43 protein-coding genes and 2 tRNA genes are annotated in these 55,661 nt (G+C 67.7%); 19 read left to right on the top strand and 26 right to left on the bottom strand.

What is annotated here, in order from left to right; genetic code table 11:
- The first annotated feature begins 145 nt into the window (after window positions 1–145).
- Window positions 146–643: a VOC family protein gene (locus OXM57_04060; protein ID MDE0351843.1), complete on the top strand. Its 498-nt coding sequence runs from the start codon at window positions 146–148 to the stop codon at window positions 641–643.
- 24 nt (window positions 644–667) lie between these two features.
- On the opposite strand, the gene OXM57_04055 is transcribed toward OXM57_04060, so the two are convergent.
- The 5 genes from OXM57_04055 to OXM57_04035 form a co-directional block, all read right to left on the bottom strand.
- Window positions 668–1,204: a superoxide dismutase family protein gene (locus OXM57_04055; GenBank protein ID MDE0351842.1), complete on the bottom strand. Its 537-nt coding sequence runs from the start codon at window positions 1,202–1,204 to the stop codon at window positions 668–670.
- Between the two features lie 81 nt (window positions 1,205–1,285).
- Window positions 1,286–2,179, bottom strand: coding sequence for an XdhC family protein (locus OXM57_04050; GenBank protein ID MDE0351841.1), 894 nt, complete (start codon window positions 2,177–2,179; stop codon window positions 1,286–1,288).
- Window positions 2,180–2,186: 7 nt separating this feature from the next.
- A complete protein-coding gene (locus tag OXM57_04045) occupies window positions 2,187–4,559 on the bottom strand; it encodes an aerobic carbon-monoxide dehydrogenase large subunit (protein ID MDE0351840.1) in 2,373 nt (790 codons plus the stop codon).
- A 1-nt stretch (window position 4,560) separates the two neighbouring features.
- Window positions 4,561–5,022, bottom strand: coding sequence for a (2Fe-2S)-binding protein (locus OXM57_04040; protein MDE0351839.1), 462 nt, complete (start codon window positions 5,020–5,022; stop codon window positions 4,561–4,563).
- Entirely contained in the window at window positions 5,022–5,897 is an 876-nt protein-coding gene (locus tag OXM57_04035) for a xanthine dehydrogenase family protein subunit M (protein ID MDE0351838.1), read from the bottom strand. The genes OXM57_04040 and OXM57_04035 overlap by 1 nt, the downstream gene beginning before the upstream one ends.
- A gap of 152 nt (window positions 5,898–6,049) precedes the next feature.
- Between OXM57_04035 and OXM57_04030 the strand changes: the two genes are divergently transcribed.
- From OXM57_04030 to OXM57_04020, 3 genes are read left to right on the top strand one after another with little or no spacing between them, the layout of a single operon-like run.
- Window positions 6,050–6,805, top strand: coding sequence for a PIG-L family deacetylase (locus OXM57_04030; protein ID MDE0351837.1), 756 nt, complete (start codon window positions 6,050–6,052; stop codon window positions 6,803–6,805).
- Window positions 6,805–8,124, top strand: a complete 1,320-nt coding sequence (locus OXM57_04025) for a DUF4147 domain-containing protein (GenBank protein MDE0351836.1) — start codon at window positions 6,805–6,807, stop codon at window positions 8,122–8,124. Before OXM57_04030 ends, OXM57_04025 begins: the two co-directional genes overlap by 1 nt.
- Window positions 8,125–8,131: 7 nt before the next feature.
- A complete protein-coding gene (locus OXM57_04020; protein MDE0351835.1) occupies window positions 8,132–8,836 on the top strand; it encodes an SDR family oxidoreductase in 705 nt (234 codons plus the stop codon).
- Window positions 8,837–8,899: 63 nt separating this feature from the next.
- Here OXM57_04020 and OXM57_04015 read toward each other — a convergent pair whose 3' ends face one another.
- Window positions 8,900–10,264 (bottom strand): FAD-dependent oxidoreductase, encoded by a 1,365-nt coding sequence (locus OXM57_04015; GenBank protein ID MDE0351834.1) that lies wholly within the window; start codon window positions 10,262–10,264, stop codon window positions 8,900–8,902.
- 39 nt (window positions 10,265–10,303) lie between these two features.
- On the bottom strand, window positions 10,304–11,878 hold the full coding sequence (locus OXM57_04010) for a methylmalonyl-CoA mutase family protein (GenBank protein MDE0351833.1): 1,575 nt from the start codon (window positions 11,876–11,878) through the stop codon (window positions 10,304–10,306).
- Between OXM57_04010 and OXM57_04005 the strand changes: the two genes are divergently transcribed.
- From OXM57_04005 to moeB, 4 genes are all read left to right on the top strand, one after another.
- On the top strand, window positions 11,860–14,409 hold the full coding sequence (locus OXM57_04005) for a transglycosylase domain-containing protein (GenBank protein ID MDE0351832.1): 2,550 nt from the start codon (window positions 11,860–11,862) through the stop codon (window positions 14,407–14,409). The genes OXM57_04010 and OXM57_04005 overlap by 19 nt on opposite strands.
- Before the next feature lie 186 nt (window positions 14,410–14,595).
- The gene (locus OXM57_04000; protein MDE0351831.1) at window positions 14,596–15,036 is read left to right on the top strand and encodes a hypothetical protein; all 441 of its coding nucleotides are present in this window, start codon (window positions 14,596–14,598) and stop codon (window positions 15,034–15,036) included.
- Window positions 15,037–15,186: 150 nt separating this feature from the next.
- Window positions 15,187–15,963, top strand: coding sequence for a Sir2 family NAD-dependent protein deacetylase (locus tag OXM57_03995; protein MDE0351830.1), 777 nt, complete (start codon window positions 15,187–15,189; stop codon window positions 15,961–15,963).
- A 306-nt stretch (window positions 15,964–16,269) separates the two neighbouring features.
- Window positions 16,270–17,448, top strand: coding sequence for a molybdopterin-synthase adenylyltransferase MoeB (gene moeB, locus OXM57_03990; GenBank protein ID MDE0351829.1), 1,179 nt, complete (start codon window positions 16,270–16,272; stop codon window positions 17,446–17,448).
- Here the strand turns inward: moeB and OXM57_03985 are convergent.
- The 3 genes from OXM57_03985 to OXM57_03975 all read right to left on the bottom strand — a co-directional run bounded on the left by OXM57_03985 (window position 17,426) and on the right by OXM57_03975 (window position 21,006).
- Window positions 17,426–18,700, bottom strand: coding sequence for a sugar transferase (locus OXM57_03985; GenBank protein MDE0351828.1), 1,275 nt, complete (start codon window positions 18,698–18,700; stop codon window positions 17,426–17,428). The two genes, moeB and OXM57_03985, sit on opposite strands and share 23 nt — an antisense overlap.
- 78 nt (window positions 18,701–18,778) lie before the next feature.
- Window positions 18,779–20,236, bottom strand: a complete 1,458-nt coding sequence (locus tag OXM57_03980) for a leucyl aminopeptidase (protein ID MDE0351827.1) — start codon at window positions 20,234–20,236, stop codon at window positions 18,779–18,781.
- Window positions 20,237–20,286: 50 nt separating this feature from the next.
- Entirely contained in the window at window positions 20,287–21,006 is a 720-nt protein-coding gene (locus tag OXM57_03975) for a hypothetical protein (protein MDE0351826.1), read from the bottom strand.
- Between the two features lie 117 nt (window positions 21,007–21,123).
- On the opposite strand from OXM57_03975, the gene OXM57_03970 reads away from it, so the two are divergent.
- Window positions 21,124–22,197 (top strand): glycosyltransferase family 2 protein, encoded by a 1,074-nt coding sequence (locus tag OXM57_03970; protein MDE0351825.1) that lies wholly within the window; start codon window positions 21,124–21,126, stop codon window positions 22,195–22,197.
- On the opposite strand, the gene OXM57_03965 is transcribed toward OXM57_03970, so the two are convergent.
- Window positions 22,182–24,188, bottom strand: a complete 2,007-nt coding sequence (locus OXM57_03965; protein MDE0351824.1) for an S-layer homology domain-containing protein — start codon at window positions 24,186–24,188, stop codon at window positions 22,182–22,184. The genes OXM57_03970 and OXM57_03965 overlap by 16 nt on opposite strands.
- A gap of 258 nt (window positions 24,189–24,446) precedes the next feature.
- On the opposite strand from OXM57_03965, the gene OXM57_03960 reads away from it, so the two are divergent.
- A complete protein-coding gene (locus OXM57_03960) occupies window positions 24,447–27,341 on the top strand; it encodes a glycosyltransferase (protein MDE0351823.1) in 2,895 nt (964 codons plus the stop codon).
- Here OXM57_03960 and OXM57_03955 read toward each other — a convergent pair.
- Window positions 27,331–28,812 (bottom strand): glycosyltransferase family 39 protein, encoded by a 1,482-nt coding sequence (locus OXM57_03955; GenBank protein MDE0351822.1) that lies wholly within the window; start codon window positions 28,810–28,812, stop codon window positions 27,331–27,333. The two genes, OXM57_03960 and OXM57_03955, sit on opposite strands and share 11 nt — an antisense overlap.
- 111 nt (window positions 28,813–28,923) lie before the next feature.
- On the opposite strand from OXM57_03955, the gene OXM57_03950 reads away from it, so the two are divergent.
- The 3 genes from OXM57_03950 (at window position 28,924) to OXM57_03940 (ending at window position 32,018) form a co-directional block, all read left to right on the top strand.
- On the top strand, window positions 28,924–29,850 hold the full coding sequence (locus OXM57_03950) for a glycosyltransferase family 2 protein (protein MDE0351821.1): 927 nt from the start codon (window positions 28,924–28,926) through the stop codon (window positions 29,848–29,850).
- Between the two features lie 108 nt (window positions 29,851–29,958).
- The gene (locus tag OXM57_03945) at window positions 29,959–31,023 is read left to right on the top strand and encodes a polysaccharide pyruvyl transferase family protein (protein ID MDE0351820.1); all 1,065 of its coding nucleotides are present in this window, start codon (window positions 29,959–29,961) and stop codon (window positions 31,021–31,023) included.
- Entirely contained in the window at window positions 31,020–32,018 is a 999-nt protein-coding gene (locus tag OXM57_03940; GenBank protein MDE0351819.1) for a lysylphosphatidylglycerol synthase domain-containing protein, read from the top strand. Before OXM57_03945 ends, OXM57_03940 begins: the two co-directional genes overlap by 4 nt.
- On the opposite strand, the gene OXM57_03935 is transcribed toward OXM57_03940, so the two are convergent.
- The 6 genes from OXM57_03935 to OXM57_03910 form a co-directional block, all read right to left on the bottom strand.
- Entirely contained in the window at window positions 31,912–32,976 is a 1,065-nt protein-coding gene (locus OXM57_03935; protein MDE0351818.1) for a UDP-N-acetylglucosamine 2-epimerase, read from the bottom strand. The two genes, OXM57_03940 and OXM57_03935, sit on opposite strands and share 107 nt — an antisense overlap.
- 37 nt (window positions 32,977–33,013) lie before the next feature.
- The gene (locus OXM57_03930) at window positions 33,014–33,769 is read right to left on the bottom strand and encodes an ABC transporter ATP-binding protein (protein ID MDE0351817.1); all 756 of its coding nucleotides are present in this window, start codon (window positions 33,767–33,769) and stop codon (window positions 33,014–33,016) included.
- On the bottom strand, window positions 33,766–34,599 hold the full coding sequence (locus OXM57_03925; protein ID MDE0351816.1) for an ABC transporter permease: 834 nt from the start codon (window positions 34,597–34,599) through the stop codon (window positions 33,766–33,768). Before OXM57_03925 ends, OXM57_03930 begins: the two co-directional genes overlap by 4 nt.
- 70 nt (window positions 34,600–34,669) lie before the next feature.
- Window positions 34,670–36,631, bottom strand: a complete 1,962-nt coding sequence (tkt, locus tag OXM57_03920) for a transketolase (GenBank protein MDE0351815.1) — start codon at window positions 36,629–36,631, stop codon at window positions 34,670–34,672.
- Between the two features lie 13 nt (window positions 36,632–36,644).
- The gene (locus OXM57_03915; protein MDE0351814.1) at window positions 36,645–37,370 is read right to left on the bottom strand and encodes a TlpA disulfide reductase family protein; all 726 of its coding nucleotides are present in this window, start codon (window positions 37,368–37,370) and stop codon (window positions 36,645–36,647) included.
- 15 nt (window positions 37,371–37,385) lie between these two features.
- Window positions 37,386–37,913, bottom strand: coding sequence for a disulfide bond formation protein B (locus tag OXM57_03910; protein ID MDE0351813.1), 528 nt, complete (start codon window positions 37,911–37,913; stop codon window positions 37,386–37,388).
- Between the two features lie 85 nt (window positions 37,914–37,998).
- On the opposite strand from OXM57_03910, the gene OXM57_03905 reads away from it, so the two are divergent.
- Complete coding sequence (locus OXM57_03905; GenBank protein ID MDE0351812.1) at window positions 37,999–38,361, top strand: DUF2237 domain-containing protein; 363 nt, start codon at window positions 37,999–38,001, stop codon at window positions 38,359–38,361.
- Window positions 38,362–38,442: 81 nt separating this feature from the next.
- Here the strand turns inward: OXM57_03905 and OXM57_03900 are convergent, their stop codons facing one another.
- The 3 genes from OXM57_03900 to OXM57_03890 all read right to left on the bottom strand — a co-directional run bounded on the left by OXM57_03900 (window position 38,443) and on the right by OXM57_03890 (window position 41,397).
- A complete protein-coding gene (locus OXM57_03900; protein MDE0351811.1) occupies window positions 38,443–38,805 on the bottom strand; it encodes a hypothetical protein in 363 nt (120 codons plus the stop codon).
- A gap of 57 nt (window positions 38,806–38,862) precedes the next feature.
- Window positions 38,863–40,482, bottom strand: a complete 1,620-nt coding sequence (locus OXM57_03895; protein ID MDE0351810.1) for a long-chain fatty acid--CoA ligase — start codon at window positions 40,480–40,482, stop codon at window positions 38,863–38,865.
- Between the two features lie 354 nt (window positions 40,483–40,836).
- The gene (locus OXM57_03890) at window positions 40,837–41,397 is read right to left on the bottom strand and encodes an NAD(P)H-dependent oxidoreductase (protein ID MDE0351809.1); all 561 of its coding nucleotides are present in this window, start codon (window positions 41,395–41,397) and stop codon (window positions 40,837–40,839) included.
- Window positions 41,398–41,685: 288 nt separating this feature from the next.
- Between OXM57_03890 and OXM57_03885 the strand changes: the two genes are divergently transcribed.
- Window positions 41,686–43,284 (top strand): AMP-binding protein, encoded by a 1,599-nt coding sequence (locus OXM57_03885; GenBank protein MDE0351808.1) that lies wholly within the window; start codon window positions 41,686–41,688, stop codon window positions 43,282–43,284.
- Between the two features lie 608 nt (window positions 43,285–43,892).
- Complete coding sequence (locus OXM57_03880) at window positions 43,893–44,789, top strand: PD-(D/E)XK nuclease family protein (protein MDE0351807.1); 897 nt, start codon at window positions 43,893–43,895, stop codon at window positions 44,787–44,789.
- A 49-nt stretch (window positions 44,790–44,838) separates the two neighbouring features.
- Here OXM57_03880 and OXM57_03875 read toward each other — a convergent pair whose 3' ends face one another.
- Together OXM57_03875 and OXM57_03870 are read right to left on the bottom strand one after the other, a co-directional pair.
- A complete protein-coding gene (locus tag OXM57_03875) occupies window positions 44,839–46,131 on the bottom strand; it encodes a Glu/Leu/Phe/Val dehydrogenase (GenBank protein MDE0351806.1) in 1,293 nt (430 codons plus the stop codon).
- Window positions 46,132–46,133: 2 nt separating this feature from the next.
- On the bottom strand, window positions 46,134–47,399 hold the full coding sequence (locus tag OXM57_03870; protein ID MDE0351805.1) for a DUF1015 family protein: 1,266 nt from the start codon (window positions 47,397–47,399) through the stop codon (window positions 46,134–46,136).
- Window positions 47,400–47,659: 260 nt separating this feature from the next.
- Between OXM57_03870 and OXM57_03865 the strand changes: the two genes are divergently transcribed.
- From OXM57_03865 to OXM57_03855, 3 genes are read left to right on the top strand one after another with little or no spacing between them, the layout of a single operon-like run.
- Window positions 47,660–47,824 (top strand): hypothetical protein, encoded by a 165-nt coding sequence (locus tag OXM57_03865; GenBank protein MDE0351804.1) that lies wholly within the window; start codon window positions 47,660–47,662, stop codon window positions 47,822–47,824.
- Entirely contained in the window at window positions 47,821–50,868 is a 3,048-nt protein-coding gene (locus OXM57_03860; GenBank protein ID MDE0351803.1) for an ATP-dependent DNA helicase, read from the top strand. The genes OXM57_03865 and OXM57_03860 overlap by 4 nt, the downstream gene beginning before the upstream one ends.
- Window positions 50,865–53,960 carry an ATP-dependent DNA helicase gene (locus OXM57_03855; protein MDE0351802.1) on the top strand — a complete coding sequence of 1,032 codons (3,096 nt, stop codon included), beginning with the start codon at window positions 50,865–50,867 and terminating at the stop codon, window positions 53,958–53,960. The genes OXM57_03860 and OXM57_03855 overlap by 4 nt, the downstream gene beginning before the upstream one ends.
- A gap of 185 nt (window positions 53,961–54,145) precedes the next feature.
- Here the strand turns inward: OXM57_03855 and OXM57_03850 are convergent.
- The 3 genes from OXM57_03850 to OXM57_03840 all read right to left on the bottom strand — a co-directional run bounded on the left by OXM57_03850 (window position 54,146) and on the right by OXM57_03840 (window position 55,575).
- Window positions 54,146–54,218, bottom strand: a tRNA-Glu gene (locus OXM57_03850).
- Between the two features lie 27 nt (window positions 54,219–54,245).
- Window positions 54,246–54,317 (bottom strand) — tRNA-Gln (locus tag OXM57_03845).
- Between the two features lie 64 nt (window positions 54,318–54,381).
- Window positions 54,382–55,575 carry an aminomethyltransferase family protein gene (locus OXM57_03840; protein MDE0351801.1) on the bottom strand — a complete coding sequence of 398 codons (1,194 nt, stop codon included), beginning with the start codon at window positions 55,573–55,575 and terminating at the stop codon, window positions 54,382–54,384.
- Window positions 55,576–55,661 lie beyond the last annotated feature (86 nt).

The following is a 55,661-nucleotide window of genomic DNA, read 5'->3' as shown; positions in this document are numbered from 1 at the left end:
ACATCGGCCCCCCCGAAGGTCCCCCCGCCTTAAACTACCCGGCCCCGGGGCCCGGGCGCGGCATGCCACCTCACCCACCGACTGAGACACCAGTCCTCACCCCACGCGGGCGCCGGATTCTCGCGCCATACCGGAGGCCGCGACCATGCCCGATCATCCCGACAACCTCGAACCGCTCAGCGACCTGATCGAGTACTTCGACCACGTTGCCATCGGGGTCCGTGACGCGGCCGCGGCGGCCGAGTCGCTGGAGTTGCTCGGCGGTACCTTCCTCACGGGGGCGGACAACCAGCGGCGGGGATTCCGGTGGATCCAGTACCGGCTGCCGGGCGGCACGAAGATCGAGGTGTTGGCGCCCGTGACCGATGACTGCTTCCTATGGCGCTTCCTGCGATCGCGAGGGGAGGGGATGCACCATCTCACCTTCAAGGTGTCTTCGGTGGCCGAGGCAGCCCGGAGAGCGGAGGAAGCCGGGATGGACGTGGTCGGCTTGCATACCAATCCGGGCGGCTGGAGCGAGTGCTTCATCCATCCATCGAGCGCCCACGGCACCCTCATCCAGCTGGCCGACTGGCCCGACGGCCATTACCCGCAGGCATCCCTGGAACAAGTGCTGGCCGGAGAGGTCTTCGATTACGACTGACCGCCCGGCGTCGGGGCCGGCGGACTATGTGCGCCGGATGATGCCGCAGGCGACGCGGTCGCCGGCGCCAGGGTCGGGACCGTAGCTGTCGGGTTTGGCATGGATGATGATGGCGGAACCGTCCGCATCGAAGATCGACGTGTCGGCATCGGCCGCCAATGTGATCTTGTCCGTGAAGACGTCGGCCCGGGCAACTCCATCCGCACCCGCGTAGAGGTTCGGCAGGTCTCCGGCGTGGGACCCGTCCTCGTGCTGAAAGCCATGACCTTCCCCACCGGGAGCAAAGTGCCCGCCCGCCGCGGAGAAATCGGGCGTGCAAGCGCCCACACCATGGATGTGGAATCCGTGCGCTCCGGGGGAAAGCCCTGTCACGTCAGCCGAGATCAAGACACCATTGGGTCCTTCCGTAAGCACGACAGTACCTAGAGCGGCGCCGTCGGTGCCCGACATCGAAGCAACCGCCTCCTGGCCCACCCCGGAGGGCGTCTCTCCCTGGCATGCCGCCATCCCCACCAGAACGAGCAGTCCTAGACCGGCAACGATCACCTGGCGTATCTTCACCGGATTCCCCCTTCCCCGGCTCGCCGGTTAGCTGTCACTCGGTGCGAAGCGTTCGCCCCACAGGAAGAGGATACATCGGCATCAGCACTGCTCGGGATATGCGGAGGGATCGGACTCGTAGGCGCGGCGGCAACCGGCGGCGCAGAAGTAGACCTCTTCTCCGGCATGGCGGCTGACGAAGCCGGCCGTCGCCACGTCCACCAGCATCCCGCACACCGGATCGACCGCTTGAGGCGGTATGACCACCTGCACCACCTGGGCACCGGCTCCGGCCGCCTTGAAGGCGACCAGCTCGGCCATGATCGACACAGCTATCTCCTCGTGGGCGGTCGACCCCAGATCGACGCCGGCCGGAGCATGCACTCTTGAGAGGGCGCCCGCTCCCGCTCCCCGCTCCCGGAGCCAGGCGAGCACCGAAGAGGCCCTCTTCTCCGAGGCCACGAGGCCCACGTAGGCGGCAGGGGTGGCGAGAGCGGCTTCCAGGGCCGGCTCGTCGAAGTGGCCCTGGGTGGCGACCACTACATAGGATCGTTCGCCGGCCCGGCCGATGTCCCCTACGTCGGTGACGACCTCGGCCCGCCACCCGACCACCTCGGCTATCCGCCGCAGGGTCCCGGTCATCGGAGAGGAGCCGACAACGATCAGGTGAGGAGAGGGGAGGACCGGTTCCACGAACACCTCCATCGATCCCTCGCTGTCGCAGGCCATCGCCACGTGCGTCACGCCAGGCCGGCGGTCGCCTTCCCCCAGCATCAGCACCCGCGCCTCGCCATCCCCGAGCGCCTCCAAGGCGTGGCGAACCACGGTCGGGGCTGCGCAGGCGCCTCCCAGCCAGCCTTCCACCCGGCCGTCCGGGTGGATTATCGCCTTGGAACCGCCCTTGCCGGACGACGGCCCCCGCGACCACGTGACCGTTGCCAGGGCGAACGCCCGCCCCTCCTCATGGAGCCGGGCCGCCTGCCGCAGGATGCTCATCGCACGCCTAGGGATTGACCTCCACTCCGTTGAGCGCGCCCCACACCCGGTGCGGGAGCACGGGCATGTCGATGTTCGACACCCCTCTCGACCAGAGCGCGTCTATGACCGCGTTGGTGAATGCGGCGGGAGATCCGACCGTGGCCGATTCACCCACGCCCTTCGCCCCGATCGGGTGGTGCGGGGAGGGAGTCACCGTCTCGCCCAGTTGGTAGCGGGGGGTCTCCCACGCGGTTGGGACGAGGTAATCCATGAAGTTCGAACCGATGCAGTTGCCGTCATCGTCGAAGGTGATCCACTGCATGTTCGCCTTGGCGAAGCCCTCGGTGAGGCCGCCCGCGATCTGCCCGTCCACGATCATCGGGTTGATCCGCACGCCGCAGTCGTCGACCGCCACCATCTCGAGCACCTTCCAGGTGCCGTCACCGGTGTCGACCTCCACCACCACGATGTAGGTCCCGAACGGGTAGGTCATGTTGGGCGGGTCGTAGTAGGTGACGCCTTCGAGGCCCGCCTCCATACCGACCGGATGGTTGGTGTAGGCAGCGAAGGCGACCTCCTGGATGGTGACGCTCTGGTCGGTTCCCTTCACGGTGAACTTCCCGGGCTCCCAGTCCAGGTCCTCCTCGGCGGCCTCCAGAAGGTGAGCGGCCAGCTTCTGTGCCTTGGCCCGGATCTTCCTGGACACCACCGCTGTGGCCGCCCCACCCACCGGGGTGGAACGGGAGGCGTAGGTGCCGAGGCCGTAGGGTGTGTTGTCGGTGTCGCCGTACATCACCTTGATGTCCGAGTAGGGGATGCCGAGTTCCTCCGCCACGATCTGGGCGAAGGTGGTCTCGTGACCCTGCCCCTGCGTCTGGACACCCAGCTTCAGGATGGCCTTGCCGGTCGGATGGATCCGCAACTCGGCGGAGTCGAACATCTTCAGACCCAGGATGTCGTACTGGCGCGACGGACCGGCTCCCACCACCTCTGTGAAGGAGGCCACGCCGATGCCGATCAGCTTGGTGGCGTCCGGGTCGGCATTCTGCTCGGCCTGGCGAGCCCGCCATCCGTCGTAGCCGATCATCTCCTTGGCCTTGTCCATGGCCCCGTGGTAGTTACCGGAGTCGTAGACGAAACCGGTCGGCGACAGGTAGGGGAACTGGTCCTCCCTGATGAAGTTGAGCGCCCGGAAGTCGGCCGGGTCCACTCCCACCTCGTGGGCGGCGTTGTCCACCAACCGCTCGATCAGGTAGGAGGCCTCGGTAACCCGGAACGAGCACCGGTAGGCCACGCCGCCGGGCGCCTTGTTGGTGTAGGCGCCCTTGGCGGTCACATGCGCAGCCGGGAAGTCGTAGCTCCCGGTGCAGATGTGGAACAGGCCGGCACGGAACTGGGTGGGCTGGGCGTCCGAGAAGAAGGCGCCCTGGTCGGACAGGATGCCGGCCCGCATGGCGGTGATCCGGTTGTTCCCGTCCAGGGCCAGTTCGGCATGCATGTGGAAGTCGCGGGCGAACCCGGTCGAGATCAGGTTCTCGGTGCGACTCTCGATCCACTTGACCGGCTTGCCGATCAGAAGCGATGCGGCCGTGGCCACCACGTAGCCCGGATACACGGGCACCTTGTTGCCGAAACCGCCCCCGATGTCCTGGGTGACGATGCGGATCTTCTCCTCCGGAAGCCCGGCCACCAGGGCGAAGACCGTCCTGATGGCATGGGGCGCCTGGCTCGTCATGTAGATGGTGGCCTGGCCGGTGATGGAGTTGACATCCGCCACCACCCCGCACGTCTCCAGCGGTGCCGGATGCGAGCGCGGGTAGTGGGTGTCCAGGCTGACCACCTTGGCCGCAGCCGCGAAGGCGGCATCGGTCGAGTCCTGGTCGCCGGCCTCCCACGTATAGGCGACGTTGTCGGTCTGGCCCTCCTTCTCGTCCCGGATGAGCGTGCTGGTGGCGAGGGATTGCTGGGGACTGGTTATGGCCTCCAACTCCTCGTAGTCCACGTCGATGTGGGACAGCGCGTCATGGGCGATGTAGGGATCGGTGGCGATCACCACCGCCACCTCCTGGCCCTGGAACCGGACCTTGTCGGTGGCCAGCACCGCCTGGGTGTCGCCCGAGAGGGTCGGCATCCAGGCCAGGCCGTGGGCCGCCAGGGCCTCACCGGTGACCACGGCCAGCACCCCTTCGATCTCCATCGCCGCGGACGAGTCGATCGAGTTGATCCTGGCATGGGCCACGGGAGAACGGAGGATGGCCATATGGAGCATCCCCGGAAGGTTCAGGTCATCGAGATAGTTGCCGGCGCCCCGGATGAACCGGTCGTCCTCCTTGCGGCGGACGGAGTGCCCGATACCGCCCACCTCGGGGCTGGTGCGTGGTTCGTGAACCGTGGTCATGTCAGCTCCCCTCTCCGCCTGCGGCCTGGATGGCAGTCACGATGTTCATGTAGCCGGTGCAGCGGCAGATGTTGCCGGATATGGCCCAGCGGACCTCCTCGTCGGTCGGATCCGGATTCTCGTCGAGCAGGGCGCTTCCCACCAGCATCATCCCCGGTGTGCAGAAGCCGCACTGCAGGCCGTGGTGCTCCTTGAAGGCTGCCTGGACCGGATGGAGTTCCCCACCCTCGGCCAGACCCTCGACAGTCTTCACCTCGCTGCCGTCGGCCTGGACCGCCAGCACCGTGCAGGACTTGACCGGCCGGCCGTCCAGGAGGACGGTGCAAGCACCGCAGGAGGAGGTGTCGCAGCCGATGTGGGTCCCGGTGAGACCGGCGTCCGAGCGGATGAAGTCGACCAGCAGGCGCCTGGGCTCGACGTCCCGGGTCTCGCTGGCGCCGTTTATGTTGACGGTGATCTGCATCAGCCCTCCCCTCTTGCCTGGGCCAGTGCCTGGGCGAACCCGCGCCTGGTGTACTCGGCTACGACGGCCCGCTTGTACTCGGCCGGACCCCGGACGTTGTCATCGGGATCGCAGGCGCGGGCCGCGATGGCCGCCGCCTCGGCGAACATTTCCGGTCCGGGGGTCTGCCCGGCCATCATCTCCTCCGCCTCCGTGACCTTCAGATTGTGGCCGTACACGGCGGTCAGGCCCAGGCCCGCCTCCGCCACGTTCCCCGAACCGTCGAGCACGAGATGGGTGGCCACTCCCACGGTGGCGTAGTCGCCGACCTTGCGCTCCAGCTTGAGGTACGCGCCCCCGGCCGGACCCTGGTACGCCGGGATCCGCACTTCCGTGACCATCTCTCCGGGATTGAGCGAGTTGGTGAAAAAGTCGACCACGAATTCGGTGATCGGGATCACCCGCTCCCCCGACGACGAGCGGGCCACCACCGAAGCGCCCACCGCCAGCATCACCGAGTTCCAGTCGCCCTCGGGGTCGCAGTGGGCCACCGAGCCGCACAGGGTTCCCCGGTTCCGCACCAGCGGATCGGACACCCAAGGCGCCGCGGAGGCCACCGTGTGGTTGTAGCGGCTCACCGTCTCCGATGAGGCCACGTCGGCGTGACGGGCCAGCGCCCCCACCGCCAGGTGGCCGTTGGACTCGCTTATGTGTGCCAGCTCGCTGACGCGGTTGATGTCCACGAGGTGGCCCGGCGCCGCCAGCCGGAGCTTCATCATGGGGATGAGGCTCTGGCCGCCGGCGAGAACCCGGCCCTCGTCACCCAACTCAGCCAGGGTGGCCAGGGCCTCCTCAAGACTGCCGGGCGCCGAGTAGTCGAACGCGGATGGATACACCGAACCTCACCTCCTGCGGTCGCTGGCCCCACCTTATCGGGCCGAGCGCTCATCCCACCGGTAATCGCCGGTTTCTTTCCGCCGAGCCGACCGGTAGACCGCGGAACCCACCGTGGAGGCGGGCTCCCTGGCACATGGCCTAGGCTCGGGCCATGGTCGATTACCGCTCTCCCGACCAGCGCATGACATCCGACCTACCGGTCCCGAGGCGAGCGCTGGCCATCGGCGCACATCCCGACGATGCCGAGTTCGGGGCCGGAGGGACCCTGGCCAAGTGGGCCGCCGCAGGGACGGAGGCGACCATCCTCGTGCTGACGGACGGATCCAAGGGATCGTGGGACCCTTCGCTCAGCCCGTCCGACCTGGTACTCATGAGGATGAACGAGCAGACCCGCGCCGCCGAGGCCCTCGGAGTGGACAGCGCCCTCAACCTTTCCCACCTCGACGGCGAGTTGGTTTACACCATGGAACTGCGCGCCGAGGTGTGCCTGTGGATCCGCAGGCTGCGACCCGACGTGGTCCTTACCCACGATCCGTGGCGCCGCTACATGCTGCATCCCGACCACCGGGCGACCGGCTGGGCAGCCATTGACGGGGTGGTGGCCGCCCGGGACCACCTCTTCTTTCCGGAGCAGTTGGCGGGTGGCCTGGCCCATCACCGTCCAGGGGCCATGCTGCTGTGGGCGGCGGACGAACCGGATCACCACGAGGACGTGACCGGTTTCGTAGAGCACAAGGTGGCCGCCCTGCTGTCGCACTCCAGCCAGGCCACCACCACGATGGACGGCGCCGGGCACTCGGAGGAGGCAACCGAAGCGTTCCGCCTCGAGATCGACGACCGCGCCCGGACCGCCGGTGACGAGGCCGGCCTTCCCCGAGCCGAGGCGTTCAAGCGGATCACACCCTGATGGGACTGGCCGGCGAGCGGCTCGGTGATCTCCGGGCCATCCGCCCTCGGGCCACGGGCCGCCTGCTCGGCGCGGTGGATGCTGCATTGGAGGAGGTGGATCCCCGCCGGCTGGTGCGCGCCGCGCTCGCCACCGCGGAGGGTGGGGTTCACGCTGGTGGCCATTTCGTCGCGGCGCGGCGGGTGGTGGTGCTGGCGGTCGGCAAGGCGGCCACCGGTATGAGCCGGGGCGCGGCGGACACCCTGGGACCCCTGGTGTCGCGAGGCCTGGTGGTGACCGACCAGGCCGAGGAGGCGCCTGGTTGGGCGGAAGTGCTGGTGGGAGGCCATCCGGTGCCCGATGGAGGAAGCGTCATAGCGGCCGAGCGCGCCATCGACCTGGCACAGGGCGTGGGGCCGGACGAGTTCCTGCTGGCTCTCGTGTCCGGGGGCGGATCTGCCCTGCTGGAGGCGCCGGCCGAGGGCCTCTGCCTCGACGACATCCAGGACCTGAACGACCAGCTGATCCGCTCCGGCGCGCCCATCGAGACGATCAACCAGGTCCGACAGTCGGTGTCGCGAGTGAAGGCCGGCCGGTTGGCCGCGCGATGCCGGAGCCCGGTGGTCACGCTGGTGGTCTCGGACGTGGGCGACGACCCGGCGGTGGTGGCCTCCGGCCCCACCGTGACCGCACCCCGGAACTCGGCCCCGGTGAGCGAGATACTCGACCTGTACGCGATCCGGGGTGGCGCGGCGGAGCGGGTCCGGCACATGGTCACGGCCGGGGTCGAGGGCTCCGATACCCGGGGCGTGCCGGGCGACGATCTCGCCCTGATCCTGGCTGACGGGATGACCGCGGGGCGGGCGGCTGTCCGGTTCCTGTCCTCGGCCGGCCTGGACGTGTCGCCGGTCCCCGGGCCGCTGGCCGGGGACACCGAGGACACCGTCCTGAGGGAGCTGGCCGCCACTCCGGAGGGCACGGTTCGGGTCCTGGCCGGAGAAACCACAGTCGAGGTGTGCGGGTCCGGCAGGGGCGGTCGCAACCAGCATGCCGCCCTCGCCGCAGGCATCGAGATCGCCGGGAGCCGTCACCGGTTTCTCGCCTTCGGCACCGACGGCGTGGACGGTCCCACCGATGCGGCCGGTGGCTGCGTCGACGGCGCCACGGTCACCGATCCGGCGCCCGCGCACCGACACCTGGCCGCCTGTGACTCCTATCCGTATCTGGAGGCGGCAGGGGGGCTGCTCCGGACCGGGAGAACGGGTACCAACGTAGCCGATCTGTGGATCGTGGACAGATCGGGGAATGGTCCCGCCCCCGAGCGGATCGTTATATCCTGAGCTCAATATGAGTGGTCCTGTAGCAGTCATAGTCGGCGCCACCAGCGGGCTCGGCGCCGCCCTCACCGGGCGGCTGATCCGCCGGGGCTACCGCATCGGCGCCACCTATCTCAGACCCATCGACACGGACGAGTTCGAGGAACGGTTCCCTTTCGACGAGGATCAGCTGGTCCTCCGCCGTGTCAACGCCACGGAGTCCGGGGAGGTCGAGGACTTCATGGCCAGGGTGGCAGCCCGGTTCGGGCGTATCGACGCGGTGGCCTCTCTGGTGGGAGGCTGGGCAGCGGGGCGGGATGTGAAGGACACCGACGATGTACGGTTCGACTGGATGATCGATCTCAACCTGCGGTCGGCCTTCTACACGGTGCGGGCCGCCGTCCCTCACCTCGCGGCCGGCGGGGGCCGCATCCTGCTGGTCGGGAGCCGGGCGGTGGTGGACAACCCACCAGGTCAGGCGGCCTTCAACATAGCCAAGGCGGGGGTGGTCGCTCTGGCGAAGACTGCGGCGGCGGAGTTGGAGGACTCAGAAGTCACCGTCAACGTGATCCTGCCGTCGGTGATAGACACGCCCGCCACCCGCCGCGCGCTGCCCTTCGCGGAGTACGTCAAGTGGCCCACTCCTGACGAGATCGCCGCGGTGGCGGAGTTCATCCTGACCGGTGAGTCGGGTGTCATGTCAGGAGCGGTCGTACCCGTGTACGGACGGGCCTGACGTGATCCTTTACCAACCGGGCGGGGGCCCGCAGGACGGCGACATCAGTCCTGCTACTAACTGCTAGTCGCCGGCGTCGGAGATCGATTCCGACAGGGTGGGATGCACCATGAGCGTCTCCCGAAGGGTCTGGACCTTGATCCTCCCCCTGGTGGCCAGGGCCAGGATCCCGATCAGCTCCGATGCCCGGTGGCCGACGATGGTTCCGCCCAGGACCACCCTGGTGGCCGGATCGGACACCACCTTGGCGAAGCCTCCCGTGCTCCCGTGGATGAGGCTGCGGGGGTTGGCGGTGAAAGGTACCTTGGTGATACGAACCTTGCGGCCCGCCGCCGCGGCGTCGGCTTCCTCCAGACCGACGGAAGCGATCTCCGGCTCTGTGAAGATGGCCTGCGCCACGTGCGAGTAGTCGATGGACTGGCCGGGATGGCCCGTGACATGCCGGGCCAGGTTCCGTCCCTGCTGGTTGGCCACCGACGACAGGAGCATCTGGCCGGTGACGTCGCCCGCGGCGTAGATGTGCGGAACCGAGGAACGCTGGTACTCGTCCACCACGATGAAGCCCTGGTCGGTCTTGACCCCGGCCTCGTCCAGGCCCAGTCCCTCGGTCATCGGCATCGCCCCCACCGCCAGCAGGGCATGGCTCCCATCGACCCGGCGACCGTCCTCGACATGCACTGTCACACCGTCCCCGGTACGGTCGATTCCCACCGCCCGGGCACCCTTCAGGAGCCCGACGCCGCGCTCCAGGAAGTTGGCTTCCAAGGCCGCGGCGACCTCGGCGTCACGGTGGGGCAGGACGTGGTGGCGGCTCACCAGAAGCGACACCTTGCACCCGAGGCTCTCGAAGATATGGACCATCTCGACCCCGGTAACGCCCGATCCGATCACGACCACGTGCTCGGGAGCGGCGGGCAGGTCGTAGACGTGGCGCGTCGTCAGGATCCGCTCCCCGTCCACCTGGGCCCACTCCGGGATGCGCGGCCGCGATCCGGTGGAGACCAGGGCGGCATCGAAGGGGATGGTCCTCTCGATCCCGTCGGCTGTTGCAATCGCCAGGTTGGGGCCCACGAACCGGCCCCGGCCGCGGACGATCTCGACTCCCTGGCTCTCGAGCAGATCGACGGAACGGTTCGAGATAGCCATCACTATCGCGTGGATGCGATCGGCCAGGCGGCCGAGGTCCACCCCAGGGTCCGGGCCCACTATCCCCAGGTCCGCCGCGTTGTGAATCGCCTTCATCCTGACGGACGTGGCCACCATCGCCTTCGAGGGTATGCAGTCCCGGAGATGGGCGGCGCCGCCCACCACCGAGTCCTCGACCAGGGTGACATCGGCGCCCAGCGCAGCCGCCGTCGAGGCCGCCGCGCTGCCGGCAGGCCCGGCGCCGATTATCAGGAACCGGAGAGACGAGTCGTCGCGATTCATCCGCCTGCCTCCACCCTTCCGGTCGGAACCCGAACTCCGTTACCGGACACGGTGCACGCCGAAGACCTGCCGCAGGGCCTCGGAGACTTCGCCCAGCGTTGCGCCGTCGGCCAGAGCATCTTTCATCGGGTACATGATATTGCCCGCTCCGCGGGCCGTCTCCACCAGGCGCTCCAGTGATCGATCCACCGCATCCTGGTCGCGATCGCCGCGCCACTCCCTCACCCTCGAACGTTGGTCGGCTTCGAGGGCCGGATCGACGCTCAGGGCTTGGACCTCCGGACCGGAATCGTCGGTGAACCGGTTCACCCCCACCACCGTGTCCTGCCCGCTCTCGACCCGCATCGAGGCCCGGTAGGAGGCCTCTTCGATCTCGCTCTGCGGGAAACCCTGCTCGATGGCGGCCACCGCCCCGCCCAGGCGATCGATCTCGTCGATGATCCGCCCGGCGGCCTCCTCCAGCCGGTCGGTGAGGCTCTCCACGAAGTAGGAGCCCGCCAGCGGATCGACCGTGTCGGCCAGGCCCGATTCCGCCACGAGGATCTGCTGGGTGCGCAGCGCGATGGTGGCGGAGCGCTCGGTGGGCAGGCCGAGCGCCTCGTCGAACGCGTTGGTGTGGAGCGACTGGGTCCCCCCCAGCGCGGCCGCCAACGCCTGGATGGTGGTGCGGATGATGTTGTTCTCGGGTTGCTGGGCGGTGAGCGTGGAGCCGGCAGTCTGGGTATGGAACCGCATGCGCTGCGCCTCCGGACCGGTGGCGCCGAAGCGATCGCGCATGATGTACGCCCACATGCGCCGGGCGGCCCGGAACTTGGCCGCCTCCTCGAACAAGTGGTTGTGCGAGTTCCAGAAGAATGAAAGGCGGGGGGCGAACCGCTCCACAGCAAGGCCGGCCTCGACGGCGGCTTCCACGTAGGCGATGCCGTTGGCGAGGGTGAATGCGATCTCCTGGGCGGCTGTGGAGCCGGCCTCACGGATGTGATAGCCGCTTATGGAGATGGTGTTCCAGCCGGGAAGCTCCTGGCCGCAGTAGGCGAACAGGTCGGTGACCAGCCGCATGGACGCTCTCGGCGGGTAGATATAGGTTCCCCGGGCGATGTACTCCTTCAGGATGTCGTTCTGCACGGTTCCCCGGATCCGCTCCGGCGGGGTGCCCTGCTCTTCGGCCACGAGCTGGTAGAGCAACAGCAGCACGGGCGCCGTGGCGTTGATGGTCATCGAGGTGGTCACCTCGCCGAGCGGCAACCCGTCGAGAAGGACCCGCATGTCGGCCAGGCTGTCGATGGCCACCCCCACCTTGCCAACCTCGCCCTCCGCCAGCGGGAAGTCCGAGTCGAATCCCATCTGGGTAGGGAGGTCGAAGGCGGTGGAGATGCCGGTCTGCCCGGCTGCCAGGAGCGCCTTGAAACGCTGGTTGGTCTGGCGCGCTGTGCCGAAACCGGCGTACTGGCGGATGGTCCAGGGCCGGCCCCGGTACATGGTCGGATAAGGACCGCGCGTGAAGGGGAAGCTTCCGGGATCACCGAGATCGCCGTGGGACACCGGCCCGTAGACGGCATCGATCTCCAGGTCGCTGGAGGTGACGCGTCGCGGCGATGCCGGAGAATTGGACACAGGCACCGGTATCCTGGCTAGCCGATGACCTGGCATCCTACTCCTACTTCATTGTCGTGACCGGCCGGAACATCCACGACATCGAGCGGGGCGAACTGAAGCGCCGGTGGTCGCTCGCCCTGGTGTTGAGCGTGGCCATCGCGATGATCGTCGCCACCTGGATCGGGCTCTTCGGCTTCCTCGGAGTCAACGCCGCCTACGCGACCTTCGACCGGCTCCTGGACCGGTGGCTGCCCCAGGTCGAGATCGAACCCACCCTCTTGGATCTGCCCGACGTATCGCGGGTGTCCCGTGTCTACACGGAGGACGGAAGGCTCCTGGCAGAGTTGCACGCCGGGCGCATCTCCGAACCTGCCCGCTTCGTCGATGTTCCCAAGTTCCTTGTCTCCGCCATCCTGGCCGCCGAGGACGGGGACTACTTCGAGCACCAGGGAGTCGACTTCACCGCCATCGCCAGTGCGGTGCGCGATCACTTGACCGGCGTGGACCGGCGGGGTGGGTCGACTATCACCCAGCAGGTGGTCAAGAACAACATCGTCGGCGACGAGCAGACCATCCAGCGCAAGATCCTGGAAGCCCTGTACGCCATCGAGCTCGAGCAGCGGCACCCCAAGGAACGGATCCTCCAGTTCTACATGAACTCGGTCTACTTCGGCTGGTCGGCATACGGGGTGGTGGCCGCCGCCCGGGAATACTTCGACAAGGATCTGGCCGACCTCACCATCGCCGAGTCGGCCACCCTGGCTGTAACCATCCGCAACCCCACCCTCTACGACCCCCGCCGCCAGCCGGAGCGGGCCGAGGACCGGCGCAACGATGTGATCGACGCCATGGCCGCGTCGGGGTTCATCAGCTACGAGGCAGCCGCCGAGGCCAAGGAGGAGCCCTTCCTCATCCAGCAACCGGAACCGTTCAAGAGCCCGGCCGAACACGTGGTGGCCGAGGTCCGCCGCCAGATCCTCAACGACCGGGAGTTCGACGAAGCCTTGGGCTTCACCAACGAGGAGCGCCGCCAGGCGCTCTTCGGATGCCCGGCCCACGAAGAGGACTGCGAGGGGGGCGGCGGACTCAGAGTGTACGTGACGGTCGACCTCGATCTCCAGAACGAAGCCAACCGGATCCTGCAGTCATGGCTCCCGCTGCCGGACGAGGAGAGCACCGATAGCAGGGGCGCTCCGACCGGGGCCATTGCCATGGTCGAGAACCACACCGGCGCCGTCCTGGCGATGTCGTCCGGGCTGCCGTTCGAGCAGGAGCAGTTCGATCTGGTCATCCAGGGTCGCCGCAACCCGGGCTCCGCCTTCAAGCCCTTCGTGCTGGTCGCCTACCTCGAGGCCGGCGGGAGCCTCCAGTCGTACTGGGATGCCCGCAGTCCCTTGGAGATCGAGTGCGAGGATCCGTGCGGTCCCGACGGCGGCTACGTCTGGACGGTGCGCAATGCGGGATCGGTCGACGACCTGCTCACGGTGGCGCAGGCCACCGAGCGCTCGGTGAACACGGTTTACGCCCAGCTCTCCGTTCTGGTGGGGCCCAGGGCGATCATCCGCACCGCCCACAAGATGGGCATCACATCGGATCTGGAGGAGGTCTACTCCCTGGCGCTGGGCGCAGGCGTGGTGAGCCCGCTCGAGATGGCCTCCGCCTACAGCACCTTCGCCACCAACGGCGTTCACGCCGAGCCGTACCTCATCTCCCTGATCACCACCGACGACGGAGAGGTGATTTACCAGCGGGAGGTGGAGACCTCCCAGGCAATCGATCCGGTTCTGGCGGCCGCGGTGCGGAGGCCGATGGAACGGGTGGTCTGCTGCGGCACCGCCCGGCGGGCGGACATCGAGGGTGTGCCCCAGGCCGGGAAGACCGGAACCCACCAGGCCTACCGGGACGCCTGGTTCGTGGGATACGTGCCCAACTTCACCACGGCGGTCTGGGTGGGCTACCCGGACGAGCAGATCTCGCTGGAGGACGTCGTGATCAACGGGGAGACCTACTCCCGCGTCTTCGGCGGTTCGGTTCCGGCTCCGATCTGGAAGGAGTTCATGGAGGTGGTCCTTGCCCAGTACCCGGCGGGCGAGTTCCCGAGCAGTCTGGGCATCGGCTACTACAACGAGCTTCCTTTCACCGAGGTGCCGGATTTGACCGGGATGACCGCTCCCGAAGCTCGCGACGCGGTCCTCGGCGCCCACCTCATGGCGGAGGTGGAGGAGGTACTGTCGCCCGAGTCTCAGGGCACCGTGCTGGCGTCGGATCCCGCAGGGGGGCTCGAGGTGGACCAGGGATCGACCGTGACCATCCAGGTCGCCGGCGGGACCCGCGTCCTGGTCATACCGGTGCTGGAGGGACTCAGCTCGGAAGAGGCGCTGGAGGCCATACAGGTCGCCCAGGAAGAAGCCGGGACGGCGGTCGCCATCGAGATCCTCTACCAGCCGGCGGATGATGCCGGGTTGGTGGACCGCGTCCTGCTGACGGTTCCGTCCACCGGCGAACTGGTGCCGACGGACGGCGTTCTCTCCTTGGTAATCGGCAGCTAGCTAATTGCTAGTTGCTAGGTGATGTTAGAATATACTTACGACCGGCCACCCGACCATGGCTAGCAGGTGTAACCTTCTGTTCCATAATCAGATATCGTTCGATCCTTGATCAAGAGTGGGAAAAAATTCTGAGAACGTTAAAAATAACCTATTGATCGAATACGCGTTCGGCGGCATATTGAGGTCATGCGGTTCGCAGCGCCCGGTACTGTCCGTCTAGACGACCGTCCTCCCGTCGCCACGGACATCGCGCCGTTACCGGGCGCCGCGCTCCGCGTGTCGGCGCAGGAACGCTACCGGATCACTCCCCGGCTCTGGCCCGAGCGCCTCTGCTCCGGGGTGGAGCCCTCCCATCCGTACGTGTTGACCTACTGGACGGCCGTCCTGGGACCCAACGCCGTATCGGAGCTCTTGCGCCTGATCATTGCCGCCAAGCGCCGGTCCGAGGTCCCCCACCCCGTCTTCCTGTCGGTATTCTGCCGGGAGGGCCTGGTCCACTTCCACAGCCGGGCGGTGTGGGTCCGTCCGCTGCTCCCGCCGCTCGGGCACCACCACGTAGGCCGTCTCACCCCCCGACTGCGACGGCAGCATCGCCGCGACCTGCTTTCGGTAGTTGTTAGTCGGTAGTTGATGGTCTTCCGTTAGACCTGTTTCCAAGGCCCACGGCAACCCTTAACCAGTGGCCCTTCTCCCGGTCCGGTCTCCACGGCCCATCGCTCAGGCGAGCGTGACCAGGCGGGTCGGCGGACATCCGGCAGGCCTCCTAGCATCCTCCGCATGCCAACCGACCCGATCGAACGGGCCGCCGACCTGCTGGGAGCGTCGAGCCGCCTGCTGGTCTTCACCGGCGCCGGGATCTCGACCGAGTCCGGGATCCCCGACTTCCGCGGTCCCGACGGCCTGTGGAAAACCGTCGACCCTGATGACTTCACGTTCGAGCGGTACCTGGAGTCCGCCGCTGCCCGCCGCAGGAGCTGGATCAGATGGTCCACATCACCCCTGCGCCGGGCCAGACCTAACCGGGGCCACCTGGCGATAACGGAGCTGGCCCGGCTCGATCGGCTGGCGGGCTGCGTGACGCAGAACATAGACGGCCTCCACCGCGCGGCCGGCCTGGCGGATGAGCTGCTGGTCGAGGTGCACGGCAACGTGTGGACAGTCCGCTGCCTTATGTGCCCGGCCGAATGGCCCACCGAGACGGTGTTCGACCGGGTGGAAGGCGGTGAGGAGGACCCCCACTGCCCTCGCTGCGGCGGCCTCATCAAGCTGACAGTGATCTCGTTCGGCCAGGCCATGCCGGCCGCGGAGATGCACCGGGGGTACGCCATGGCGCAGGCCGCGGACGCGGTGCTGGCGGTCGGCACCACCCTGTCGGTCTGGCCGGCCGCCGACATCCCCCTCGCCGCCGCCCGCAGCGGTGTGCCCTTCGTGATCGTGAACCTCGGACCGACAGACTGCGACGAGATCGCCGACCTCAAGGTCGAGGCGCCCGCCGGCACCACCATGAGCAGGCTGGTCGGGCTCCTCGACCAACCCCGGAGGCCGATCGGGTAACCGGACAGAGCTCGTGACCATGCTCGGTCACCACACCTGCTCCTCATAGCTTCGAGCCCTCGCCCCACTCGGAACCGGCCACCGGCCACTAGCCCCGACTATTCCTGTTCCCAGCACACCAACGCGGCTCAGGCCATTTCAACCACACATTTGGTAAAGCGGCCCCACTTCACCCTGCGGTTGATTCCGCACCGACTGGAAGACGGAGCTATCAGATGGTTGTAACCCCAGGCCAGGAGTACGAAGGATCCATTCTCGTCACCCGGACAGACCTCCACCATGAATAATCGGGGCTAGCCTGCCCGCATGGGCGCTTCCTACATGGACCTCGTCACCGAGGCCCTTCGCCGGATCAGGGAGATCTCGGCCGATCAGCTGGCCTCGCTAGACCCCTCCCGGATCATCCTGATCGACGTCCGGGAGGACCTCGAACTGGAGCAGGGCAGGATCCCGGGTGCCTACCACATCCCCCGAGGGGTGCTGGAGGGCAGCATCCACCTCGTATCCCCGCCCACCAACCAACCCATGGTGGTCTACTGCGCGTCGGGGGCCCGCTCGGCGCTGGCGGCATCCGTACTCCAGACCATGGGCTATTCCAATGCCTGCTCGCTGGCGGGTGGATTCCAGGAGTGGAAGGCCCGCGGGGGTCCCTGGGAGCTGCCCAGCCGCCTACCCGACGATCAGATGAGGCGGTACGACCGCCACATCCGGCTTCCGGAGATCGGCGAGGCAGGCCAGCGCAAGCTGCTCGACTCGCGGGTCATGATCGTGGGCGCCGGGGGTCTGGGCTCGCCGGCCGCCCTCTACTTGGCCGCCGCAGGCGTGGGCACGCTCGGCCTTGTCGACCACGATCGGGTGGACATCAGCAACCTGCAGCGCCAGGTACTGCACAGCACCCGGACGGTGGGCAACCCCAAGGTGGAGTCGGCCCGGGACACCATCCGGGCCCTCAACCCGGACGTGTCCGTACAGACCATGGACCAGCGCCTGGGCGCCTCGAACGCACTGGAAATCCTTGATGGCTACGACATCATCATCGACGGCGCCGACAACTTCCCCACCCGGTACCTGATCAACGACGTTTCCATCCACCTGCAGATCCCGGTGGTGCACGGATCGGTTTTCCGCTTCGAGGGACAGGTCAGCCTGTTCGACCCGGCAGATGGACCGTGTTACCGGTGCCTGTTCCCCGAGCCCCCCGCACCCGAGTTGGCGCCCAACTGCGAGGAGGCGGGGGTGCTGGGCGTCCTTCCGGGCGTGGTGGGAACGCTGCAGGCGGCCGAGGCCATCAAGTGGCTCGTCGGGGTCGGAGAAGGCCTGACGGGACGGCTGCTCACGCTCGATGTTCTCAGCCAACGGTTCCGCATCCTCCGGTTCAGCCAGAATCCGGATTGCGCCTCCTGCCGCGACCCGGCGGCGCCTCCGCCGATCGTGGACTATGACCAGTCGTGCCGGGCGCTGATCAGCGCGCCCCGAAGCCGCTGAGAACGGTCCAGAAGCTCCTTCCAAGGATCTCGAGATCGAGCCACGGGCTCATGTGCTTGACGTAGAACAGGTCGTAGGTCAGCTTCTCCATGGTGCCGGCCTCGCCGTCGGCGTACCCGTGGTTGACCTGGGCCCAGCCGGTGCATCCGGGTCGGACGAGATGGCGCTGGGAGTAGAAGGGGATGGTCCGATCGAAGCGCTTCACGAACTCCACCTGCTCGGGCCTCGGTCCCACCAGGCTCAGATCACCCCTGAGCACGTTCCACAACTGGGGTAGCTCATCGAGCCGGAGGCGCCGGATGGTGCGAGCCGCAGGCACCACCCGATCGTCGTCGCGGCTGGTGAAGGACGGCCCCTGCCGATCGGGATCATGCCACATGGAGCGGAACTTGTACTGCGTGAAATGACCCCCTCCGCGGCCCACCCGAACCTGGCGGTAGATGACCGGCCCGGGCGAGCTGAGGCGGGTGACGGCGGCCGTCACGCCGGCCAGGACGAGGGTGATCGGTGCGGTTGCCAGCACCGCCAGGATGTCGAAGAGCCTCTTCCCCGGTAGGTAGGGAGCGGTCCGGATGACGGGTGTGGAGAGTTCCCAGCCCTCCACCAGAGCCACGATCGGCATCCGACCGGTATAAATCTCGTAGACCTGCGAGATGGGCCGCACGTCCAGCCCGGCCAGGGCGCACGAGGAGACGTACTGGGCCATCCGGGGGGATAGTGCCGCCTTCAGATCGACCCCCAGCACCACACCCGGCTCGAGCGGGTCCAGGCGAGCCTCAGTGGCCGGATCCACCACGGAGATCACGTCGGCATGGGGAGCGTCCCGAAGGTCGTCCACCAAGCCCTGCTCGCCGGTGATCAGGACCATCGCCTCGGCCCAGGGACGGCGCCGTAGCCAGGCCCGATGGATAAGCGCCCCTAGAACGAAAAAGGCCATCGTCCAGCCGATGAAGGAGCGCGAGAAGTAGACGCGGGTGGCGACCAGAGCCAGCGCGGTGACCCCGAGGACCATGAGCGTCACGGCCAGAGCCCGTCCGTAGCCGGGCCGGGGAGGCCCACCCACCAGCAACCGTGACCCCACCCATTCGGCCCCTGCCAGGCCGGCGAGCATGATCATCAGGAGCGACCAGATCTGGGGCTCGAACCGCCAGGGGAAGAAGGTGTCGAAGCTGATTGCGGAAGCGACCAGCATCGACACGACAAGCGTGACAATGTCGAGCAGTGCTTGAGCCCTGAGGAATCTGAGCCGCATCTACCTACCTGAGGTGCTCCGGTCGCCGGCAGGCTAAACGCGGGGCGAGCAGCGCCTTCACCGACTCTCCGGCAGAACTCATTCCGTCGTGCCGGAACCCTGCTCCGCCAGGTCCGCTACCAGTTGGACCAGGGTGCGAACCCCGAAGCCCGAACCCCCCTTCGTCTGGTAGTGCTCGTTGCGAATCCAGCGGGCAGGACCGGCGATGTCGAGATGCGCCCAAGGAACGTCGCCCACGAACTCCTGCAAGAGCAACGCGGCCGTCAGCGCACCGCCCCAGCGGCCGCCGATGTTCTTCATGTCGGCCATCGGGGTGTCGAGCAGGCGGCGGTACTCCTCGGGCAGGGGAAGGTGCCAGACGCGTTCCCCGGCCTGCTCACCGGCCCTCTCGATCCGGTCGATCAGGGTGTCGTCGTTCCCCATCACTCCGGCGATGGTGTCACCGAGCGCTACCTTGCAGGCGCCCGTCAAGGTGGCCAGGTCCACCATCAGATCCGGCCCCTGCTCGACCGCGTAGGCGAGGGCATCAGCCAGGACCAACCGTCCCTCGGCATCGGTGTTGAGTACCTCGATGGTCTTGCCGTTGCGGGTGGTGAGCACGTCGCCCGGCTTGGTTGCGCGGGGTCCGGGCATGTTGTCGGTAAGCGGCGCCAGACCGAGCACCTTCACGGGCAGCCGGAGCCGGGCGATAGCCTGCATGGCGCCGATCACCGCGGCCGCCCCCGACATGTCGGTCTTCATCGTCTCCATGGCCCGAGCCGGCTTGATGCTGAGGCCGCCCGAGTCGAAGGTGATCCCCTTGCCCACCAGCGCGACGAACGTCTCGGAACCCTCCGGCTCGTACCACAACTCCACAAAGCAAGGGTCCCGGTCGGATCCGGCCGCCACGCCCAGCAACCCTCCGAAGCCGCCCTCCTCGAGCTCCTGGACATCGCGTGTCTCGAGCCGCAGTCCGAGACCGTCCGCCAGTTCCGCCACCCGGCGTTGGATCTCCCGCGGAGCCTTGTCCTGAGCAGGCGTGTTGACCAGATCACGCGCCCAGCTGACCGCCTCGGCGACCACTATGCCCGCTTCGCAGTCGATCCTCTCCCCGGTGCCCACCAGCAGGAGGGAGTCGGTACGGGCGGGCTCCGCCTTGCTCCTGAAACGGTCGTACGAGTACTGAGAGAGCAGGAATCCCTCCACCACAGGCGCCGCCTGCCCCCCGAGGGCCAGCGTGGTGGCTACCGAAGCCTCCTTCGACGCCCTGCGCCCGAGTATCCCGGCGGCCCTGCGGAGGGCGTCCGCGTCCGGGGCCTCGCCTACGCCCAGCGCCACCACCGTGTGCGGATTCTCCGACCCGGTGTCATAGGAGCAACTCTGGCCGGCCTCCCCCTTGAACCCCGCCCGCTCGAGTGCCCGCTCGAAGCCGGCGCCCAGCGACGCGACGTAGCCGTCAGCATCGCCTTGCCAGACGAGGCCGGGCCTGGCGGCGAGACCTAGTACGCCGGCGCGCGACGCCGCCTCGTCTTGCGATTCAACGAACTCGATACCCAAACTACGACTCCAGTCTTCCGTACGCGGATGCTAGCCCTGATTCCGCAGGGTCAAAGGGGTGGAACACCTGCTGCCAGCGCCCGGACGAGTATCACCGATCCGAGTGCGGTCAGGACCGCCAGGTAGCTGAGACCGGTCGCCGCCATCACCCCCGGATACGACGGGTAGCCGAGCGCGAACCAGACGGCGGCCATGAGCAGGAGGCTGGTGGCCGCCAGAGCCACTGACGCGATCAGTGAACCCGCCGGGGTCGCCGTCGGGATACCCGGCGCCAGGTGTACCAGCCAGTCGAGCACGATCGCCGCGCCGCCGACCACCGCCAGGGCGCGAAGTGGCCACCGGGGCATTCTCGGACTCACCAGGAACCAGTGCCCGAGCAACATCTCTCCCGTGATCCCCCCCAGCGCGGCCGTCCCGGTGATGGCAGGAACGGGAAGGCCCGCCACGGAGGCCCCCACCAGGAAAAACACGGATGATGAGCCCAGGGTGATGGTCGCCGCCCAACGATTCCGGGCAACGAGCGCGGCGCCCGCGCCACCCAGCACGGCCGCCGCCGCCAGGGCGCCCCGATCGAAGTACCAGGCAGCCCCGCCGATGAGGAGCACCGTGCCGGCGATCAGCCAAAGATAGCCCGGCCCGACGATACGCCAGTATGCAACCGCCGCACCGGAACCGGCCACGCCTGCCGCCCACATCGCCAGAACCACCTCGGGACTGAATGCCAACTCCGACCCGAACATGGCCTCCGTATCCCGTCTACCGTGCACCATTCGAAGAAACTGCAGGCGTGGGAGCGCCGTCGATCAGTCCGGAGTGCGCGGCCAGTATACGAACCGGCACCCTGCGACAATCATCCCCGGTCCTAGTGGTGAAAAGACGGGGATGGGTTGGCCCGCCATGTCACGATCTGGGGTCTTCGTAGCAGGCATCCGGGCCAACTGGACGTTTTTCAGTACCCTCCTGCCCAGAAGGAGGTCCTCCTGTCCGAGTTGCCCCACGTCTCCGTGGTCATGGCCGTGCGCAACGAGGCCACGCACATCGAAACCACCCTGCGGGCCGTCTTCGATCAGGACTATGAAGGCCCCTTCGAGGTGGTGGTCGCAGACGGGCGGAGCACCGATGGGACCCTCGCCATCCTGCGAAGGAGCGCCGCGGCGGACTCCCGCCTGAAATTGGTCGACAACCCCGAACTAGGGGTGGGTCCAGGTCTCAACCGGGCCATCGGCGCGGCTGGGGGCCAGGTCCTGGTGCGGTGTGACGGGCATGCCGAATTCGCCCCCGACTACGTGCGGCTGGCGGTCAGACTGCTGGAGGAGACCGGAGCGGCCAACGTGGGCGGGCGGCAGGACGCCGTGGGCGCCACAGGCCTCCAGCGGGCGATTGCCATCGCCATGAACTCGCCGGCCGCGGCGGGTACCGCCCGGTTCAGGTACTCCTCGGTAGCCGGGCCGGCGGATACCGTGTACCTGGGGGTATTCGACCGGCAAGCCCTCGATGAGGTCGGGGGCTTCGACCCGACCCTGGTTCGCAACCAGGACTTCGAGCTCAACCACCGGCTCCGGAAGTCCGGGAAGCTCGTCTGGTTCGACCCGCGTCTCGGGGTCACGTACCGCCCCCGTTCCAGCCTCCGCGCCCTATGGAGGCAGTATCTCGACTACGGCAGATGGAAGCGGGTGATGCTGGCGCGCAATCCGGGCGCGCTCGCCGCGCGGCAGTTAGCTGCGCCTGTGCTGGTCATCGGGTTGATCGGCGCTGCGATCGGCGCCGGGATCGGAGCGCCGTTCTGGTGGATACCGCCGGCCGGCTACGGGATCCTGATCGCGATCACCACGCTCTCGGAGACGATCAGGCGCCGGGATCGGGCCGCTTGGCTCCTCCCGGCGATAATGCCGGCCATGCACCTGGCGTGGGGGATCGGCTTCCTATTCGTTCCCACCGGAGGGCGTCAGGCACCCGGGTAGAAGGCCCGAGCTAGCAAGGTGGCCATCTCGCCCCGGGTGAGGGGCCTGTCGGGGCAGAACGAGGTCTCGGTGCAGCCGACAGTGATACCTTCAGCGGCAATGGCGTGGATGGCTCCGCTGTGGGTACTGGCGGCGGGAACATCATCGAACCTGCGGCCGTCAAACGAGTCGAGCGGCGCCAGGTCCAGCGCCCTCATCAGGAACGTGGCCATCTGTCCCCGGGTGAGGGGACCGTCCGGACAGAACCGGTTGGTAGCGCATCCGGCCGTGATCCCGGCCTCGGCCAGCGCATATATCTCTCTCGAGTGCGGGAGGGAATTGGGGACGTCCGCGAAGTTGAGGCGATAGGGCTCCTCGGGCCTCGGGAGCCGGGCGGCCCTCGCCAGCAGGATCGCTGCGTCGAGCCGCTTGGCATGATCATTCGGGCAGAAGTAGAGGCTGTAATGATCGCATCCCTCTGCGATCCCGCCTCGCCGGAGGGTGTCTATTCCTTCCTCATGAGTATTGCCCGCTATGTCTTGGAAGGGGGGGAGTTCGTCGTACTGTATCTCGCCCTGGTCGGGCGCCTGCCCTTCCCCGTCAACGCCCTGGCCCGGAGTCTGAGGCTCCTCGGTGGGCGGGGCCGGACGGTCATCGATGGCACGAACGAGCGACGACCTGAGACCGAGCCCGTAGCGGAGCCAGGCTCCGGCAACCGTCGTAGAGACCTCGCTTCCGTCATCCATCCCGTCGAACCGCACCCTGGCGGGGCTGGTCGTGCTCGGACCCGACACCAGTCGGGCATCGGTCACCTCGTCCCATCCCAGCCGGTCGGCGATCGTGGACGCCGGGATGGTGGTGCGCCACGACGCGACCGGGTTATCCACGCTCGGATCCACGTCCCAGGGATCTTCCACGGGCAGCAGGTATGGCCACTGGGTCACCGAGATCGGCCGATCGTTCCACTCGGTGAAGAAGCCGTAGCGATTGCTGTTGGTGACTCCCCCGGTCGAGGTGGAGTAGAACGCCTGGATGACGCCACCCCTGGTGAATCCCTCCCACCCCTGCCCGAAGTAGGTGAGTACCCGGCCCTCCGTGGCGGCCACGGCGTCCACCCAGGCTGCCTGATCGGGGCCATTCTCACGCCACCAGCCCGCGTACACCTGATCCCGGGTGTTGTCGTACAGGTGGCACCAGCAGGAGTTCTTGCGCGAGGTGCTGATCCCCGGATCCGCATCGGGATCCGCCGGACGCTCGTTCACCTCCTGTGCCAGGAACTTGAAGGCCGCGTAGGTTCGGGCCGCCACCGCCTGTGCCTCGTTGACCCCGGGCGCCTTCCAGTAGGGGAAGATCTCGGCGACACCCCGGACATAGTCCTCAAGGCCGATGGTGATCAGCACGTGAAAGCCGACCTCGACCGGATCGTCCCGCAGCTTGATGGCGCCATGGCGGTACTCGCATTCCGAGTCCCTCACCACGCAGGGCTTCCTCCGGTCCTCCCCGTACCGGAGTTGCACCCCGTCCGCTTCGGGCCACGAGATCGAAGCCCGGCAATCCCCCATCGTTCCCTGAAGTTCGCCCGCCTTGAAGAAACCGCACTCCCCTGCATCGATCCGGCGGAACTGCCAGCGCTCCCCCTCCTGCGGCTGCTCCGGCTTGGGACAGGGCCCTTCACCGTCATCTGCCAGGCAGAGATCCAGCGGCCCGCCGACCGCAGTGAACTCCAGAAGGATGATCTCGGAGGCGATGTTGATCCAGAGCGGGTTGTCCAGCGTGGTCAGCAGGTCGCTCGGCAGGTCGAGATCGGACAGATCGGCGGGACTCGAGCCGGTGTAGTAGTAGGCGGCGATGTCCTCGCCAGGCTTCCCCGGGTCCGCCAGGGCCTGGCCTAAGGCCCCCCACTGGCCCATGCCCACGCCGTGGCCCCAGCCCGAACCCTCGAAGGTGAAGGCCTTTTCCTCGGCCGTTACCTGAAGCGCTACCCCGATGATGGCAACCAGCGCGAGGAGCATGCTGAAAAGGACGGGGGTGGTTGGCCCGCGACTCCTCGACCTGGGGTTTCGTTGGGGACTATCGGGCCAAATGGACACTTTTCGGCGCACTCCTAGTAGCAATGCCCTCCTGACCACGCCGGCCAGTGTAGGAGCGCTCGGTGGTCTGTCCGGGGAATGTGTCTGTGTCCGCCGGCGCTGCGATCGGGGCCGGTTACGGTAGAGTCCGGCCGTGCTCGAGCCCACCCGCGGAGGAGTGCTGCTTCTCTCATGGATCCGGTGACCTCTCCTGTCCCACCCGCCGCGATAAGAAACAACGACTGGCGCGCCCTGGAACCGCCGTCAGCCGGCGACTTCATACCCGGACTTCCCGTCTCGATCGTCGTCCCGTACTACGAGGCGCCCGATGCGCTCGATCTGACCCTGGCGGCGCTGGAGCAACAGACCTACCCCCGTGACCTGTTCGAGGTGATCGTCGTCGACGACGGCTCGTCCGTACCCTTGGAACCACCCGAGTCCAGCCCGCTGGACGTGCGGGTGATCCACCAGGAGGACCTGGGATTCGGGCTGGCCCGCGCCCGGAACAACGGAGCGAGAGCGGCGCGCCACCCCATCCTCATCTTCCTCGATTGCGACATGCTTCCCGAGGCGGGGTGGCTGGCCGCGCACGCGCGGTGGCATCATCTGGCCGGCGACGTGCTCACCCTCGGGTTCCGAGCTCATGTCGATGTCCGCGGCATCGATGCGGATGCCATCCGCCACCGGACGGGTGCCCTGGCCGACCTGTTCAGGGGCAGGAGGGTCGATCGGCCGGAGTGGATCGAGTTCCATATGGCCAGGACCGATGAGCTGACCCTGGAATCCGACGACATCTTCCGGGTGGTGACCGGCGGGAATCTCGGAGTCAGCCGATGGTTCTTCGATCATGTCGGCGGCTTCGACGACTCCTTCACCCGCTGGGGAATGGAGGACACCGAGTTCGGCTACCGGGCCTTCACCCATGGTGGCCCGCTCGTGCCGGTTCGCGACGCCGCTTGCTGGCATCAGGGCGAGGGTGCTGATCCCAGCGCGGCGGAGCAGGCGAGTCTCGACATCCAGCGGGCCAAGGCATCCCATCTCATCGCGCACCCCCATTTCCGCGACGCCGAGCCCGGTCGCAGCTTCACCGTCCCTTCCTACGTCGTGACCATCGACCCTCGGGATCGCTCTCCGGAAGTGGTGCTCGCCGCCGCGGGGGAAGTCATCTCCAACACCATCCACGACCTTGTCGTCTGGATCGGAGACCGGCCGGGAGACCCCGGTTACGAAGGCCTGGAGAACCACCTGGCGCCGGACCCCCGGGTCTTCTTCGGGTCCGTCGATGGCGCTATCCGGCAGTTTCCCATTTCATCCTTCCACGTCCGCATACCGGCCGGCATGGCGATCGACAGACGGATCGTCCAGCGGCTCCGGGATGCGTTGGGTACGCGGGCTGGCGCCATGGCGACCCTCGGAGATGGATCCAGCATCTCGATCACCCGTACCTGGGTCTTGCAGCGAGCGCGCCGTACCGGAGACGACCTCGCCGACCTGGGTGAGATCTTGCCGCTGAGCCTCTCCGACCTGGTGCTGCGCCGCAAGACTCCCATGCCGATGGCGAGCCTCCGGTTGAGCGGATCGCCTCTGGGCGCCAAGGCCGCTCTGGTGCTGTCGCGGCTGGCCAGGGTTCGAAGTCCTCGCCAGGCCCTGGCCTTCGCGAGATGGTTCGTATCAGCCTTGGGCCGGCGGCTGTTCAATGTCATGAGGCGTTTGTGGGCGAGCATGCGCCCAGCCCCGCTCGATCCGACCAGGCAGGCCGAGTACCCGCTGGGCGTGGAGATCGCCGTCATCGGACATCGAGCCCGGGATGCATTCTCCGGTTCGAGCCGCGTCCACCTCTCCCCGGACGGCGAGCAACTCGATCTGGTTGTGGTCGACACTGCGGACGGATTGCCGGAGGCCGGCCTGGCCGGCGATCCGCCCGCGGTGATCCTGGCCGAGGAGTCCCCTCTGCTGGCCGTCCCGGCGTTCGACATCGAGCAGGCGAACCCAGTGGACTGGACATGGCACGTGGGCGGCCAGGTCGGCGCCCTGAGCGAGATAGGACTTCCCGAGAGCATGCAGATCGACACCGTGGTCGACATCGCCGATCGGGAGGCGCTCTCCAAACTCCATCACCTGGAGGACTCCCGGCCCTTCCACCCCGACACCATCTGCCGGGCGGCGACGCTGGCTTCATTGGCCGCCACCGGGTTGGTGGTCCATGTCAACGAGGACGATCCCGATTTGGAGGCCCACCTAGGGTCAGAGTTGTACCGCGCCATGCGCGACGAACGGATCTTGCAGAGCGGCCTGAGAACGAGAGAGCGGCTCAGCATAGGTATGCGCCGGGCGGCCCTGCGCACCCACTCGCTTCGCGCCAGAGCCCGGCAGGTCGCCGCTGCGGCCGGCCTCTCCGCGTTTCCGGGGCTCCCGGAGGTCTCCATCCTGCTGGCCACCAGGCGGCCCGGCCTGCTGGCAAGGTGCCTGGAGGTCGTGGCCTCCCAGACCTATCCCCGCCTCGAGTTGGTGCTGGCCCTACACGGAGAGCGGTTCCCCGACCTGATCGACACCTCGAACTGTCCGTTCCCGGTCGAGGTGGTGCGAGCCCCGTCCGACCGGTTGTTCGGGGAGGTGCTCAACCAGGCCACCCGGGTGGCCGGCGGGACCCTGCTGGCGAAGATGGACGACGACGACCACTACGGCAGCGAGCACCTGTGGGACCTGGTGCTGGCACACGAGTACTCCGGCGCCAACCTGGTCGCCAAGGCGGCCGAGTTCGTCTACCTGGAGTCCAGCGACACCACGATCCACCGGATGATCGGAGGGGGCGAGGTCCGGTCGGGCAATCCCACCATTGCCGGAGGCGCCATGATCATCACCGTCGACGACCTGGCGCAGGCCGGTGGTTGGCGCCGGCTCCCGAGGTGGGTCGACCAGGCTCTGCTCAAGGACGTGGTCCGGGAAGGGGGAGTCGCCTACCGGACCCACGGACACGGGTACCTGCTCGTGCGGCACGGTGATGAGCACACCTGGAACTCGCCCGACTCCTACTTCCTGCGCCATGCCCAGGAAACCCGTCCGGGACGCGACCTGGACTTCGCCGCTATCGAATGAGGGATTCCGCGCTGAACAGAGCGTAGCGGCCCCGCTCGGCCACGGGCCCCACACCTGCTGCGATCGCCACCGGCATCCGATCCACCCGGACCAGCACCAGGTCGGCGCCCCTCGCCGCCGCGATGCGGTCCGGCGACACCTCGACCACCGGCAGGTCCCAGTAGTAGCTCACCCAGCGGGAGAGGGGGTCGACTCCTTCGGCCACCCACGCCACCTCCTGGCCGAGCGCCGGTGCCACCGCCCTGACCAGCCCGCCGGCATCGGAAGGAGCGTGGAAGTAGGCCTGCCGGTAGGCGCCTAGGCCGCGGAACCCGAGCACCGCCAGGAGGACCAGGCCCGCCACCGCCAGCGCCTGCATCTCCTTCATCCACGCCCGGTTCCCGGCGCCCGACCGGCGAGCGCCCGACCGGTCTAGGATGACCGCCAAGCCGAGCATAACGGGCACGAGGAGCGGGTAGGTCCAGTAGTCGTGCACGAAGGCCGCGTCAGGGTTGGCCAGGGTCCAAAGCCCGAGGGCGATCAGGATCGCGCCCGAGGCCATCCGGGCGCGCCTGTCGACCACGGCCGCGACGATGGCCGGAAGGATCAGCCACCTGAACCAGCCGGGGAAGAGCGTTCCGTAGAACCAGCGATAGTTCTCCACCAGAGCGTCCCACGCCGGCCACCTGCGGCGGTCGGCGGCGTGTGCCGTCAGCTCGGCCACATCCCCGACCGCCAGCGCCCATACCAGCGTCACCAGCACCATCGCCGCGCCGACGCCGGCGACCAACCGGGCGGTCCTGACGAGTCCCGAGTGCAGGAGTCCCCATCCGGCCAGCACCGCCACCAGCAACGCACCCGTCCACGAGGAGAACGCCACCGCACCGGCAACTATGGCCAGCACCACGGGAGAGGGTTCGGCACCGGATAGGTCGCCGGAGCCGGGGCTCTGAGCAGGATCGTCGCCCGATGCCCTCGGAAACCGGGTCCAGAGCCCGAGCAGGATGACCATGAGCGACACGCCTAGCCCGAGCCGGGCGTAGATCCAGAACATGGGGGTGGAGGCCACCAGCGCCATGGCCAGGACGGTCGCGCCTGCGCCCAGACCGAGCCGGCGGGCCAGCCATATCAGACCCCCCACGGTTAGCAGACCGGCCAGGTAGCCGATCATGCGGAGCTGCCATTCGCCCTGACCGAGGAACGAGCCGACCAGAGCGTGCATCAGGTTCAGCAACGGCGGATGATGGACGTACGGGTGCTCCGCGAAGGGTGCCATGGACGCCAGGTAGTCCGATCCCGGCAGGCCGTTCTCGATGAAGTTGCGAACCTGCAGACCGAACCGGGCATTGATCCGGCCGTCGTGACTCGCTCCCAGGGGCAGGAACAGTAGCTCCCACCATCCCACGGCCATCATCGTAAGGAGTGCCCCACCACCTAACGCCGTGACCCTCGAGCCTCCATCGAGGCGCCGGAGTATGGCAGGGGTACGCACCCTCCGCAGCCTAGAACCGAGGAGCCGACTGCTTCCCGGGCTCGCGGTTCACCGCCGCCGGACGGCGCCCGGCTTGCCGCCACGCGCTCGGGCGGGCAAACTCCGGGGAGCGTGCAACCCGACTCACCCGTGGACGTCAGCATCGTCCTCCCGGTTTTCAACGAAGCTGGCCATCTCCTGACCGAGCTAGGCCGGATCAGAGCCACCATGGACACATCCCCGTACGCCTACGAAGTCGTGGTGGTCGACGACGGCTCCACCGATGGCGGCGTCGAGGAGTTGCCCGACCTGGATCATGTCCGCGTGATCTCCTTCCCGCACAACCGGGGATCGGGCGCCGCCCGCCGCGCCGGCACGACTCTGGCCAGGGGCGAGGTGGTGGTGTGGACCGACGCCGACATGACCTATCCGAACGACCGCATACCGGAGCTCGTCGCCCTGCTGCCCGGATGGGACATGGTGGTGGGCGCCCGCCAGGTGGAGCGAGGCACCCGCCGCCTGGCCCGCGTTCCGGCCAAGTGGATCATCCGAATGCTCGCCTCCTTCCTGGCCCGTACCAGGATTCCCGACCTGAACTCAGGATTCCGCGCCTTCCGTAGAGTGGTGGCCGGCCAGTACCTCCACCTCCTCCCGGCCGGCTTCAGTTGCGTGACCACGCTCACCATGAGCTTCCTATCAAACGGGTACTCCGTTCGCTATACCCCCATCGACTACGCCCCGCGAGCCGGGCGGTCCAAATTCCACTGGTGGAAGGACACGGTCTTCTATATCAGGCAGGTGGTACGGATGGTGCTTCTTTGGAACCCGCTGCGGTTCTTCGCTCCCGTCGGTGTGGTGCTGGGGGCCGGCGGAGCGGGCAAGCTGGTCTACGACCTGGCCACAAAGGACCTACGGGTGGCCACCAACACCGTGGTGCTGCTGCTGGCTGCGGCGCTGGTACTTCTGGTGGCGCTGGTGGCCGACCTGCTGGTACAGCTCAACCGGTCCCGGGACGCGGTGCTGCCCGCCCACACCTCGCCCGAGGACCGGGCCGGCTGAAGGCTGATCCCTGGAGGCTCGAGTATTGCTACCAGCAAGGGTCCGGATCCAGCTCTTCACCGGAACCTGCCTGACCATGATCTGCAGACGCTCCCGGGCCATCCCCCGATGACCCGCCGGATCGCCCTGGCCGGCTGGTTCGGCTCCGACAACCTCGGCGACGAGTTGATCCTGAGCGCCCTCGCCAGCCGCATCCGCGCCCGGGGAGCGACACCGGTGGCGATCTCGATCGATCCGGTCCCCACCTCGGACCTCCATGCGATCAGCGCGCTGCGGCATCGCTCCCCCGGGGACACGCGCCGGCTGTCCCGGTCGCTGGCCGGACTGGACGGGATCATCCTCTCGGGAGGATTGATCCAGAACGAGACCTCGCCGTGGAACCTCCCATTTCACGCCTCACGCGTGTGGGCAGGCAGGCACCTGCCGGGCGCGGCGGTCGGGCTCGGCGTGGGCCGGGTGACGGGGCGCTGGTCGATCACCGTTGCCCGCCGGATGATGCGCCGCCTGAACACCCTGGTAGTGCGGGACCACGCCTCGGCGGACCGCCTCGCGGCCTGGGGGATGACGCGGGTCCGCGTGGGCGCCGACCCCGTCGTGGCGGAGGAGGTACCACCCGTCGCGGCCGACGACTCGCTTTGCGTGGTGCTCCGGCCTCCTAACCGGCGGGGAGTGCGTACCGCTGCCGCCAAGGCCGGGCCACCCCCTGCGGCCCAGGCGGCAGCCATCGCATCAGCACTTGACGCGGTGGCCGATGACACGGGGCTCAGGATCCGCATGGTGGCGTTCCAGGCCGGCCGCGACTCACCGGTCCACGAAGCCGTGGCCGATCACCTCAGGCATGATGCGGAGTTGTCGACCCCAGGACTGGACGAGGTTCTCGACGAGGTCGGCCGGAGCCGGCTGGTGATCTCCATGCGCTACCACGGAGCGATTGCCGCCCTGCTCCACGGCAGGGCCGCGGTGCTCCTCGACTACTCCCCCAAGATGGCCTCGCTCGCAGCCGAGGGCGGGCGGTGGGCGCCGCTCATCACCGAGCCCGACACGGAGCCGGATCGCCTGGTGAGAGCCGCCCGGTCCGCTCTGGGGGTGGCCTACCGGGCGGCGACAGCGAGGGCAGCGCTCCGGGTTCGCCTCGCCGAGAACGACCGGGCGCTCGACGAGCTGATCCCGTGAGCACGACCCCGGTGCTTGGCCGGTTGCTCAAGATCCTCCGTGTCGCCTACCTGGCCGGACTGGCGGTCGTGATCGGCTGGGTGGCGAGGACGGAGTGGGACGAGGTGCTGACCCTGCTCGGCAACGCCCGCCCGGGGCTGATCGTGGCCTCGCTGGCCTCCAGCTTCATCCTGATCCTCATCGGCGCCTGGTTCTGGACGGCGAGCCTGCACATCCAGGGACACGGCCTAGATACCCCCCGCCTGCTCACCAAGGCCACGGTGGCGACGTCCCGCTCGCTGCTGGCCCGGTACGTGCCCGGATCGGTCTGGTTCGCGGTCGGACGGGTGGCTTTGCTGCGCAACGCCGGCGTGCCCATGGGACCGCTCAGTGCCACCGCCATCCTCGAAATGGCCACCAGCCTGACCGTGGTGCTCATGAGCGGGCTGGCCGTCCTCGGCCTCTCGGGCGGCATCCCGGGAGGCGCCGTATGGATGGTGTTCGTCGCCGTAGCCCTGATCGTGGCCACGGCGCCGGGCGGAGGGGGCCGGGTGATGGCCTGGCTGGCCGCCCGGCGGGGCATCGAGTTCGCTCTCGATTGGCGCGGCTACCTCCGGCTGATCGGCATCAACGTGGTCTTCTGGGGATGGTCCGCCGTGACGTTCCTGCTGTATCTGCGGGCCTTTCCGGCGGCTGACGAGTTCCGCACACTGCTGATCGTGGGCGGGTTCCTCCTCACGTGGGGGATCGGGTTCCTGGCGCCCTTCGCACCCCAGGGAATCGGCGTGTTCGAGCTGACCATGGCAACCTTGCTCCAAGCCGAGGGGACGGCCCAGACCGTGGTGGTGCTGGGGGGCTACCGGCTGGTGCTCCTGGCGCGGGACTTCATCGCCACCACGACCGCCGAGTTCATCGCCACTCGGCAAGCGCTTCGAGAGCGCGAGCCCCCGGGGATACATCCGGAATCCGGGGTGTCCGACGATGCCGGGCAGGATCCGCCAGGAACGCCTCGATGACGGCCGGTTCGTAGCGGCTCACCACCACGTTGGCCCCCACCCCGTCCGGGCGCTCGGTGTGCATGCGCCACAGCAGGGTCGGAACCCCCAACAGGGCGCACTCCTCCTGGATGGAGCCCCCGTCGGTCATCACGAACGGTGCCGCAGCCAGCATCTCCACGAATTCGGTGTGTCCAGCCAGGCCTCTGAGCTCGACGCCGGCCCGCTCAAGGCTATCCAGCCGGGACCGTCCCAACGCTCCGCTGGTCGGCTCGTGCAGCATCCAGCGGACCGGCCTCTCGCCGGCGAGACGCTCCACGAGCGTGGCAAGGTCCTCCCGCCGGCGCCGCCGGTGCAGGTTCTCCACCCGGTGCATGGTGACGATCACCGGCCCGGTACCGGCCTCGCCCGGAGCCGCCCTGGCGAGCGCCTCCACGATCGTGTTGGCGGGCAGGGCCACCACCCTCCCCTTGACCCCCATCGCCGCCAGATTGCTGACGGCATCACGGTCGGGCGCGAACAGCAGTTCGGCACGACGGGACACCAGGTGGCGGATCAACTCCTCGGGGAAGGGATGCAACCACCGCCCCGACCTCAGCCCTGCCTCCAGATGGGCCACCACCAGCCCGGCCCGGCGGGCCATCATCATGCTCAGCAGGGTGGAGGGGGTGTCGCCGTGGACCACGCACACTCCATCCATGCCCCCGAACACCTGCTCCAGGACACGCCGCCGCGACACCAGCCGGGCGACCAGGCCGAGCCCCCACCGCACCGCCTGGGGGATCGTGGTGACGTCGGTCGTGCCGCCCAGCCGGACATCGGGGGCCCGCAGGCCCAACTCCACCTGGAACGAGCCGACCAGTTCGGCATGCTGCCCGGAGTCGACCAGCCGGTAGTCGATCCCCTGCTGCTCCATGGCCCATATCAGCGGCGCGGTCTTGATGTACTGGGCCTTGGTTCCGATGAAGACGTGGATCATGCTCCCCGACCCTCGCCACCCTGCGGGCGTGCGGGCCTCACCGGGGCGCCGACGGGGAAGCCCGGCCGTAGGCCTCGATGACGGCTTCGGCGGATCCCAGGTCCCGTACCCTCCCCCGCTCCAGCCACAGAACCCGATCACACATCTCGGCCATACCGCTGAGTACGTGGCTGGCCACCATCACCGCCCCACCCTGCCCGAGCAGTTCTCGCATGGCCGCCTGGCTCTTCTTCCTGAATCCGGCGTCGCCGACTGCCAGGACCTCGTCCAGCAGCAGGATGTCGGGCAGCAGATGGATGGAGATCGAGAAGGCCAGCCGGGACACCATGCCCGACGAGTAGGACTTGATCGGGCGATCGATGGCCTCTCCCAGCTCGGCATAGGCCACGATGGCATCGAACAGCCGGGCCACCTCCGCCCGGGCCAGTCCGTGGGCCAGACCGCTCAAGTAGACGTTGCGGCGCCCGGAGAGCTCATGGTTGAAACCCGCCCCCAGTTGGAGGAGGGTGGAGGTCTCACCGTTCACCACCACCGAGCCCGAGTCGGGACGCATGGTCCGGGCGATCACCCGCAGCAGCGTGCTCTTGCCGGCCCCGTTATCACCCACCAACCCCATGGTCTCTCCCCACTCCACCTCGAAGGAGACGTCCTCGAGAGCCACCACCGTGGTGGTCTGCCTGAGCCTGCGCCGGGCCACCACCCGCCGGAAGGTCGAGGCGCGGTCCACGTAGGAGCGGTAGCGAACCCCTACCTCGCTGACCCTGATGGCCTGTGGCGATCGCGCCGCCCTCATAGATGCCGCACCATGTTGCCCTCGTGCCGGACGAAGCTGAGGATGCCGCCCCCGCCGATCACCACCGTCCACAGCAACGCCAGCACGAACGCACCGGTTTCCAGATCCCTTCCCATGAGCGCCATCCGGTAGAACGAGAGGATCCCGTACATGGGGTTCAGGACCGCCAGGTCCTCGACCAGGCCGCCCCGATCTCTCAGGAAGCTCAGAGGCCAGATGATCGGGGACAGGTAGAGCCACAGCCTGGTCAGGTGCGGTATCAGGTTGTTGATGTCCCGGAACGGGATGGCAAGCCGAGCGGTCCATCCGGCGAGTCCCAGGTTGAAGACCGTATGGAGGGCGACGGCTGCCGGTAACCACAGCAGCGTGACGCCCGGCGAAACGCCGTCGGCAGGCCAGACGATTAGGTAGTAGACGGCGATCGACATCAGGAAGCCGACCCCGGTCTCGATGACAGCGGAGATCGGCAGGATCAGCCGCGGGAACCGGATGTTCACCAGGAGGCGGCGGTTGGCCAGGATGCTGTTGGCGCCCGAGGTCATGGCGGTGGCGGTGTAGTTGAAGGCGAACACCCCGGACAGGAGCCAGGCGATGAACTGCGGCTCGCCGCGCCGGCCGCCCAGGATCAGGCCGAACACCAGGAAGTAGACGGCCGCCATGATCAGGGGGTTCAGCATCCACCACACCAGCCCCAGGGAGGTGGAGGCGTTGCGCGCCTTGAGGTTGCCCAGGGCCAGGAACCACCCGAACTCGCGCCAGCGCCACAGGTTCCGGACGTAGTTACGCCACCCGGAGAGGCTGGGGACCTGATCGGCGGTTACTGTGGACACGCCGCCCGATTCTACGATCCGACCCGTGTCCCGGCCTGCCTCACCGGAGGGAGCAAGCCCGGCAGCAGGATCAGGAACCGTCCAGCCAGGCTGCCAGGCGCCGGGCCACCGCCGGACCGGTGAGGCCCAGCTCCTCGGCGATCCGGCCGGCCGGCGCCGATGCGCCGAAGCGGTCGATGCCGATACTCAGCCCATCCGGGCCGGTGAACCGCGACCAGCCGAAGGTCGAGCCGGCCTCAACGCTGGCGACCGGTAGGCCGTTCCCCAGTACCTCGCGGCGGTAGTCATCCGGTTGCTCCAGGAAGAGCTCCGCACAGGGCATGCTCACCACCCTGATCGAGTGGTCTCCCGCCAGCAGGTCCGCCGCTTCCAGCGCCACCGAGACCTCGGAACCGGTGGCGATCACGACCGCGGCGTCGCCGTCCCGCAACACGTAGGCGCCTCGGGCCACGCCGCCCTCCCGTCCGGAACGGTCCAGTACCGGCACTGCCTGCCGGGTTCCGAGGATGATGGCCGGATGGCTCCGGTTGAGCACCGTCTCCCACGACTCGAGCATCTCTCCCGCATCGGCCGGCCGGAACACCGCCATATTCGGCATGGCACGCATGGCGGCCAGGTGTTCGATGGGCTGATGGGTGGGGCCGTCCTCCCCCAGGAACACCGACTCGTGGGTGAATACCCAGATCGAAGGGATGTCCATGAGGGCGGAGAGACGGATTGCGGGGCGCATGTAATCGCTGAATACGAAGAAGGTGGCGCCGTAGGGTCGCAACCCGCCGTGGAGGGCGAGGCCGTTGACGATGGTTCCCATGGCGTGCTCGCGCACCCCGAAATGCATGTTCCGACCCGCGGGATTCTCGCGGGCGAGGCTCCCACCCGTCGACAGGATCGTCTTGGTCGATCCGACGAGGTCGGCGGACCCACCGATCAGTCCGGGAACCTTCCGGCCGATCTCGTCGAAGATGGCCCCGATGGCCCGCCGGGTGGCGATACCGGCGCCTACCTCGAATCCCGGCCCTTCCAGGCTCACCCGCTCGGGAGAGTGGTAGCTCGACCAGCGTGCCTCCAGCCCGGGGTCGGATGCGCTGGCGGCCCGGAAACGCTCCTGCCAGCGGATCCGGGCGGCCCGGCCCCGGTCCATACCGGCGCCGAAGTACTCCGCCACGCCGGCGGGAACGTGGAAGTCCTCGGCGGGCCAGCCCGCGCCGCGGCGCCACCCGGCGATCTCATCCGGCCCTAAGGGCGCGCCGTGGGCGCCGGCCGTGTCCTCCTTGTTGGGGGCGCCCTTACCGATGAGAGTCCGGGCGATAACCAGCGATGGACGATCGGCCACCGCACAGGCGGCGGTGTACGCCTCATCGATGGCAATCGGGTCATGACCGTCGACCTCCACCGTGTGCCATCCCACGGCGCCGAAGCGTGCCGCCACGTCCTCGCTGAACGTCAGGTCGGTGCGGCCGTCTATCGAGATGCGGTTGTCGTCGTACACGTACACGAGCTTGCCCAGACCCAGGTGTCCGGCCAGCGAGGCCGTCTCCGCGGAGATGCCCTCCATCAGGTCGCCGTCCGACACGAACGCCCAGGTGCGGTGGTCCACAAGGTCGTCCCCGAACACCGCGTTGAGGTGGGCCTCGGCAATCGCCATGCCGACGGCGGTTCCGAAACCCTGCCCGAGCGGCCCCGTGGTCATCTCGATCCCCAACTCCGGCTCGTACTCGGGGTGGCCCGCGGTGGGCGACCCCCACTGGCGGAAGTCCATCAGGTCCTGCATCGTGACCGGGAACCCGCACAGGTGGAGAACTGCGTACAGGAGCATCGAACCGTGCCCGTTGGAGAGCACGAACCGATCCCGGTCGGGCCACTGCGGATCGTCGGGATCCACCACCAGGTGGCGCTGCCACAGGACGGTGGCCAGATCGGCCATTCCCATCGGCATGCCGGGATGGCCGGAGTTGGCGCGCTGAACCGCGTCCATGGCCAGGGCGCGGATGGTGTTGGCGGCCAGGTGGTGGCTCTCGAAGTCGATGGCCATCGTGGTTACCAACTCACCCTCCCGCCGCCAAGGCCTCGAGCATGGCACCGACCGCGTCGGCGGAGACACCCCCGCTGATCCGCCGGACGACCGTGCCGGACCCGTCTACCAGGACATAGTAAGGGAAGGCATTCAGTCCGTATGCGTTGGCGATGCTGCTCGTGGCGCTGTCGACGACCACCCGCTGCGTCCACCCCTCCCGGCGGAGCCACGCGTCCGGCGGGTAGTTGGGCCGGATCTCGTCGATGGAAGTCGCAACGGACACGAAGTCCACACCTGCGGGAACTCCGTTGTCGTCGATCCACGCCTGGACCGCCGGTACCTCTAGCTGGCAGGCCGGACACCAATGCGCAAGGAAGAGAACCATCTTCGGGATCCCGTCCCTCTCTATGGAGGCAGGCAGCCCCGAGAAGTCGGAGGAGAAGACCTCGGGCATGGCGAGACCGACACCCGGATCCTCGGCCGTCCCCGCGTAGGGCGGCAGGATGGATCCGCTCACCGTCACATCGGGGGTGAGAAAGGCGGCCGCCTCGGCGCCCTGCTGCTCCTCGGTCGCGAGGTTGATCGCCAGCACCACCAGCGCGGCCACCACCACCAGGCCGATACCCACCAGCATGATCTTCTTCCCGAGCCCGGTCGACTGCTCCTCATCCGCCGTCGGCAGGGTCGCCCGGACCGGAGCGGGGGCGGCCGCAGGCCGGGCCTTGGGCTGGCTTCTCTTACCTGCCGTCCTTGCCATGCGAGCCTCTCCTGACTAGCGGTTGGTGGTTCGAGCCGGCCTGCTCAAGTGCAGCGCTACCAGCAGGGCAATGAGGCAGAAACCGGTGAACGCCATGAAGGGTATCGACATGAACCCGAATTGTTGAACCCATATGAAGGTACAGGGCGCCTCCGCCGAGCAGAACTCCTCGGATCCGCCCCACCATCCCTGCTGCTCTCCGTAGTGGTAGGCGGCGGTGAGCGCCCCACCGACGGACATGATCAGGACCAGCAGTTGGACCACCCGATGCGGCCTGACGATCGCCCAGGCCAGGAGCAGCACCAGCGGGTACATGAACCCTCGCTGCACCCAGCAGAGCAGGCAGGGAACGAACCCCTCCACCTCGGACAGGTACTGCGAGCCGAGGGTTGACACCGCGGCCACCGTCACCGCCACCGGAAGGGCATAGCCGCCCAGCTCGCGTACCGCGGTTGCTCTGAGACCGGGACGGGCCATCATCACGACCAGCCCGAGTGAAGCCGCCAGCGCCAGCAGGCTCAGCAGCGAGAAGAACAGGACCACGGCGCACCACCCGGGAGAGACCGACGGCAGATACTAGTTGTAGTGGCGTGCGGTAAGCCGCTGCTGATCTGCTTCAATGCAGTGGATGGCGCGCAACGTACTAGGCGATGAGCTCGAGCTCTGCTCGCTCGACCCACTGACCGGGTGGTGGCGGGACGGCTGTTGCAACACCGACCAGAACGATTACGGCGTCCACACGGTGTGCGTGGTGGTGACCGACGAGTTCCTCGAGTTCTCGAAATCGGTGGGCAACGACCTGTCCACCCCTATGCCTGCCCACCGCTTCCCCGGGCTCAAGGCGGGGGACAGATGGTGCCTGTGCGCGGCCCGGTGGGTGGAGGCCAAGCGGGCCGGCATGGCTCCCGACGTGGTGCTTGAGGCCACCCACGCCCGTACCCTGGAGTGGGCCGATCTGGCCGAGCTGGAAGCCCATCGGGCACCGCTTTAGACAGCGTTCAACGGCCCGTGGGCAGTAGTCAGTAGCTGGTAAATCTAACATAACTAGCAACTAGAAACTAGAAACTAGCAACTAGAAACTAGCTCCGAAGCTGGAGATGCCCCGCAAGCCGAGCCCCATCATGAACAGCAGGACCAACCCCCAGTAGAGCGCGGGACGGCGCTCGAACTGGACGCGGTAGATATAGACGAAGGTCAGGGTGAGCAGGATCACGAAGCCGTAGAACATGTGGATGCTGCCCGGCTCCATGTCCTGAGCGAAGAGCACCAGCCCCAACCCCACCTGCAGGATCGCGCCAACCACACACACCGAGACCATCGACTTGAAGGCCACGTCGGGCCGGCGCCGACCGAAGTGGTAACCGAGCGCGACCAGACCGGCCAACCCGCAGGCCACCACCACCGCCCAGCCCAGCCAGCTGTGGGCCGAGGCCATCACCGCCGCCGCCTGCGAGGCGTCCTCAGCCCGATGATCCCGTTCCGCGGGCGGGGCTCATGGCCGGTCAGTGAGGACGGAAGCGTACCGATCCCTCATCACCTTCTTGTCGAACTTGCCGGTGCTGGTCTTCGGAATCTCGGACACGGCCACGTAGGCATCCGGTAGCCACCAGTCGGCCACCTTCCCGCGCAGGTGGCCGGCCAGTTCCTCATCGCTCACCTTCCCGCCCGGATGCGGGACCACCAGGGCGATGGGTCTCTCCTGCCACCGAGCGTGCTCCACCCCGACCACCGCGGCCTCCGCCACCTTGGGATGGGCCATGATCAGGTTCTCCAGGTCGATCGAGGAGATCCACTCCCCGCCGGACTTGATGACATCCTTGGCCCGGTCGGTCACCCGGATGTAGCCCTCGGGCGTGATCTTGCACACATCGCCGGTCCGCAGCCAGCCGTCGACCATGGTGTCGGCCGTCCGCGGGTCCCGGATGTACTCGGCCGCCACCCAGGGACCCTGGACCAGCAACTCGCCGAAGGCCTCCCCGTCCTGGGGGAGCTCCCGCCCATCGTCGTCCACGATCTTGCCCCGGAGCCCCGGGATCAGCAGGCCTTGCGTCTCGATGAAGTCGAGCTGGCGTTCCCAGTCCCAATCCTCCATCTCCGGTCTCAGCATGGAGAAGGTCGCCACCGGGTTGGTCTCGGTCATGCCCCACCCCTGGATCACCTTGATGCCCCTGGCCCGCCAGTACCAGTCGATCATGGCTCTAGGAACCGCCGATCCCCCACACATGAAGGAGTGGATGGACGAGGTATCACGCTCCGGATGAGCCTCCAGGTAGTGCTGGACGGCCAACCACACGGTGGGCACGCCGGCGGAGAAGGTCACCCGCTCGCCTTCGATCAGGTTGACGAGTCCCTCGGCTGACAGGTCGTGTCCCGGATAGGTGATCTTGCAGCCGGCGGTGATGGCCATGAACGGATGCCCCCAGGCGGCGGCATGGAACATGGGTACCACCGGCATTATGTTGTCCTTGGCCGCCAGGGGGCAGAAGACGATTCCCGACAGGGCGTGCATGTAGGTGGAGCGCTGGGTGTAGGCCACGCCCTTAGGGTTGCCGGTGGTCCCGGATGTGTAGCAGTACATGTGGGGCGACCGCTCGTCGAGTTCGGGCCACGACCCCGTGTAGCCGGTCTCGGAGATCAGGTCCTCGTAGGCGATGGCGCCCGGCAGCGAGGTGGCGCCGGGATCCCCGTCGAGCATGATCCAGTACTCCACGCCCGGCAGGTCGGGCGCCAACCGCTCCGCCGCCTCCACCATGTCGCCGGATATGAACACCGCCCGGTCGCGGCCGTGGTCGATGATGTACCGGATGTGGTCCGCCGACAGGCGGAGGTTGACGGTGTGGCAGACGCGGCCCGTGTTGGCGGTGGCCCAGTAGATCTCGTGATGCCGGTGGGTGTTCCACGCCAGGGTGCCGACCACCTCGCCCGGCCGGATGCCCAGCCGGTCCAGGGCGCCCACCAATCTTCGCACCCGGTCGTCGGTCTCGCCGTAGGTGCTCCGGTAGAGGGAACCGTCGGCGTTCACCGACACGATCTCCTGGTGCGGGTAGATCCGGACGGCCCGCTCGTACAGAGTGGACAGGAGCAGGGGAAAGTCCAACATGTGCGGTGGCATCGAGTCCTCCTCTACCGGGGAAGGCTGCCACGCTGCCTCCGGGCAGACACCGGATGGTAGTGCTCGGTCAGTGGTCAGTCGTCCGGGGTTGGACCGAGACCCGGTGGGGTGTCCGGGGAGGAGGCGGGCAGCCACCACGCACGGACACACCCGCGTCCGCGCGGCACCGCTGGGTGCCCGACAACCTGCTAGTGGTCTGTCTGTGTAATGGCGGTGTGGTATGGCGAGGCAGCGGTGTTCCTCGCAAGGCCCGCTGACGAAGGCGTACCCGCAGCGGTACGTTGAGGAAGCGGAACGCAGCGACGGGACGCCGATGACCGCCAGAACACACCCAGCTATTGCGCAGACAGACCACTAGACGTCGAGCATCACCGCGGACGACAACTCGGCCAACACGTCGCGAAGCATCGACAGGGTTGCTGCATCGCCGATACGACCCTCAGAGCCGACGAGCCGGAACACCTGCTTGACCGGGTGCGGACCCCCTACGACCGTCGCCTCTGCACTGGTGAGGACACCGATCGTGGTTTCCTGGGAACGCAGAGCGCCGAAGCGTGACGGACTCGCGCCGACCACCGATACCGGCTTGCCCTCAAAGGCAGAATGGCCGTATGGGCGCGATGCCCAGTCGATGAGGTTCTTCAGCACGCCGGTAATGCTGCCGTTGTACTCGGGTGAAGCGATCAGGATGGCGTCGGCTGCGCGAATCCTGGCGCGCAACTCCAGGACTGCGCCGGGCGTCAGATCGCCCTCGGAATCCTGATTGAAGAGCGGTATCTGTCCTGCACCGTCGAAGACATCGACTTCAATCGGCGACGGCGCCAGCCGCCTCGCTGCCTCGAGCAACATCGTGTTGTAGGAGGCGCGCCTAAGGCTGCCGGGTATGGCCAAGATGCGGATGGGCTGCTCGTTCAAGAATGAACTCCTGCTGCGCACATTCGCGTCCGATGGCGGGTTACGCCTAGGAGTGCGGGACTACGAACAGGTTCCTTTGTGGCCCAAGTGCTGGATTCGGTTCCGGCCGTCCCCTGTCGCGAGTCTAATGTCTCGACCAACCATCGGTTCGGCCCCGCGCATGTGAGGGAGCCATCCGGCCCGTCACCGCCCACTGCCATGGCGACCGGACACCTCCGCGCCGTTCGCGGCTACGAGCAGCCCGGTCCGGTCAGCGGCCAGGGGCCACAGGTCGGGTAACCTTCACCGATGCCCGCGGTTTACCGGACCGAGTTGACCCCGCTGTCGTTCCTGGAGCGGTCGGCGCTGGTCTATCCCGGCAAGGTCGCCATAGTCGACGGGGATCGGCGCATCACCTACGGCGACATGGCCGACCGGACCACCCGGATGGCGAACGCCATGGCCGCCTCAGGCGTGGGTCCGGGGGACCGGGTGGCCTTCCTCTGCACCAACATCCCGGAGATGTTGATGGCCCACTTCGCGCCGGCCCTCCTCGGAGCGGTTCTGGTGGCCGTGAACGTGCGTCTCTCGCCGGAGGAGATCCGCTACATCCTTGACCATTCGGGAGCGAAGCTCCTCGTCGGCGAGACCCATCTGCTGGCCGGACTCGCCGGCATCGCCGATCGCCTCACCACCGTTTCGGAGGTCGTGGGGATCGACCGTGCCGGAGATCGCGCCGGTTTCCCCGTCACTCCCTTCGACGAGTTCATGGCCCGCGGGTCCGACCGGCAACTCCCCTGGAAGGTTGACGACGAGGAGCGGACCATCTCGATCAACTACACCTCGGGGACCACCGGCCGGCCCAAGGGTGTCATGTACACGCACCGGGGCGCCTACCTGAACGCCTTGGGCGAGATCATCCACTCCCGCCACTCTCCCGACTCCGTCTACCTCTGGACGCTTCCGATGTTCCATTGCAACGGTTGGTGCACTACCTGGGGCGTGACCGCCATCGGGGGCACCCATGTGTGCCTGCCCAGAGTCGATCCTGCCGAGATCTGGTCGCTGATCGACTCGGAGAAGGTCACCCACTTCAACGCAGCCCCCACCGTGCTTATCGGCCTCGCTGACGCTCCCCAAGCCCATCCCTTCCCCCGGCCCGTGACCATCACGACCGCCGGGGCGCCACCGAGTCCCACCATCATCGAGACGATGGAAAACCTGGGCGCCGAGATCGTCCACATGTACGGGTTGACGGAGACCTATGGCCCCCACACCGTGTGCGAGCTTCAGCCCGGGGTGCCCGAGATGCAGGTGGAGGACCGCGCCCGGTTCCTGGCCCGGCAGGGCGTGTCGTTCATCATCGCCGATCCCACCCGGGTGGTGGATGATGGGATGCAGGACATCCCCCAGGACGCCACCGCCCTGGGAGAGGTGGTGATGCGCGGCAACAACGTCATGAAGGGCTACTTCGACAACCCTGAAGGGACCGACGACGCTTTTCGTGGGGGTTACTTCCACTCCGGGGACATCGCGGTGTGGCACCCGGACGGCTATGTCGACCTGCGGGACCGTTCCAAGGACATCATCATCTCCGGAGGCGAGAACATCTCCACCATCGAGGTCGAGAAGGCCATCGCCTCCCATCCGGCGGTGCTCGAGTGCGCCGTGATCGCCGTGCCCCACGAGCGCTGGGGCGAACGGCCCAAAGCCTTCGTGGTCCGTAAGGGGGGCCGGACGGCGGCGGCGCACGAGATCATCGACCATGTGCGCGACCGCATCGCCCCTTTCAAGGCGCCCGACGAAGTGGAGATGGTCGACAGCCTGCCCAAGACCTCCACCGGGAAGATCCAGAAGTTCGTGTTGCGGGACCGGGAGTGGAAGGGCCGCGAGCGCCGTATCAACTGAAGTGGTACGGAACGGAGTCGCAATCCGTCCAAAAGGAAAACCCCGAGTGAGCTTGCGCCCTCTCGGGGTTCCCTTTTGCTCCAGCCGCCGCCACCCGCAGGTAGCCGCCGCTCGAGCGCTTGAGAAGCCTCTCGACTCCTCTCGCCTCTCGGATGCCAGGCCGTATCGCTACGACCGCATCCCTCAGGCGATAAGCCAGGCATCGGTTCCACGTTTTACCGCGGCTCCGGTGCCGGCAGGTCGGGATCCGTTGCGACATCGCTGCCACCTCGGCTCCCTCGACCCGTTAGGACGGGGCCGAAGCACCGCCCGGCGTGGGCCACCGCCTCCTCGTCCCATAACATCGCTGCTCTGCGACGAGGAAACGTCCTTTCCGAAGGTTTAGATCCGGTACCTGAGTATCGGATCCGGACCCTCCGGTCCGGTTCCCCGACCGGGTTGCCCCGGTTGGTTGGCACCAAGTTACCCCGCCAGGTAGCAGTCACCTATCCGTTTGGCGCCAAGTTTTTCGCGCTCCCCTGGATATTTTCGCGACCTGACCGTCGAATGGGTGGGCGGCCGGTCGCCGCATCCCAACGGCGTCATGTCCGGTCTTTATGATCCGCCTCATGTCATCGGTGAAGCCCGCGGCCCGGCAGCCGGCGCTGTTCGAGAACGTACCCACGCCGGACTCGCCGGCTGATGGGAACCGGACTGCCGAGGGCGCCGAAACCGTCCTCGAGACCATCTCTCCCAGCCGCGCCGGTGACTTCAAGCAGTGTCCCCTGCTGTTCCGCTTCCGGGCTATCGACCGGCTGCCCGAGCCGATCACGGCCCCGCAGGCCCGGGGCACCACGGCCCATCTGGCCTTGGAACGCCTCTTCGACCTCGCCGCCGCGGAGCGAACCCCGGAGCGCCTGTTCGACCTGTTCCGCGAGGAGTGGACCGCGCTGCGGGCCACTCCCGAGTATTCCGGTCTGTTCGACGACCTGGACGCCGAACGGCAGTGGGGAATCGACAGCCTGCGGGTGGTGGCCAACTACACCCGACTGGAGGACCCCACCTCGGTCGCGCCGGTCGAGCGGGAACTCATGCTCGCCGAAGACCTCGGGGAGATCGTGGTGCGCGGCATCCTCGACCGCATGGATGAACGACCCGACGGGAAGCTGGTCATCATCGATTACAAGACCGGGGCCGCGCCACCCGAGCGTTTCGCCCTGCCGGCCTTCTTCGCCCTCAAGATCTATGCCCTACTGGTACAGCGGCAGAGGGGACGGACCCCGGCCGAGCTCCGCCTGATGTACCTGGGCAACTCCACCGTGTACTCGATCGAGATCGATCGCAACACCCTGGACGGAATCGAGCGCCAACTCCTGGCCCTGTCGACCACCATCCGGGCGGCCATCGAGCGGGACAACTTCCCGCCCAAACCGTCAGCCCTGTGCCGGTGGTGCTCCTTCCAGGATCGCTGCCCGGAAGGCCAGGCCTATGCAAAGCCGGAGCCCGCCCTACCCCTCGGTCAGTAGAGTGGCCAGTGGACTGGTGGTCAGTATCGTTAACAATAGCAACTAGCAACTAGGGATACACACCGCGGACCAGCTTGGCGCGGGCCACCTTGTCGATTCCTCTCATCAGGGCGGCCGTTCGCATGTCCACTTTCTCCCGGATGCTGACCTCCAACACCGACTCGAACGCCCGGATCATGATCTCACGGAGCCGGCTCACGATCTCGTTCTCCGACCAGAAGTAGTTCTGCAGGTCTTGCACCCACTCGAAGTAGGAGACCGTCACCCCGCCTGCGTTGCAGATGATGTCGGGCACGATCAGCACGCCCCTATCGAGCAGGATACGGTCGGCCTCGAGGGTGGTCGGGTTGTTGGCGCCCTCCAGGATCAGCCTGGCTTGGATGTCGCCGGCGTTACCGGCGTGGATCGCCCCTCCCACCGCCGCCGGGATCAACACGTCACAATCGATCGCCATCAACTCGTCCGGAGCGATCTCCTCGGCCCCCGGGAAACCCTTCACCCCCCCGACCTCGTCCACATAGCGCGCCAGGCGGCCGACCTCCAGACCGTTCCCGTTGTGGATCGCGCCGGTCAGATCACCCACGGCGACGACGCGGCACCCGATCTCGGCTGCAGCGATGGCCGCGTAGCGACCCACGTTGCCGAAGCCCTGGATCACCACCCGCGCTCCGTCGACCGCCACCCCGCATCGCATGGCCGCTGACGGCAGCAGGCTGATGATCCCCCGGCCGGTCGCCTCGCGGCGGGCCACCGACCCGCCCAACTCGGGTGGCTTGCCGGTCACCACGGCCGGGACCGCATACCCCTGGTGCTGGCTGTATGTGTCCATGATCCAGGCCATGACCCGCTCGTCGGTGCCCAGATCCGGTGCCGGTATGTCGGTCTGCGGACCGATCATGCCGATGACCTCTGCCGTATAGCGCCTGGTGACACGCTGGAGCTCCCTGCGGGAAACGGCATGGGGATCGATCCGGACGCCTCCCTTTGCGCCTCCGAATGGCAGTCCCACCAGCGCGCACTTCCAGGTCATGAGCATGGCCAGCGCCGCTACCTCACCCAGATTGACGTCCGGGGCGTAGCGGATGCCGCCCTTGGTGGGGCCCATGGTGAGCACGTGCTGCACGCGGTATCCGTAGGCGGTGCGTACCTCCGAGTACTCGTCCGTCCGGTACGGGAACGTCACCACCAGGGACCTTTGCGGCATGGTCAGGCGTTCACGGATGTTGTCGTCGAGGCCCATCTTCTCGGCGACGTTCTGGAACTGGGACACCGCCTCCTTGTACATGGGGGAATCCCACTCCATCTCGGGGGCGACCGCGGGTGCTCGGTTCTGATCCGTCACGCTCACCGCCCCCTACTTCCCCCCGGGGCTCCGTCTGGTGCCCGCGGATCATTCCCGGCCGCCTGGTCCTCCCAGCGCACCACGAGCAGTCCGGAGCGAGGCTTGGGGGTGAACCAGGTCGACTTGGGGGGCATCAGGCTTCTCGCATCGGCGACTGCGGTCATCTCGTCGATCTGCGCCGGATGCATCGCGAAACCCACGGCGCCGGGATAGGCAGCGACCCGGCTTTCGAACGGCATGCTCGAGTTCTCCCCGACCTCGTACCAGAGACGCGGATCCTCGCTGGACGAGATCCCGAACACCGGTCTCAAGATGCTGTCGTGGAGCAGGCTCACATCGAGGCGTGCGACCGGATGGTCCGGCCGCCGCCCGCGGAACACCAGCCGGTAGGACATGCCATCCAGCACCATGGCGATCTCACCCGTGCCCCGCGGTTGGGACTCCACCGCACCGGCCGGCCCCATTCTGTCCATCTCCCAGCCGCCACTCAGCGACCGGCGGACCTCCTCGGGCGACGGGAGGAAGTCGGGCACGATCACGCGGTTGTAGGCCAGTGCCCGGAGGTGGTTGTTGGGAAACATGATGGCCAGGAACCAGCCAGGTCCGCCTCCCGGCTGCCGGGCCGCCGCCACGCGATGGTGGCCGTCGGTGATGTACATGGTCTCGACCCGGGAGGCTGCCGCCCGCAGGGCGGAAATTCCGGACGGGTCGGTCACCGCCCAGAGTCGCTGCCGCACACCGTCCGGGCTCGTGAAGTCCCGGAGCGGCGTACCCGAGGAGAGCTCCCTCATCAGAGAATGGTGATGCTCGTCCGCATCGAATCCGAGCGCCACCGGGCTGGACGAGAGCCGGGCCACGCGGTAGAAGTGGGCCAGATCCTCCACCGGGCCTTCAAGGGTCTCCTCGTGACCGAGTATGCGCCCCTCCTCGATCGCCGCCAGCGAAACCCCACCCACGATTCCTACTTGACGATGGCTACCCGTATCCAGCTCGTACAGGAAGAAGGCCGCCAACGGGAGGGGCTCGAACAGTCCTCGCTCCAGCATCCCGCGGAAGTGACCGGAAGCCCTTTTGACGACGGCCTCCCGGGATGGCGTCGGCCCGGGGAACTCGCCCACCGCAAGGGTGACGTTCAGGAACGAGTCGGGATGATCGACCGCATAGTGATAGCTGTCGCCGCCGGGAACCGAGTCGGCCTGGGGGGCAACCACGTCGACAACCCGATCGGAGCGGGTTACGAGGGCTTCAACAGGTATGACGGAGACCACGAGCTATCGGCTACTCCGGGAGTGTGCTTGGGCGAGTGTGAAGGGACGATGATACGACACCGATCCGAGCCGGACACCACCGGGGCGACCGTAGGGTCCAAGGATACCGTAAGATCCTGAGCTAGGAGTGGACTCCTAATGGGTCCGGTTGGCCTGACAGTGGGTACGAAACCCGCGTCGAGGCATCGTGGACCGACCCATCCCGTTTGTCAGCACCCTCCTGGCGGATCGTGTCACACCCTCTTCGTAAGTTACTGACCATGGCTGAGAACATGAGAACCCAATCCAGCCGGGACCAGGAGGCCATCCTGGCCGCCGAACTGGCGATCACCGAGGCCGGCTTCGGCTTCACCGTGGTGTTGGAGGAGACCGGGCCGGCAGAGGCCGAGACGGCTGTCGCCGCCCGGCCGCCCCTGGCCGCTTGACGGCCCATCCGGACCTGGCGATTCCGGGCCCGGCCGGGACCCGGTTCGCCGAGCGGCGGCTCCGTCCCGAGGACTGGGACGGAGCGGTGAAGGAGACCGATGGCCCCCAGTTGCTGGTGGCGGGTCCGGGTGCAGGTAAGACGGAGTTCCTCGTACGCCGGATCGCGCACCTGATCGACCACCGCGGTGTCCCGGGTTCGGCCGTCCTCGCCGTCACGTTCTCCCGGCGCGCTGCGGCCGATCTCGGTAACCGGCTCCACCGCGCCGTGGCGAATCCGGCCGGAAGCGCGGGCGCGTCCACCTTCCACTCCCTCGCCTACCGCCTGCTGGAACGGCACGCCCATGACGTCCTCGGATGGGCCGCCCTTCCGTCCATCCTGACCGGACCGGAGCAGGTGGACCTGGTCTCGGAATTGCTGGCCGGCGAGCCGCCCGGCCGCTGGCCGCTCCCCCTCCGCCGGCTGCTGGACAGCAGAACCCTCGCCCACGAGGTGACCGACTTCATCCTGCGAGCCCGGGAACAGATGCTCGACCGCGCCGACCTGGCCCGGATCACTCGGGAGCACCGCGACTGGCGTGCGCTGCCCGACTTCATCGACCGCTACGACGCCGAGCTGGATCGCCGCGGACGGATCGACTACGGCACCCTGATGACCAGGGCGATCGAGGTGCTGGCGGACCGATCACAGGAGGAGCCGGCCGTCCGGCCCTACCGGTACGTGCTGGTTGACGAGTACCAGGACACCACCAGGGCTCAGGCGGTGCTGCTCAGGTGGCTGGTCGGTCCGGACCGCAACCTCACCGTGGCGGCCGACCCGTACCAGTCCATATACGGGTTCCGCGGTGCCGACCTGGGCAATGTCCGGCGCTTCGCCGCCGACTTCCCCGTCGCGGACGCGAGTCCGGTGCGGCGCTGGGTGCTGGCGACTTCCTTCCGCACTCCGTTCGAGATCCTCCGCGCCGCCGAACGCCTCACGGTCGGGGCCGACCTTCCCGGTGCGGCGGGCCCGGTGGAAGCCGCCGCCGGACCGGGTCGGGTCGAGATCCGGGTGTTCGACCAGGAGTCCGCCGAAGCGGAGTGGATCGCCACCCAGGCCGGCCGGCTCCGGATCGAGCAGGGAATCCCCTTCCACCGCATGGCGGTGCTGGTCCGGACCAAGCGGCGCCTTCTCCGGGAGCTGTCGCGAGCCCTCGAACAGAGGTCGATCCCCCACGAGCGTCCCGACAAGCGCCTCGCCGACCACCCGGCCACCCGGGTCATTCTCGATCTGGCCCGGGCGGCTCTCGGCTCGCACTCCGGCCCGTCCACCGGCAGTGGGCCGGTCAGGAGGGTGCTGCTCGGTCCCCTGTTCAACCTGGGCGTAGGCCGCCTCCGGGCGGTCGAGCGGGACCGGAGGCTGTTCGGCATGGACTGGTCCGAGGCCATCCGGGCCCATGTGGAGGGAGGGGAGGAACTCGCCGCCTTGCTCAGCGATCCGTCCTGGATCCACCTGCCCGCCATCGATGGGTTCTGGCATGCCTGGACCCGACTCCCGCAGCTGGAGCCCTTCGTGAACGATCCGGCGCGCGGCGACTTCCGGGCGGCCTGGGCGAGCCTTTCCCAGGCCCTGGCCAGGGTGGCCGACCGCGATCCGAGCATCACCCTGATCGACTACATCCGCCTGGTCGAGTCCGATGACTTCGAGGCCAGCCCGTTGCTCAGTTACCGCGATCCCGGCGAGGATCGGATGGTCCTGACCACCATCCACCAGACGAAGGGCCTCGAGTTCGACGTGGTGTTCATCGCCGATGCGGTCGAGGGGGTGCTGCCCGACCTGAGCCGCCACCGATCGCTGCTCCAGGTCGAGCACCTCGATCCCCCACGCTCCTCCGCCCCCCCGATCCGATCCGGGGCGGCGCCCGACCCGTCGAACACCCGACGCCTGCAGGAGGAGACCCGCCTTCTCTACACCGGTATGACCCGGGCGTGCCGGCGCGTCGTGCTGACCGCGACCAACGCCGGCTCCGGCGAGGCCCACCACCGTCCCAGCCGGTTCCTGGAGATGATCCAAGGCCCGGGAGTGGACGTGGCGGGCGCCGATCCCGCTCCGGTCAGGCCCGTCACTCCTCGAGAGGCGGAGACCTGGTTGAGGCGCGTCCTGGTCGACCCCGCCGAGCCCGACCATCGACGTCTCGCCGCCGCGACGGTGCTGGCCACCACCTCGTGCCCCGGCATCCGCACCCCGCATAGCTACGCAGCCGTACGCCGGGAGGACGCCGACCAGGGCCTCATCCGCGGCCGGAGACGGCTGTCCCCCAGTGATGCCCTGGGCTACGACAGATGTCCCCGGCAGTTCGCCCTGGGACGGCTGCTCGAGGTAGGCGCCGAAGACAGCCCCCACCTCACCTTTGGCGCCGTCATCCACGCGGTGCTCGAACACGCCGAGCGGCAGGCGGCACGAGAGGACCGCCGGTCCACCGTCGATGAGGCCTTGGCCCTCCTGGACTCCCACATCGGACGGCACGACTTCGGAACCGAGTCACTGCGATACGCCTGGCGGCGGCGGGCTCAGGAGTTGCTGGAGAAGCTCTACGCCGGCTGGCCGCAGCCCGCCGGCAGCCCGGTCTTGCTGGAGTACCCGGTGAGGCTGGAACTGGGAGGGACGACCTGGCGGGGCCGGATAGACCGGATCGAGCGGAATCCCGACAACACGCTGCGGGTGGTCGACTACAAGACCGGCAAGGCGGCACCCACCAACGAGGAGGCCCGCGACTCCCTCCAGCTCGGCTTCTACTACCTGGCCTCCAACGCCGACCCGGCGATAGCCGAGCATGGGCCGGTAACCGGCGCCGAGTTCTGGTTCCCGCACGCTCCCGCCAGGAAGGTCACGGTGCGCAGGTTCGGCCCGGACCGGGAGGCGGAGACCAGGCGGCGCCTCCAGGAAATCGCCCGCCTGATCCACCAGGAGGACTGGGAGCCCCGGCCGGGCCGGGCCTGCGGCAGCTGCGACGTGAGGCTGGTCTGTCCGGCGTGGGCAGAGGGCCAGGAGGCCTACCGCCGATGAGGCACCGCCCTTCGGCCCAGCAACAGGCGGTCATCGACTACGGAATGCGACCCCTCCGCGTGACCGCCGGGGCCGGCACGGGCAAGACCTTCACCCTGGTCCGCCGGATGACCGCTCTCATGGAGCGTTACGGCGTCCGGCCGGAACAGATTCTCGGAGTGACCTTCACCAACAAGGCCGCCGCCGAGCTGGCAGGACGGATCCGGTCGGCCCCCGAACTCCCATCCATACGCGGGATGCGACCGGAGCAGGCGATCGACGTCTTCACGTACCACGGGTTCGCCGCCCACCTGCTCGGTACCTACGGGGCGCTGGTCGGTATGGATCGGGGCACCCGCATCATCACCCCGGCAGCCGGCCGCCAGATCCTCCACCGATGCGTCCTCTCCACCCCTTTCCGGCTCGTGGACGCCACCCACGTGCCGACCGTGGTGCGAAAGCTGGTCGAACTGGCCGGAGAGTTGTCGGACAACCTGCTCCGTCCTGAGGACGTCCTCGCTTCTGATCCGGAGGACGAGGTCGGCGCCCGCCGGGCCGAACTGGCCACCACCCTCGTCAAGTTCGAGGAGGAAAAAAGGGAGTTGGGGGTGCGGGATTTCGGTGACCTCACCCGGCTCGCCGTGGAGTTGGTACGGAACCCCGACCACCGCGGCATATTGGATCGGGTCCGATCGCAGTACCGGTGCGTCCTGCTGGACGAGTACCAGGACACCAACCCGGCCCAGCGAGAACTCTTCTCGACCCTCTTCGGGACCGGCGGGGCCGTGACCGCGGTAGGCGACCTCGACCAGACCATCTACGAGTGGCGGGGCGCCAGCCCGGCCAACTTCGGATACTTCCCCACCAGCTTCCGGGAAGCCGACGGGTCGGAGTCGCAAACTCTCCGGTTGTCGGTGAACCGCCGGTCGGGGCAGCGCATCCTCGATCTGGCCAACCGGGTCAGGGCGCGGATCACCGGCTCCGACCCGGCCGATGACCTCGAGGCCCTGGAGGGCAAGCCCCCCGGCTCGGTACAGGTGTCCTGGTTCGGCGACGCGCGGGAGGAGGCCGAGGAAACCGCCCGGGAGCTGCGGCGCCTCCACGAATCCGGCATGGCATGGTCGGAGATGGCGGTGCTGTTCCGCCGTAACGCCAACATCGAGTTGGTGCGCCAGGCCCTCGAGGAACATGACGTTCCCCTCCAGGTCACCGATCTGGGCGGCCTGCTCAAGGTCCCGGAGGTGGTCGAGTTGCACGCGTGGCTCCGCCTGCTGGACGACCCGGCCGACAGCCCGGCCCTGGTGCGGATCCTGATGGGCACCGGCTACCGCCTGGGTCTGGGCGACCTGGTACCCCTCGCCCGCTGGGTGGCCTCCCGGAACCGCAACAGCGACGGCATGTGGTTCATCCTCGCAGAGGCACTGGAGCAACTCGATTCGCTGGAACTGCTCGCTGACACCAGGAGCCGCCTGGAGCGCTTCCGGGACATCTACCGGTCACTCGTCGTCGAGGCCCAGGGCGCAGGGCCGTCCGAGCTGGCTCGATCGGTCCTGGCCAGGACCGGGGCTTGGCAGGACATCGAGGCCATGCCCGGCCCCTCCGACATCTCCGCCCGTCTCAACGTGCACCGCTTCCTCGACTTCACCGAGCACTGGCAACCCCTCGAGGGGTCCTACTCGCTGCGGGCGTTCCTGGACCATCTGGAGATGATCGGGAACGATCCGGGCGACGGGCTGGACACCGCCCGGCTCGCCGACGAGGAAGCGGTCACGCTCTCCACGGTCCACCGGGCGAAGGGGCTGGAATGGCAAGCCGTATTCCTTCCCGCGCTGTACGAGACCAACTTCCCGGCCCGGCCCCGGGCGTATGCCGACCCGTCCAGGATCGACTCATCGGTTCCTTCCCACCTCCGTATCGATCCCGAGTTCCGCGCCAACCTCGACCCGGCGCTCGACGACCGGGTTCGCCGGGACTGGCTCCGCCGGCGGCACTACGACCAGGAGTGGCGCCTGGCCTATGTGGCGGTGACCCGTGCCGAGCAACACCTCTACCTGAGCGGGGCCCACTGGTACGGCTCACCGGAGCCTCTCAAACGCCCCTCCCGACCCGGGGATCTCATCGACACCGCCCGCCGCCTGGAGCATGTGACGATAGATCAGTGGATCCCGGAGCCACCGCCCCGACCCGACAGCCTGAGGTTCCCGATCCCGGAGGCCGGGCCGGACCCGGTGCTGGGGACCACCTGGGAGAGCGCGCTTCACGCGATCGGCTCCGACCCGGATTGGGCGGCCCGCCGGGCCGGCCGGCTCGGGGTGAGAGACCTCTACGATCAGGCTGTGGAGGAGTTCCAAGAGGTACTGCTGTCCCTCACCGATCCCGCCGGACACGATCCCGAACCGGAGCCGACCGTCATCAGCGTGACGGGCCTGGTCACCTATGCCGACTGCCCGAAGCGGTACTACTGGTCCGAGGTGGACCGGCTTCCCCGCCGGCCGGGACCTGCTGCTCGCCGCGGCCTCGAACTGCATCGCCGCATCGAGCTGCACAACCGGGGTTTGGTCCCCTTCGACGACCTCGAACCTCAGCTGTACGACCGCACCGCCGATGAGGACGCGGCATCGTCCCAAGGCGGGCACTCCGGCTGGGACGCCTTCCTGGAGTCGCCCTACGCCGACCGTATCCCCGTCCACGTCGAGGCGCCGTTCGAGCTCCGGATGTCCGAGTCGGTCCGGATCAGAGGCCGGATCGACGCCGTCTACGGTGAGGGCGCGGACCGCTGGGAGATAGTCGACTTCAAGTCAGGCCGGCGTTCCCACCGGCCCTCGAGCGAGGTCCAGCTGCAGGCCTACGCGCTGGCGGCGCGCCAATCCGGTCTGGGTGCCGCCCCACCGGAGTCACTGAAAGTGTCCTTCGTCTACCTCGGCGACGGACTCGACGTGGTGAGCCAGGAAGCGGACGGCGCCTGGATGGAGCGAGCCGAGCAGCGGGTGACGGAGCTGGTCGACGGCATCCGGTCGGAGCGATTCCAGACCGTCCCCTCCCCCGCCTGCCGCTCCTGCGACTTCCTGACGTTCTGCGAAGCCGGTCAGGCCCACGTCAGCTCGGAACAGTAGGAGCAGTGCCCCCATGTCCTCCTTCGGGGAGGGTCATGGGACCGGGCATCCCGTGTCCGAGGCAAGGCTCATGGTCGGACGCACACCCCACTCGCACTCGCGAAGGCCGCCCTATCGCCCAAATTGGAAAGACCCGACCGGAGCCCTTCACCAACGGTGACGGATCCGACCGGGTCGTTCTATCGCAGCCCCGACCAGATTTGAACTGGCGTCTCCGCCTTGAGAGGGCGGTGTCCTAGGCCCCTAGACGACGGGGCCACTGCGCGTGGCGAATGATACCAACCGCTCGGGAGAGAGGACTCGAACCCCTACTAACAGGGCCAGAACCTGTCGTGCTGCCGATTACACCACTCCCGATCAGGCCCGCAAGATACCAGGTATCGGCCGGCACGCGTCAACCGGACCGGGGAACGCCCTATTCCTAGGACCGTCTGCCACTCCACTCGACGCGGGGCAACCGCTTCTCCTTGTCGACGAACGGCAGGGTGTCAACGGTCGCCCGATGAGGAGTTCCTTCGTGGTTGAGCAAGGAGACGGTCTTGCCCAGCCAGTCGCCGCCCTGCAGGGGCCGATCGAAGCGCACGTAGCCGACGCCAGCATCCAGCGCGGGCGACCAGGTGCCGATCGTGATGTGCCCGACCGGGCCGTCCTCGAAGTGCACCTGCCTGCCGGCGTCCGGCGCGGCGGTGGCGCAGACCAGGCCGAACAGGAGTTGGCTGCGATCAGCCTTTGCCAGCGCGGAACGTCCGATGAAGCCCCCCTTTTCGAGCGCGACGAAGTTTCCGAGGCCGGCGCCGAACGGGGTCAGGTCCGGCTCGATGTCGGTACCGTTGTCCAGGATGCCGGCTTCGATGCGCCGTATTCCCATCGATGAGGACGAGCTGAACTCCATGCCGGAGGGCTCACCGCAGGCGAGCAGATGATCCCAGAGGGCGTCATGATCCGTCGCCTCCGGACCGCTGTTGCAGTAGATCTCGATCCCCGCCTCGCCCGTCCATCCGGTCCGGGACACCCACAGTGTCTGTCCTCCGATTTCGAAGAATCCGGCGTGGAAGTACCTGAAGTCGGTCGATAGTCCACCGCCGATCGCCGCGTCCAGCACGTCGAGCGACTTCGGTCCCTGAATCTGGAGGACTCTCGAGTCCGGATCGGAGACCTCGGCATCGAGCCCCATGGCGTGGGCCGTGAGCCAACCCTCGAATTCACCGTTCGCCTTCACATACCAGAAGCGATCCGGCCCAAGGCGCATGATCACGCCGTCCATCAGAACGGTGCCGTCCTCATTGCAGGCAATTCCGTACCGAGCCCGACCCACTGCAAGCGTTCCGACCCTGCAGGTGAGGACCCTCTCGAGCATCCTGGCGGCATCCGGACCGATGATCTCGAGGGGCTTTTCGGGGACGTCGTACAGCATCACCCCGTTCCGCAACTTCCAGTACTGGGGAACGGGGTCCTCGTCAGGGTACGCCTTGAGGGGATACAGGCGATCGCAGTACATGCCGAAGACGGTCCGATCCGTCACGTACCGGTCGGCGAAGGGCGATTGGCACTGTCGGAACGAACTCAACCGGACCGAGCCGAACAACTCGACGTAGAAGTGTCTGTCCCCGGTCATCTACACCTCAGGAAAAGGGCCGGGTGGGGCGGAGGAGACGGTAGCAGCACAATCTGTGGGGGCGTCCATAGCTCCGGCAACGGCGC

This window comes from bacterium, from assembly GCA_028820935.1.
In the GTDB taxonomy this organism is placed as follows: domain Bacteria; phylum Actinomycetota; class Acidimicrobiia; order Spongiisociales; family Spongiisociaceae; genus Spongiisocius.
This window is presented reverse-complemented; position numbering and strand designations above follow the sequence as displayed.

Coding starts and splice junctions, on each gene's coding strand:
- OXM57_04060 (MDE0351843.1), top strand. CDS start 146: ATGCCCGATCATCCCGACAACCTCGAACCGCTCAGCGACCTGATCGAG.
- OXM57_04050 (MDE0351841.1), bottom strand. CDS start 2,179: ATGAGCATCCTGCGGCAGGCGGCCCGGCTCCATGAGGAGGGGCGGGCG.
- OXM57_04045 (MDE0351840.1), bottom strand. CDS start 4,559: ATGACCACGGTTCACGAACCACGCACCAGCCCCGAGGTGGGCGGTATC.
- OXM57_04040 (MDE0351839.1), bottom strand. CDS start 5,022: ATGCAGATCACCGTCAACATAAACGGCGCCAGCGAGACCCGGGACGTC.
- OXM57_04030 (MDE0351837.1), top strand. CDS start 6,050: ATGGTCGATTACCGCTCTCCCGACCAGCGCATGACATCCGACCTACCG.
- OXM57_04025 (MDE0351836.1), top strand. CDS start 6,805: ATGGGACTGGCCGGCGAGCGGCTCGGTGATCTCCGGGCCATCCGCCCT.
- OXM57_04020 (MDE0351835.1), top strand. CDS start 8,132: ATGAGTGGTCCTGTAGCAGTCATAGTCGGCGCCACCAGCGGGCTCGGC.
- OXM57_04015 (MDE0351834.1), bottom strand. CDS start 10,264: ATGAATCGCGACGACTCGTCTCTCCGGTTCCTGATAATCGGCGCCGGG.
- OXM57_04005 (MDE0351832.1), top strand. CDS start 11,860: ATGCCGGAGAATTGGACACAGGCACCGGTATCCTGGCTAGCCGATGAC.
- OXM57_04000 (MDE0351831.1), top strand. CDS start 14,596: ATGCGGTTCGCAGCGCCCGGTACTGTCCGTCTAGACGACCGTCCTCCC.
- OXM57_03995 (MDE0351830.1), top strand. CDS start 15,187: ATGCCAACCGACCCGATCGAACGGGCCGCCGACCTGCTGGGAGCGTCG.
- moeB (MDE0351829.1), top strand. CDS start 16,270: ATGGGCGCTTCCTACATGGACCTCGTCACCGAGGCCCTTCGCCGGATC.
- OXM57_03985 (MDE0351828.1), bottom strand. CDS start 18,700: ATGCGGCTCAGATTCCTCAGGGCTCAAGCACTGCTCGACATTGTCACG.
- OXM57_03975 (MDE0351826.1), bottom strand. CDS start 21,006: ATGGTGCACGGTAGACGGGATACGGAGGCCATGTTCGGGTCGGAGTTG.
- OXM57_03965 (MDE0351824.1), bottom strand. CDS start 24,188: ATGCTCCTCGCGCTGGTTGCCATCATCGGGGTAGCGCTTCAGGTAACG.
- OXM57_03945 (MDE0351820.1), top strand. CDS start 29,959: ATGACCCGCCGGATCGCCCTGGCCGGCTGGTTCGGCTCCGACAACCTC.
- OXM57_03935 (MDE0351818.1), bottom strand. CDS start 32,976: ATGATCCACGTCTTCATCGGAACCAAGGCCCAGTACATCAAGACCGCG.
- OXM57_03930 (MDE0351817.1), bottom strand. CDS start 33,769: ATGAGGGCGGCGCGATCGCCACAGGCCATCAGGGTCAGCGAGGTAGGG.
- tkt (MDE0351815.1), bottom strand. CDS start 36,631: ATGGCCATCGACTTCGAGAGCCACCACCTGGCCGCCAACACCATCCGC.
- OXM57_03915 (MDE0351814.1), bottom strand. CDS start 37,370: ATGGCAAGGACGGCAGGTAAGAGAAGCCAGCCCAAGGCCCGGCCTGCG.
- OXM57_03905 (MDE0351812.1), top strand. CDS start 37,999: ATGGCGCGCAACGTACTAGGCGATGAGCTCGAGCTCTGCTCGCTCGAC.
- OXM57_03900 (MDE0351811.1), bottom strand. CDS start 38,805: ATGGCCTCGGCCCACAGCTGGCTGGGCTGGGCGGTGGTGGTGGCCTGC.
- OXM57_03895 (MDE0351810.1), bottom strand. CDS start 40,482: ATGCCACCGCACATGTTGGACTTTCCCCTGCTCCTGTCCACTCTGTAC.
- OXM57_03885 (MDE0351808.1), top strand. CDS start 41,686: ATGCCCGCGGTTTACCGGACCGAGTTGACCCCGCTGTCGTTCCTGGAG.
- OXM57_03880 (MDE0351807.1), top strand. CDS start 43,893: ATGTCATCGGTGAAGCCCGCGGCCCGGCAGCCGGCGCTGTTCGAGAAC.
- OXM57_03865 (MDE0351804.1), top strand. CDS start 47,660: ATGGCTGAGAACATGAGAACCCAATCCAGCCGGGACCAGGAGGCCATC.
- OXM57_03855 (MDE0351802.1), top strand. CDS start 50,865: ATGAGGCACCGCCCTTCGGCCCAGCAACAGGCGGTCATCGACTACGGA.
- OXM57_03840 (MDE0351801.1), bottom strand. CDS start 55,575: ATGACCGGGGACAGACACTTCTACGTCGAGTTGTTCGGCTCGGTCCGG.